Source organism: Dyadobacter sp. SRI_021 (genome assembly GCF_057586235.1).
In genome coordinates this window covers 57,672-110,952 of record NZ_JBYCZM010000015.1, presented here as the reverse complement: position 1 = coordinate 110,952, position 53,281 = coordinate 57,672, and the positions used below count along the sequence as shown (strand labels likewise).

40 protein-coding genes, 1 tRNA gene and 1 riboswitch (1 of these 42 running past the window's edge) are annotated in these 53,281 nt (G+C 49.4%); of the genes, 24 read left to right on the top strand and 17 right to left on the bottom strand.

Annotation, left to right across the window (positions count from 1 at the left end):
- Positions 1-382 precede the first annotated feature (382 nt).
- The 9 genes from AC2YIT_RS29620 to AC2YIT_RS29580 all read left to right on the top strand — a co-directional run bounded on the left by AC2YIT_RS29620 (position 383) and on the right by AC2YIT_RS29580 (position 13,452).
- The gene (locus AC2YIT_RS29620; protein ID WP_487281573.1) at positions 383-1,309 is read left to right on the top strand and encodes a toprim domain-containing protein; all 927 of its coding nucleotides are present in this window, start codon (positions 383-385) and stop codon (positions 1,307-1,309) included.
- Between the two features lie 284 nt (positions 1,310-1,593).
- Positions 1,594-2,145, top strand: coding sequence for a BfmA/BtgA family mobilization protein (locus AC2YIT_RS29615; RefSeq protein WP_487281572.1), 552 nt, complete (start codon positions 1,594-1,596; stop codon positions 2,143-2,145).
- Positions 2,146-2,165: 20 nt separating this feature from the next.
- Complete coding sequence (locus tag AC2YIT_RS29610) at positions 2,166-3,131, top strand: DUF5712 family protein (RefSeq protein WP_487281571.1); 966 nt, start codon at positions 2,166-2,168, stop codon at positions 3,129-3,131.
- A gap of 391 nt (positions 3,132-3,522) precedes the next feature.
- Positions 3,523-4,371: a sugar phosphate isomerase/epimerase family protein gene (locus AC2YIT_RS29605; RefSeq protein ID WP_487281570.1), complete on the top strand. Its 849-nt coding sequence runs from the start codon at positions 3,523-3,525 to the stop codon at positions 4,369-4,371.
- A 97-nt stretch (positions 4,372-4,468) separates the two neighbouring features.
- Entirely contained in the window at positions 4,469-7,438 is a 2,970-nt protein-coding gene (locus AC2YIT_RS29600) for a SusC/RagA family TonB-linked outer membrane protein (RefSeq protein WP_487281569.1), read from the top strand.
- A 31-nt stretch (positions 7,439-7,469) separates the two neighbouring features.
- Positions 7,470-8,909, top strand: coding sequence for a RagB/SusD family nutrient uptake outer membrane protein (locus AC2YIT_RS29595; RefSeq protein ID WP_487281568.1), 1,440 nt, complete (start codon positions 7,470-7,472; stop codon positions 8,907-8,909).
- Positions 8,910-8,920: 11 nt separating this feature from the next.
- Positions 8,921-10,381: a 3-keto-alpha-glucoside-1,2-lyase-like domain-containing protein gene (locus tag AC2YIT_RS29590; RefSeq protein WP_487281567.1), complete on the top strand. Its 1,461-nt coding sequence runs from the start codon at positions 8,921-8,923 to the stop codon at positions 10,379-10,381.
- 14 nt (positions 10,382-10,395) lie between these two features.
- Positions 10,396-12,459 carry a plastocyanin/azurin family copper-binding protein gene (locus AC2YIT_RS29585; RefSeq protein WP_487281566.1) on the top strand — a complete coding sequence of 688 codons (2,064 nt, stop codon included), beginning with the start codon at positions 10,396-10,398 and terminating at the stop codon, positions 12,457-12,459.
- Positions 12,460-12,495: 36 nt separating this feature from the next.
- Complete coding sequence (locus AC2YIT_RS29580) at positions 12,496-13,452, top strand: DUF6807 domain-containing protein (protein WP_487281565.1); 957 nt, start codon at positions 12,496-12,498, stop codon at positions 13,450-13,452.
- On the opposite strand, the gene AC2YIT_RS29575 is transcribed toward AC2YIT_RS29580, so the two are convergent.
- The 6 genes from AC2YIT_RS29575 to AC2YIT_RS29550 form a co-directional block, all read right to left on the bottom strand.
- Entirely contained in the window at positions 13,439-14,452 is a 1,014-nt protein-coding gene (locus AC2YIT_RS29575; protein ID WP_487281564.1) for a helix-turn-helix transcriptional regulator, read from the bottom strand. The genes AC2YIT_RS29580 and AC2YIT_RS29575 overlap by 14 nt on opposite strands.
- 439 nt (positions 14,453-14,891) lie before the next feature.
- Positions 14,892-14,965, bottom strand: a tRNA-Pro gene (locus AC2YIT_RS29570).
- Between the two features lie 123 nt (positions 14,966-15,088).
- The gene (locus AC2YIT_RS29565) at positions 15,089-18,520 is read right to left on the bottom strand and encodes an efflux RND transporter permease subunit (RefSeq protein WP_430849946.1); all 3,432 of its coding nucleotides are present in this window, start codon (positions 18,518-18,520) and stop codon (positions 15,089-15,091) included.
- Positions 18,521-18,647: 127 nt separating this feature from the next.
- On the bottom strand, positions 18,648-19,778 hold the full coding sequence (locus tag AC2YIT_RS29560) for an efflux RND transporter periplasmic adaptor subunit (protein ID WP_430850249.1): 1,131 nt from the start codon (positions 19,776-19,778) through the stop codon (positions 18,648-18,650).
- A gap of 46 nt (positions 19,779-19,824) precedes the next feature.
- Entirely contained in the window at positions 19,825-21,186 is a 1,362-nt protein-coding gene (locus AC2YIT_RS29555) for a TolC family protein (RefSeq protein ID WP_430849944.1), read from the bottom strand.
- On the bottom strand, positions 21,161-21,802 hold the full coding sequence (locus AC2YIT_RS29550) for a TetR/AcrR family transcriptional regulator (RefSeq protein WP_430849942.1): 642 nt from the start codon (positions 21,800-21,802) through the stop codon (positions 21,161-21,163). Before AC2YIT_RS29550 ends, AC2YIT_RS29555 begins: the two co-directional genes overlap by 26 nt.
- A gap of 551 nt (positions 21,803-22,353) precedes the next feature.
- Here AC2YIT_RS29550 and AC2YIT_RS29545 point away from each other — a divergent pair.
- Positions 22,354-23,832 (top strand): type III PLP-dependent enzyme domain-containing protein, encoded by a 1,479-nt coding sequence (locus AC2YIT_RS29545; protein WP_430849940.1) that lies wholly within the window; start codon positions 22,354-22,356, stop codon positions 23,830-23,832.
- A gap of 241 nt (positions 23,833-24,073) precedes the next feature.
- Here the strand turns inward: AC2YIT_RS29545 and AC2YIT_RS29540 are convergent, their stop codons facing one another.
- The 3 genes from AC2YIT_RS29540 to AC2YIT_RS29530 are packed head-to-tail and all read right to left on the bottom strand — an operon-like array spanning position 24,074 to position 28,104.
- Positions 24,074-24,598, bottom strand: coding sequence for a D-glycero-alpha-D-manno-heptose-1,7-bisphosphate 7-phosphatase (locus AC2YIT_RS29540; RefSeq protein ID WP_487281563.1), 525 nt, complete (start codon positions 24,596-24,598; stop codon positions 24,074-24,076).
- A gap of 2 nt (positions 24,599-24,600) precedes the next feature.
- Positions 24,601-25,629 (bottom strand): uroporphyrinogen decarboxylase, encoded by a 1,029-nt coding sequence (gene hemE, locus AC2YIT_RS29535; protein WP_487281562.1) that lies wholly within the window; start codon positions 25,627-25,629, stop codon positions 24,601-24,603.
- Between the two features lie 27 nt (positions 25,630-25,656).
- Positions 25,657-28,104 carry a TonB-dependent receptor gene (locus AC2YIT_RS29530; protein ID WP_487281561.1) on the bottom strand — a complete coding sequence of 816 codons (2,448 nt, stop codon included), beginning with the start codon at positions 28,102-28,104 and terminating at the stop codon, positions 25,657-25,659.
- 67 nt (positions 28,105-28,171) lie between these two features.
- Positions 28,172-28,268: riboswitch (TPP riboswitch) on the bottom strand.
- A 72-nt stretch (positions 28,269-28,340) separates the two neighbouring features.
- Between AC2YIT_RS29530 and rocD the strand changes: the two genes are divergently transcribed.
- From rocD to AC2YIT_RS29485, 9 genes are all read left to right on the top strand, one after another.
- Positions 28,341-29,603: an ornithine--oxo-acid transaminase gene (gene rocD, locus AC2YIT_RS29525; protein WP_487281560.1), complete on the top strand. Its 1,263-nt coding sequence runs from the start codon at positions 28,341-28,343 to the stop codon at positions 29,601-29,603.
- Entirely contained in the window at positions 29,600-30,991 is a 1,392-nt protein-coding gene (locus tag AC2YIT_RS29520) for a S41 family peptidase (RefSeq protein ID WP_487281559.1), read from the top strand. The genes rocD and AC2YIT_RS29520 overlap by 4 nt, the downstream gene beginning before the upstream one ends.
- Before the next feature lie 111 nt (positions 30,992-31,102).
- Positions 31,103-32,617: a GH3 auxin-responsive promoter family protein gene (locus AC2YIT_RS29515; protein ID WP_487281558.1), complete on the top strand. Its 1,515-nt coding sequence runs from the start codon at positions 31,103-31,105 to the stop codon at positions 32,615-32,617.
- Positions 32,618-32,734: 117 nt separating this feature from the next.
- Positions 32,735-35,833: an AAA family ATPase gene (locus tag AC2YIT_RS29510; RefSeq protein ID WP_430849926.1), complete on the top strand. Its 3,099-nt coding sequence runs from the start codon at positions 32,735-32,737 to the stop codon at positions 35,831-35,833.
- Between the two features lie 48 nt (positions 35,834-35,881).
- Positions 35,882-37,081: a hypothetical protein gene (locus AC2YIT_RS29505; RefSeq protein ID WP_487281557.1), complete on the top strand. Its 1,200-nt coding sequence runs from the start codon at positions 35,882-35,884 to the stop codon at positions 37,079-37,081.
- A 324-nt stretch (positions 37,082-37,405) separates the two neighbouring features.
- A complete protein-coding gene (locus AC2YIT_RS29500) occupies positions 37,406-37,801 on the top strand; it encodes a sugar 3,4-ketoisomerase (RefSeq protein WP_430849922.1) in 396 nt (131 codons plus the stop codon).
- Positions 37,798-38,892 (top strand): DegT/DnrJ/EryC1/StrS family aminotransferase, encoded by a 1,095-nt coding sequence (locus tag AC2YIT_RS29495; protein ID WP_487281556.1) that lies wholly within the window; start codon positions 37,798-37,800, stop codon positions 38,890-38,892. Before AC2YIT_RS29500 ends, AC2YIT_RS29495 begins: the two co-directional genes overlap by 4 nt.
- On the top strand, positions 38,889-39,809 hold the full coding sequence (locus AC2YIT_RS29490) for a glycosyltransferase family 2 protein (protein ID WP_487281555.1): 921 nt from the start codon (positions 38,889-38,891) through the stop codon (positions 39,807-39,809). The genes AC2YIT_RS29495 and AC2YIT_RS29490 overlap by 4 nt, the downstream gene beginning before the upstream one ends.
- Entirely contained in the window at positions 39,806-40,573 is a 768-nt protein-coding gene (locus tag AC2YIT_RS29485; protein ID WP_430849916.1) for a class I SAM-dependent methyltransferase, read from the top strand. Before AC2YIT_RS29490 ends, AC2YIT_RS29485 begins: the two co-directional genes overlap by 4 nt.
- On the opposite strand, the gene AC2YIT_RS29480 is transcribed toward AC2YIT_RS29485, so the two are convergent.
- On the bottom strand, positions 40,574-41,452 hold the full coding sequence (locus tag AC2YIT_RS29480) for a PIG-L family deacetylase (protein ID WP_430849913.1): 879 nt from the start codon (positions 41,450-41,452) through the stop codon (positions 40,574-40,576).
- 113 nt (positions 41,453-41,565) lie between these two features.
- Between AC2YIT_RS29480 and AC2YIT_RS29475 the strand changes: the two genes are divergently transcribed.
- The 5 genes from AC2YIT_RS29475 (at position 41,566) to AC2YIT_RS29455 (ending at position 46,567) form a co-directional block, all read left to right on the top strand.
- Positions 41,566-42,360: an SDR family NAD(P)-dependent oxidoreductase gene (locus tag AC2YIT_RS29475; RefSeq protein WP_487281554.1), complete on the top strand. Its 795-nt coding sequence runs from the start codon at positions 41,566-41,568 to the stop codon at positions 42,358-42,360.
- An 86-nt stretch (positions 42,361-42,446) separates the two neighbouring features.
- The gene (locus AC2YIT_RS29470) at positions 42,447-43,025 is read left to right on the top strand and encodes a TetR/AcrR family transcriptional regulator (protein WP_430849909.1); all 579 of its coding nucleotides are present in this window, start codon (positions 42,447-42,449) and stop codon (positions 43,023-43,025) included.
- A 48-nt stretch (positions 43,026-43,073) separates the two neighbouring features.
- Positions 43,074-44,075, top strand: a complete 1,002-nt coding sequence (locus AC2YIT_RS29465) for a quinone oxidoreductase family protein (protein ID WP_487281553.1) — start codon at positions 43,074-43,076, stop codon at positions 44,073-44,075.
- A 23-nt stretch (positions 44,076-44,098) separates the two neighbouring features.
- Positions 44,099-44,689, top strand: a complete 591-nt coding sequence (locus tag AC2YIT_RS29460; protein WP_487281552.1) for an NAD(P)H-dependent oxidoreductase — start codon at positions 44,099-44,101, stop codon at positions 44,687-44,689.
- Positions 44,690-44,692: 3 nt separating this feature from the next.
- Complete coding sequence (locus AC2YIT_RS29455) at positions 44,693-46,567, top strand: monovalent cation:proton antiporter-2 (CPA2) family protein (protein ID WP_487281551.1); 1,875 nt, start codon at positions 44,693-44,695, stop codon at positions 46,565-46,567.
- A 5-nt stretch (positions 46,568-46,572) separates the two neighbouring features.
- On the opposite strand, the gene AC2YIT_RS29450 is transcribed toward AC2YIT_RS29455, so the two are convergent.
- The 7 genes from AC2YIT_RS29450 to AC2YIT_RS29420 all read right to left on the bottom strand — a co-directional run.
- Positions 46,573-47,961 carry a high affinity choline transporter 1 gene (locus AC2YIT_RS29450; protein WP_430849901.1) on the bottom strand — a complete coding sequence of 463 codons (1,389 nt, stop codon included), beginning with the start codon at positions 47,959-47,961 and terminating at the stop codon, positions 46,573-46,575.
- Between the two features lie 4 nt (positions 47,962-47,965).
- Positions 47,966-48,214 (bottom strand): acyl carrier protein, encoded by a 249-nt coding sequence (locus AC2YIT_RS29445; protein WP_106595530.1) that lies wholly within the window; start codon positions 48,212-48,214, stop codon positions 47,966-47,968.
- Between the two features lie 94 nt (positions 48,215-48,308).
- Positions 48,309-49,958, bottom strand: coding sequence for a fatty acyl-AMP ligase (locus AC2YIT_RS29440; protein WP_487281550.1), 1,650 nt, complete (start codon positions 49,956-49,958; stop codon positions 48,309-48,311).
- A gap of 84 nt (positions 49,959-50,042) precedes the next feature.
- Complete coding sequence (locus AC2YIT_RS29435) at positions 50,043-50,339, bottom strand: hypothetical protein (RefSeq protein WP_487281549.1); 297 nt, start codon at positions 50,337-50,339, stop codon at positions 50,043-50,045.
- Between the two features lie 208 nt (positions 50,340-50,547).
- Entirely contained in the window at positions 50,548-50,847 is a 300-nt protein-coding gene (locus AC2YIT_RS29430) for a Dabb family protein (RefSeq protein ID WP_487281548.1), read from the bottom strand.
- A 29-nt stretch (positions 50,848-50,876) separates the two neighbouring features.
- Positions 50,877-51,968: a sensor histidine kinase gene (locus AC2YIT_RS29425; protein ID WP_430849895.1), complete on the bottom strand. Its 1,092-nt coding sequence runs from the start codon at positions 51,966-51,968 to the stop codon at positions 50,877-50,879.
- A 397-nt stretch (positions 51,969-52,365) separates the two neighbouring features.
- A protein-coding gene (locus tag AC2YIT_RS29420; RefSeq protein WP_309988954.1) for a Glu/Leu/Phe/Val family dehydrogenase crosses the window boundary here: on the bottom strand, positions 52,366-53,281 show its 3' portion. 359 nt of this gene lie beyond the right edge of the window; only the last 916 of its 1,275 coding nucleotides appear in the window; the start codon falls outside the window, past its right edge — the gene reads right to left on this strand; it ends in the stop codon at positions 52,366-52,368.

Below are 53,281 nucleotides of genomic sequence, written 5' to 3'. Positions count from 1 at the left end.
CCCAGATCAAGCGGATCTTGCAAAGTGCCTGGAAATTGAGCCCTGCAAGCAACTCGCTTGCATACCCGCTATACCGGTTTCTGACCGATGGCACTGTCTTCGAACAAACCGGAAAAGGCAGGTACTATACCCTCTCCCGTAAACGCATAAATGAGCTTAACGAATTGCCCTGATTTTTGATGATTTGATGCGCATCATATTTAATTAATTGATTAATAAATAATTACAGCGCATCAAAATCCGCATCAACGCGCATCAAACCCCAAATAGCGATGCAAGCCCTGATGCATTTTGATGCGGATATAAGCGATTGAAATACAAAAGGTTAGGGGCCTTTCGCATCAATTCATCAATTTTTTCAATTTTTAACCCAAGTAAAATTATGACTTGCGAGCAAGCCAGAGAGATCCCTATTGTAGATCTCTTGAAACACTGCCATATCCATCCCAGTTATGTCCGCGGACAAGACCATTGGTATATCTCTCCATTCCGGGAAGAGAAGACTCCTTCCTTCAAGGTCAACGCCAAGCTGAACCTGTATTATGATCACGGAAACGGTCAGGGAGGAGATATCATCGATTTAGGGAAAGCGCTTTTCCGTTGCGATACCAAAGAGCTGCTCGAAAAGTTAGGCTCAGAGCTTTTTTCTTTTCAACCGCAACATCTCAAACAAGCTGGTTTACATATAGGCCGGAACGTTAAGATTGTACCGGATCGGCCTGCTATCCAGATTACCGGCACAATGGGCTTAGGAAACAACCCGGCGATCACAAGATATCTGAAGTCACGGCACATCGATCTGGACATTGCCAAATCCTTTTGCCGGGAGGTTTATTATCAGGTCGGCGATAAAAGCTACTTCGCCGCCGGTTTTGAAAACCGATCGGGCGGCTATGAACTCAGAAGTGAGTACTTCAAAGGCAGCTCTTCCCCGAAGGACATAACCCATATCGAGCGCGGCCATAAATCGGTCTGCGTTCTGGAAGGATTCACCGATTTCCTTTCCCTTCTCACGCTACGAAAGCCAGAGCCAGTGCGCAGCGACTTTGTTGTTCTGAACTCGGTGAACATGGCAGATCGTAGCCTGGATATCCTCAGAAGCTACCGCACAGTTTTCGCTTATCCAGACCACGATGCTGCCGGAACCAAGCTATTGGAAAAGCTCGAGCATGCGCGGATCAACTGTGTCGACGCGTCTGGTATTTATCAAAATTACAAGGACCTGAACCATATGCTGGTCGCAAGCAAACAGCATGAAGAGCAGATCAGACAGGAAGGGACAAAAAGGTCGCGTGGACTGCATATGTGAGTTTTACTTTCAACAGTTCCCCAAAACCGTCCGCAGATCAGATGGCGGCGACAGCTGCCAATCGTGTCCTTTTCTTGTCAAAGAAAAGGAGCAAGCGGAAGTTGGGCAGAGCCCTACTTTGCTTGCCATTTGCGCTGCAAATGGGGTTTTGCGTATCCTCCGGGGATACGCCGCTGTGTTTTCGCTGGTGAAAGAGAAGAAAACGGGATACCACAAGGTATTCCTGATACAGAAATCAAAGGCATTCGGGCCTATCCGGCCTTTACCGCAAAACAAAACTAACTATGGAGGATATCAATGTAAAATCGGTCAGGTACCCTGCTACCGTCGACGAAAAGTTTGAGAAAATCGCTCGCAAACTGGGACGGACAAAGCGGCATGTCTTCATCCAGATGGTGGACTATTTCTATAAAAGCAAGAAGGATCCGTCTGATTTAAATGATGAACTTTTGAAGAGTGCCTTGATGAAAAGCCACAAGGATTACATCGGCTTTATCCGAAAGCAAGAAGACATACTACTCATCCCGATCAAGACCGAAATGGAGCGGGTAGCTCAATCGCAGGACGAGATTGTCCAGCGCTTTAACACCCAAATAGCCAAAGCCAACTCGGATCTCCTCAACAATCAAAATGAACTGGCGCGCAAGTTCAAGGAAACGGATGCGCTTATGGAAATGATTAGGAAAAGCCAACGAAGCAAGGAGCTTTTGAAAGCGCAATTCCTATATATCCTGGACAGCTATATCAAATCCAGGGACTCGTTTGGCATGATGACACCGGGCAAGGAGAAAGAAGAGCTGATCGCTACTACTAAAATGCAAGTCAATTTATTGTAAGTAAAGCAGCAACAGATACCATGTTTATCAACATCACCGACAACAAGGAAGCCAACAATAAAGGCAGCAGTGGCGGGCTAGTTCATTATCTGGAAAAAGAGAACCGGCTAGCCCCTAGGCAAAAAGTAGAGCACTGGTTTAACGGGCAGCGGTCCGAAATCCGGCCCTATGAGGTTGTCACCAAGATCGATAACAATATCGCCAAGCTAGGCAGGAGTGATGCCAAATTCTTTTTGGTCAATATCAGTCCGAGTCAGAAAGAGATTGCGTTCCTGAAAAAGCAGTATGGCGAGCATGATGCGAAAGAGCAAATGAAAGAATTTGCTGCCAGTGTGATGGATGCCTATGCCCGGAACTTTAACCGGGACGGCATTGACAGGCATCAAGACCTGGTTTGGTTTGCTAAACTGGAAAACTACCGTTACTATGGCTACAATGACCCCGAGGTCAAACAAGGGATCAGAATGCGTGGTGAGCGCAAGGAGGGCGAGCAGATGCACGTGCAGGTCATTGTCAGCCGGAAAGATGCCACTAATAAAATCAAGCTTAGCCCTATGAATACCTCGCGGGGAAAGAATGCTGAGCATTCTAAAAAGATGGGGCAATTTGACAGGGTCGCTTTCAAGCAAAGCGGAGAAAGCCTTTTTGATCGCAAGTTCGGGTTTGAAAGGCAGCTTAAAGAAACACTTGCTTACGCTAATATCCAAAAAAATGGCAAATTGATGCAGCGGCAGCAACTCGGGGTTCTGGCCAAAACTGCTTCGAGAAATTACCAGAGCAGGTCGTTGGCCAATGAACTGGCCCGAGGTATTGCCCAACGGGCATTTAATCGTACATCAGATATGCTAGCCGAAACAGGCAAATCAACAGCAGATTTTCTGAAAATAATGTTGGAACCGTCTTATACAACCGGCGCTGACCTGGTTCCAGAAAACCTTAGGAAAAAAGAGAAGAAAAGATCGAAAGGTCAGCAGATATTACGCTGAAATCCGGATTTGCTATTATCAGCGACATAGACATCGCGTTTCGGATTATTTGACTATAATTCTCTACTTTATAATCTTGTTGGTTGATAATAAGTGTGTTGTGGCCGAGTGTTCGAGCCGGATTTCCTGCCCTTTCTGTTTTTTGAGAAGTTTACAGTGATAAACAAGAAGTGTTTCTAAGTGCTTAGGATAAAACAGAGTCACTAAAAATCCCAAATTTCTAGAATGTAAGCATATGCAATAAAAACCACACTAGTTGAGGCGGCCTAAAATTGTCATCGAACCCTGCCGTTTGTTTGATTTTTTTCAGCGAAAGAAAACGAACAAATGGTATTATGTCAGGTAATAATATTGTAAAACAATTATTAACTGATTTTTAGATAAGCACAGAATGGCAAAGTTTAGGATAAGCCTCAACATGGAGTATTGCAGGAGTTCGGACATGAGTTTCGAAGCAGGTGTAAAGTTAGCCTCTGAATTGGGTTACGATTATATCGAACCAATGGTTCACACCGGATGGGAGCTGCTCAGTGAAGTCGATTACTTTCATTCCTTCTCGATGGAAGAAGATACGCTGCTCATGAAGGAGATCTGCGACAAGTACAACATCAAAGTTAGCAGTATCAGCGGCCACAGTCCGCTTATGAAGCCCGAAGCAGCTGTGACGCGTTTGACGAGATCGATCATCTTTGCCGATGCGGTGGGCGCAAAATTCGTCAATTCCGATGAAATGGTTAAACCGGAATGGATGGATGATGATTTTGCGCACCAGACAATGAAATACACGCTGACAAAAGCGGCCATGGTGGCTGCACGTCACAAAGTAAGCCTATGTATCGAACCGCACGGCGTCTACACCAAAACCGCGGAAGGCCTACTGCGTATAGTCGATCTCGTTCCTTCTCCATGGATCGGTGTTAACTGGGATACGGGCAATTCTTACCTGGCCGGCGTGGAAGATCCGTATGACGGCCTCACCATGGTAAGGGACCGGGTACTGCACATCCATGCAAAAGACATCAGCATGGAACAAAGCAACAGCGAAAGAGGAAGTGTGACTGGCACTCCGGTAGGGTGCGCCTGCGGTGAGGGCGTTGTGAACTGGGAAAAGGTTTTTGAAATACTGGAACCGGTGGATCGTGAGATATTCCTGAGCGTTGAATGCGGCAAACTGGACGAAGCTGAGCGGAGTATCGGCTTTTTAAAGAAAGTCTTGGGCAATCGTTTGCTGAATGATTAATGAGAATTGATGAATGCTTACCCTCAAATAAAACCTGAAATCTATTGCTAACCACTAATCTGACTATTGCGAAATGCTAAAAAATCTATTTTCATGTATGCTGTTTTGGCTCGCTTTGTTTCTCGGACAGGAGTCATTTGCGCAGATTCTCGTTCGCGGGACGGTCAAGGACGCCAGTGGGCCGGTTCCCGGCGCTAACGTTGTTGTAAAGGGCAGCAGTGTTGGGACCCAGACAGGCCCCGACGGAACATTTTCGATTTCCGTACCCGATGTGAATGCGGTGCTGGTAACATCGTTTATCGGATATAAAAGTGTGGAAACTCCGTTGAAAGGGCAATCGGCGGTGGATATCCTGATGGAGGCAGGCTCGACGAGCCTGGATGAGGTAGTGGTGGTGGGATACGGTACGCAGAAACGTAAGGACCTTACCGGGTCGGTATCATCCATAAGCTCGGAAACGATCCGGAGCAGGCCGATCACGAGCGCAGGGGAGGCCATACAGGGACGGGTGCCGGGTGTGCAGGTGATGAACAATTCGGCCGCTCCGGGAGGGAACGTCTCTATCCGGATACGGGGAAGCAATTCGATCAGCGCCACCAACGAGCCGCTGTATGTGATCGATGGCATTATCGGTGTCGGTGGATTGCAGTACATCAATCCGAACGACATCGAGTCGATGGAAATCCTGAAAGATGCGTCTTCGACATCCATTTATGGTGCGCGCGGTGCCAACGGGGTAGTACTGATCACTACCAAGAGAGGAAAGTCCGGAACCGCGCAGGTCAACTATTCGGGCCAGTTCGGACTGTCGGTTATCGCCAGGAAGATTCCGATGCTGAATGCCTCACAGTACATGCAAATGGAAAATGAAGCTTATATAAACTCGGGGCTCAAACCCCAGTTTACGCAGTCGCAGATTGACAACCCCGAGTACGATACCGACTGGCAGGACGAAGCTACCCGCACGGCTTTCAGGCAGAACCATCAACTTGGCATTTATGGTGGTAATGAGCAAAGCAGGTACGCTTTGTCGCTCGGTTACCTCGACGAACAGGGAATTATGCTTGCTTCGAAGCTGAACAGAGTGAATCTAAGCCTGAACCTTGATAACCAGGTTACAAAGCGGCTGAAAGTAAGTACAAGCCTGACGATCAACAGATCGAAAGACAATAAGATTGACACCGATAACGGAGGGCTGAATGCGAGCCGGGCGATGCTGGAAATGTTTCCTTTTCTGCCTGTGAAATATGCCGACGGTACTTACTCGAACAGCTCGGACCATCCGGGCGGAGAGGGCACGGACAATCCTGTCGCCATTCTCACAGAGATCAAGGACATCTACACGGTGAACCGGGTGCTGGGCAACCTATTCGCGGAATATGAGCTGGCGCAGGGGTTGAAATTGAAAGTTAGCGCAGGAGCCGACCTGAATGATACGAAACGTAACTATTTCAGCCCCTCGACTTTGCGGAGAACCCGGGCCGTACGTGGTTCGGCATTGGTCGGAAACACCAACGACTTCTCATGGCAGAACGAAAACACATTGAGCTACAACAAGGTAATCAACACGCGGCACGAACTGAACCTGCTCGCCGGTGTTACTTGGCAGAAGTTCAAAAGGGAGAGCGTCGAAGCTTCAAGTACCGGTTTCAATGATGACTATTTTAAGTATAACAACCTGGGTGTCGGCGACCGGCCTAACCCTCCCGTGTCCAACGCGTATCAGTGGTCGCTGAACTCATACCTGGGCAGAGTAAACTACTTCCTGGACGACAAGTATTTGTTTACCCTCACCGGGCGTATCGATGGTTCTTCGAAATTCGGTGCCAGCAACAAATACGGATTTTTCCCCTCGGGTGCGTTTGCGTGGCGGGTGAGTCAGGAGAAATTCATGCAGAAACAGACTGTCATCGATGACCTGAAACTCCGCATGAGCTACGGAATCACCGGTAATCAGGAAGTGGGTGTATACCAATCTATCCCGTCGCTGTCTACTTTCACGTACATCGTGGGCGGGCAGCGGGCAATAGGCCTGGGGCCGGGCACCGTGCCCAACCCGAACCTGAAATGGGAGAAAACGGCTCAAACCGATCTGGGTATTGACCTGAGTGTGCTCGATCGGCGGATTACATTTACTGCCGATGCCTACTACAAAGTGACGCGCGACCTTTTGCTTAGCACACCACTGCCTTTTACAACCGGCTATGCTTCGATCTTTAAGAACATCGGAAAGGTTGAAAACAAAGGGATCGAGTTAATGGTCAGCACGGAGAATATCCGCGGTGCCGTTGAATGGACGACAGATGCCAATATATCTTTCAACAGAAATAAGGTATTGGCCCTGGGGCCCGAAGGCGACGACATTTTCCCCGGTCCTAATTTTGTGACAGAAACAAATATCCTGAGAGTAGGCCAGCCCATCGGATCTTTGTGGGGATGGACCCGTGACGGTATTTTCCAGAATGAGGAAGAAGTGAAAAGAGGTGCCCAGCCTAATGCGAAGCCGGGAGATATCCGCTACAAGGATATCAACGGGGACGGTGTCATTGATTCAAAAGACCAGTCTATTATCGGCAATACCAACCCGAAATTCATTTTCGGACTTTCAAACAGGGTATCCTATAAAAAATTCACACTGGATATTCAGATTCAGGGCGTTCACGGGAATGACAATATGAACCTGAACCCGATCGTGCTGGAAGACAGGCAAACGCAAGCGAACAGCTATGCCACCTTGCTGGACAGATGGACGCCGGAAAACCCGAGCAATACGGTGGCCAAAGTTCGTAAGAGCAGTGACCTGCGGTTATCGACCAGACATGTCGAGGATGGTTCCTTTATTCGTGGTAAAAACCTTTCTATCAGCTACCAGTTTACGCCTCAGAAAAGCAAACTGTACAGAAGCGCCAATGTTGCGCTTAGCGTCCAGAACTTCTTTTTGATTACAAAATATGGCGGTTATAACCCGGAGGTGAGCACGTATTCGGGGAATTTCGGGCAGGGAATTGAATTCAGCAGTTACCCGACCCCGCGCATGTTCACAGCTTCGGTAAACATCTCACTGTAACAACTTGTAGTCATTTAGTAATCCAGATATCATGAAATCAAGCTCATTTATACGTACGTTATCTGCTGTTGTTCTGGCTTGCGGCATGTCCTCCTGTCAGGAATTTCTCAAAGAGCAGCCTGAATCTTTTATAAGTCCGGGCGCCTATTACCGCAACAGCCAGGATGCCATCAGCGCCATCAATGCGGTGTACGCCATTTTGCCGCAGTTCTATTCCAGTCCCGCTTATGGCGAAAGCCCGTTTTTTATGCTGGAAATGCCGACAGACCAGGCTATTTCGGGGGTAGGGGTGTCGGTGATCGATCAGGACCGCCTGGATGCCTTCAATTTTGACCCGGCCATACGCCATTTCAGGTTATGGTGGCAATATTCCTACCGCGGCATTAATGCGGCCAACACGGTGCTGCAATATGTTCCGGGTATCAGCATGGATCAAAACCTTCAAAACAGGGTACTGGCGGAAGCGCATTTCATGAGGGCCTATTTCTACTTCGATCTTGTACGGTTGTTCGGCGATGTCCCATTGATGAAGGAACCGACGACGGATGTCAACAATGTAAAGGTACCGAGAGATAGTCAGGAGAAGGTTTACGCGCTTATTGTGGAAGACCTTCTGGAAGCTGAAAAGTACTTGCCTGCCACATTGCCCCTTACCGATCAGGGAAGAGCCAGCAAGGGGGCCGCGCAAACCTTGCTGGCCAAGGTGTACCTGACTCAGAAAAACTGGTCGGCTGCGGCTTCCAAGGCCGAGGAGGTGGTAGCTTCCGGCGTTTACAGTCTTTTTGATGATTATGCCGATATATATAAAGTGGCCACCAAGAATGGAAAGGAACATATTTTCTCGATTCAGTTCGATAAAACGATTTACGGAAGCAATTTCCATGCATGGTTTTTGCCCCGCTACCGGGGTATTCAGAGCGGGATCGAAGAGTTTGGGGCGATTATCCCTACCCGCACGTTTTACGACTCTTTTGACGTGGCCGATTACCGTAAGAAGGTTAATTTCTACACGCAATATCCCGCAGCCAATGGTTCAGGGATGGTTACTTTCGAGCCCCACATTTTTAAATATTTTGATACGGGCGCGGCAGGAGGTTCCAGCGAGAATTTCAACCGGATACGGTACGCAGAGACCCTGCTTATCCTGGCCGAGGCGGAAAATGAAGTGAATGGCCCTACGGCGAAAGCTCAAAATGCGATCAATCTGGTGAGAAAAAGAGCGAAGCTCGGGGCGGTATCCGCATCGGATAAGGAGTCATTTCGTAAGGCGGTACTCAACGAACGTTCCTGGGAATTGTGCTATGAGAATAACCGGTGGTTCGATATGCTGAGGACGAATACCTCCATTACGGGGCCATTGGTAGGTTACAACAGCGGAACCGGTGTTTTTAAGGAAAACAATAAGTATTTCCCCATTCCGCAACGGGAGATTGACAACAATAAGAGCCTTGTACAGAATCCAGGCTATTGATTTAACAAAACATGATCATAAATCCACTCACAAGTTTTTTTAGATTTTTGTTTGCTCACGGGCTGGCGTGCATCCTGTGTGCGCAGGTACAGGGACAAACTGCCGGCCCGCCGGTATTCACGGATGTCGCTTTGAAAGACCTTTCGTTTTTCAAGGCGGCGCCCGCCCGGTGGAAGCTGGCGAGCGACGTGTCTTATGCGCCGGATGCGAAGTTCAAAACCAATGTCGTCGCCGGAGCGGGAGTGCTGCTGCATGCTCCTGCGGGCGCGGAAGCCGACAAGCTTACGTCGGCGGAGGATTTTGGAGACCTGGCAATTGAATTCAGTTTTATGCTGGCTAATGGCGCCGAGGCAACCGTATATCTGCAGGGCCGATATGGTATTCGTTTGTTTGATACCTGGGGCAACTCAAAATCTGCCCCGGAAGCATGCGGGAGCGTCGTTCCGAGCCCGAATGTTTCGGCAGCTTTCTCAACACCGCCCACGATGAACGTGAGCCGGGCTCCGGGCTTATGGCAGCGCATGCAGATACTTTTCGAGGCGCCCAAGTTTGATGCGAACGGGAAAAAGGCAGGTAAGGCGGTTTTTGTTAAAGTGCTGCTGAACGGGGTAATGCTCTATGAAAATCTCGAATTGGATAGCCCGTCTAAGAACAGCCCCATCGCGGGTGAAGCGCCCACAGGCCCGCTGGTTTTCGCAAGTAACAGTGCAGTAGCTTTCAAGGATATTCGCTACGCCGTTGTACGTGACGGCAAGAGTTTTGCCGATCTATTCAAGGGTGGCAGAGAAACCAGGGCGGGAGAGCGCCCCATCATTGTTACCCCGACCCAGAAAACGATTGTTCAACGCTGCTTTATTGAATACGATGATCGTAAAAAAACGTTCTGCGCCGCGGTAGGGGAGCCTGCCGGGATCCATTATGCCATGGACCTCTCGCTAGGAGCCGTAATCAACTTCTGGAAAGGCGGGTTTATCGATGCCACTTCCATGTGGACCGACCGTGGCGAATACCAGGTGGCCGAGTCGGTAGGAAGCAAAATTGAGATGGCACCCAGTCCGGTTTTGGCAGTACTTGCTAACGCGAATGACGCCTGGCCAGATTCGAAAGCGCCTGATTTTAGCTTCAAGGGATACCGGCTGGCCTCTAACGGTCGCCCCACTTTTCTCTACAAGATCGGCGATATGCAGATTGAGGACAGTGTGGTACCTGATGCAAACGACAATGGTCTTACACGATCATTGCGGGTCGCCACGGGAAAGGTACCGGCCAACCTCTGGCTGAGACTGGCTGCCGCCGAAACGATTACCCCGCTTGGGGATGATATGTATATTGTTGGTGATCATCAGTATTATATCAAACACACGGCCGGTAAAAAGTATAAGCCGGTAATCAGGAAGTCGGCAAACGGGCAGGAGCTTCTGATTCCCGGTGCCGCGGTGAATGACGATTTTAAATACACAATCATCTGGTAAGCAGATAAAAAGGTATGTTAACAGGATTCAAAAAGAGTAGAGTCAATATAAAGCAGAGTGCATTGCTGGTTTTGATGCTGATGCACGGAGCGGCGATGCGTGCGCAGCATAGCGGGCACCACGATGCCCGGCCATTGACCGAGAACGATTTCTATAAAATTACCAACGTCCCCATTCCTGCCGAAACTGCACTGGAAGTAGGCGGACTGGCCAGATTACCCAATGGAGCTATCGCAGTTTCGACGCGCAAAGGGGAAATCTGGATTGTCGACAACCCTGGTATGCAGTATCATACCAAACCGCATTTCAGACTCTTCGCGTCGGGTTTGCACGAACCGCTGGGGTTGGCTTACAAAGATGGCGCATTCTACGTTGCGCAAAGGGCCGAACTAACAAAAGTAACAGACACCAATCAGGACGGAACAGCGGATTTGTTCGAAACCGTGGCGACCTGGCCGCTTTCGGGAAACTATTGCGAGTACAACCACGGCCCGGTGATCGGAGAGGATGGCAATTTTTACATCAATTTCAATCTCGGAGATAATGGCATGGGCAAAAATGCGGAGCCGTTCTTCGGGGAAATGGGAAGCCATGCATTGTGGAGGGGCTGGATGGTGCAGGTAACGCCCGACGGAAAGCTGACCCCCTTTGCAGCTGGTTACCGATCGCCGGCCGGAATCGGAAGAAATGCGAAAGGAGAGCTTTTTTATACCGAAAACCAGGGTGGATGGGTGGCTACCGGCCATATCAGCCAGGTAGAAAAGGATGATTTTTTTGGACACCCGTCTTCGTTGAAGTCGGCTTCGGAACCCGGTTCGACGCTCAAAGCGCGCGTGGGCGATATCCCGACCGACGATCCATTATACCACGATGCCGTCAAAAGAATTCCCGGGATGAAGATGCCGTCGGTAAGACTCCCGCACGGCATTTTGGGAATTTCCCTCGCAGGACTTGTCGAGGACAACACCCAGGGAGGCTTCGGGCCTTTTCAGGGGCAATACTTTATCGGGGACGAAGGGCACGCCAACATTATGCGTGTGTTCATGGAAAAGGTGAACGGTGCCTATCAGGGGGCGGCATTTCCCTTCCGCCAGGGATTCATGTCGGGCATATTGAGACTGGAATGGGGGGCCGACAATGCACTTTTTGTAGGGATGTCCGACAGGGGCTGGAACTCAAAAGCCCCATTCCGCTATGGCTTGCAGCGCCTGGAATGGACAGGGAAAATGCCTTTCGAATTTAGGACGATCAAAGCGAAACCAGATGGTTTTGAGTTGGAATTCACTTCGCCGGCCAATAAAGTTTCCGCAGCGAATGCAGCGAATTACCAGATTACCGGTTTCGACTACCGTTACCATCAGAAATACGGCAGTGAGGTTTATGATAAAAAGGAATGCGAAATACAGGGAATCCGGATTTCGGAGGATGGGCTCACAGTGCGATTGATTTTAAGCGGGATCAGGGAAGGCTACATTCACGAAATCAAATGTGCCGGACTGAAATCCGACGCTGATACGCCGCTCCTGCACGATTTCGGCTACTATTCGCTGAATGCCATTCCTTCGGGAGAAAAGCTTTCTTTGGAAGATAAATCGGTGATAAAAGTGAATGCAATGCAAATGCCGCAGGATAACAAAGCGGCGAGCGGAGGAAAATCCGGATCGGAAATGCAAGCAGCAAGTACGCCGGCCTCCTGGAAAAATGGCCCCGACCAGACTTTTGTGATCGGGACCAAGCCGGGGTTGAAGTTTGACATCGAAAAACTGGATGTAAAACCCGGTGCAAAAGTGAAATTGACATTCAATAACAACGACGACATGCAGCATAACCTGGTAGTGGTGCTTCCGAATTCGGTGGACGAGGTCGGTACCCTGGCGCTGAATCTGGGGCTGGATGGCCCGGCCAGGCAATATGTACCCAAAAGCGACCGTGTGTTGTTCCATACATCGCTTTTGCAGCCACGGACTTCGGAAACGATCTATTTTACCGCACCGGAAAAAGAAGGAGCTTATCCATTCATTTGCACATATCCCGGGCATTATACCATCATGAGGGGCGAATTGAAAGTCAGTCGCTAGTTTACTTATTACTCGAAAATTAAAATAGCAAGTACCATGAAAAGCATGTTGTCGCTCGTGTTAATGTCCTGCCTGATCGCCTGGGGGATGCAGGGGAAGGTAACCGGCCAGCAATACAGTTGGAAGCAATCGGATTCGACGTGCGCATTGCTGGATGGCACTCAGGTGGTATGGCAGTTGAATTTTAGCAAAAGCCAGGACAAACCTTTTTTTCATCCGCTTCGTGTGCTCGGAAATGATGTAACCATGGAAAGACCAGCCGATCATGGGCACCACCGGGGCTTATGGTTTGCCTGGCGGGATATTAATAAGGTCAATTACTGGGAGGAAGTAGGCCATACGGGCGTATCCGAGGGACGAAGCAAGATCACAAAGGTAGACGTGAAACTGGCCGCGGATTTTTCGGCGAAAATCGTCATTGATTTGGCGTACGGGCCAGAAGGTAAAGCACCGATTCTAAACGAACATCGGACTCTTACCATTTCGCGTCCCGATGCCACGGGCTGCTACTACATCGATTGGCAAATGAACTTTAAGGCGCGTAATGTGCCATTACTGTTCGACTGCGTTCCCACCTTGAAAAGGAATGGGGTGGCATATGGTGGCTACGCGGGATTAGGGTATCGGGGTGCCGGCTCGCTCGTTAACCCCGTATTCACCGCGTCCAACGGCTGGACGAATAACAAAGATCTGACAGGATACGGCCAAGGTGCTGATTGGATGGACATGACAGCGGAAATGGACAATTCCGGGGCAAAACACGGAGGTATCACGTTGTTCGATCACCGTAAAAATCCCAGGTATCCCAGCCCATGGTACATTTGGTATGCAGCCGGTAAGCACACATTTTTTATGCCGGCAATCTTATATAATGAGCCTCTTGAACTTGCAGCGGGTAAGAAAATGGATTTGAAATACCGTGTCTTTGTTCATAGCGGAAAGCCTGATAGCGAACAGCTGAACGGCATTTTCAAAGCATTCAGCGATCGCTAGCCTTCTGATCCTTATAAGAGGAAGGCGTGCAGCCAAAACGCTTGGCAAACAGTGTAGAGAAGTATTGCGTGCTGTTAAACCCGCAGTCGTAACAGATATTGGCAATACTGGGCTTGGGATTGGATAGGATTTCCTTCGCGGCAAAATCCAACCTGATTGCATTCAGGTATTGCATGGGTGTGCTGTTTGTCAGCTGCTTAAAATAGTGTGTAAACTGGGTAATTCCCAAACGTGTATGTGTAGCCATGGACTCGACCGTCCATGGCTCACTGAACGAACTCTGCAATTCTTTAATAAAAAGCTCGACCGTGCGCACACTGCCGGTCAATGATTCATTCAGCGTGAATGCGCCGTTTTTAAGCATTTCGAAAAGCAGAACGAGCAATTCATTCACGTAAATCATGATCCACGATTCGACATTTTTATTGCTTGCGTCGTGGACTAGTGCCCCGATCTTCTGAAAACACCTTTTTATATCTGCATTGACGGAGAAAACGGGTTGTTCGTTTTGGCGGAGGATCTTCGTTAGTTCAAACAGATCTGATTTGGATAGAATGATCCAGGAAGGCCATTTCCACTCCTGATGCGGCTGCCTGATGTTGACGTCGATAATCAGCCAATGCAGTTTTCCTACTCCTATTGACGGGTTTCCCACCTTGTGCAATTGCCAGGGCCTTGTGATGGTCAGATCATTGGGCGACATCATGTATTCACCACTTTCGAGGTTAAACGGCATGGAGCCGGTCTCCAGGAACGTAATTTCGAGCCCTTCATTACGATGCCAGTCCAGGCCCCAGCCTTGTTGGGACTGGGAACTCCAGTAACCAATTGTATTTATTCCCGAAAGCGAGTCATCTCCTATGGGCATGCCCGGGTAGTTGTTCCTGGCGAGCGCATGCAGCTGCACGCTGCCTGCTTTCCAGGCCGCGGCGAGTGTATTGCACGTGTCGGGATAATACACTACGCCATTTTCCTTGTATTTCGGGCTGTGCGGGTTCATTGGCAAATCGTTTCAAACATAAATTTCTGCATAGCCAAATTCTACTATCCAGCTAAGCAATATCGTCATTTTTGGAGGTAAAAGAAAGCGGAGATTTGCTTTTCGGCTGTTCTTTTTCAGGTCATTAGGTTGCGTAAGATTATGTTGAACGAGCTATGCTGTAGTGAACAACACATGGCGGGATTTTACTTTGGGCGTTAGCTATATTTCATCTAATTGAGAAAGACGAGGGTAATTTCCCGGTTGATTTTTGTGAGATGTGCAGGAAATTACAAGCCTTAGAAGGCTAAGAAAACTCAAAGTCGGAAAGTTTTCGGTCTATCTGACCTAAAAAAAAGGAAGCTTTGGGACGAAAAATGTTCGACCTATGTTCGACCTATGTTCGACCTAACGAAAAAGCCACCTATGACACGAAGTCATAAGTGGCTGATTTTCAATGTCGGGATGACAAGATTCGAACTTGCGACCCCTAGCACCCCATGCTAGTGCGCTACCGGACTGCGCTACATCCCGAACTCCTGAGAATGCCTTTCGGCCGTTCTTTGGGGTTGCAAATCTAAGAATGTTTTGGATTATTGTTCATTTCAGGTTGAAAAAAATTGAATTCCCCTGAAATGAACAATATAGGTTGTCAGATTAGATCGACTCGTTCTGCCAGTTCGGGTTCACGACATCCACCTTGCCTTTCCGGAACCATTTGTCGCGGATGCGCTCATTGACGTAGTACATACATGGTACCATGATGAGCGTCAGCAAGGTGGAGAATGTCAAACCGAAAATGATCGTCCAGGCGAGGATGTTCCAGAATACGGAACTCGGACCTCCGACGATCAGGTGGGGTTCGAGGTCGCGGAACAGCCCGACGAAATCGACTGTGATACCCAATGCAAGCGGTACCAGACCGAGTACCGCCGCGGAAGCTGTGAGCAGTACGGGCGTCAGACGGATCGCGCCGCCTTCGATAATGGCCTCGCGCATCGGGTATCCGCGCCCACGGAGCTCCTCGATGAACTCGATGAGGAGGATACCGTTTTTCACCACAATACCAGCCAATGCAATAATACCTACGCCGGACATGATAATCGAGAAGTCTTTCTGGAAGATCACAAAGCCCAGCAATACGCCGATCAGCGAAAGTACGATCGTGAAGAAGATAATGAATGGCTTGATCACCGAGTTGAACTGGGTCGCGAGGATCAGGTAAATCAACATGATGGCCGCACCGAACGCAGTTCCGAGGAACGACATGGATTCGGCCTGCTCTTCCTGCTCACCACCCATTTTGATGATATAACCGTTGGGAACTTCCATATCCTGGATCAGGGTCTGGATCTGTGCCACAATTTCGTTGGCATTGTAGCCCGGCAGTACGTCGGAACCCAACGTCACGATACGGCGCTGGTCCTGACGGTTGATCTGGCTGAAAGTCGTTGAGTAGTGGATATTGGCGACGGAAGTAATAGGTACCTGGCGCAACGCACCGCCCATGTTCATGTCGCGGTAAACTACATTCAGGCTCAGCAGTTTCTCAATCTGCTCACGGTCATCTTTTTCCAATCTAACCATAATAGGATATTCGTCCTTATCGTCCCGGAATTTGGAAACTTCCAGGCCAAACAATGCCGTACGCACCGCCAGTGCGATTTGCTGCGAACTAATGCCTTCGCGTTGCGCCTTTTCGCGGTCGATGTCGATCACGATTTCGGGCTTGTTGGTAACAAGGTCGGAGCGGAGCTGGTCGATACCTTCGATGCCCGAATCCTGCACTTTTTTCAGAACGTCTTTTTCCAGTTTTTGGAGTACTTCAAATTCGTCACCCGAAATTTCGATTGAGATAGGTTTACCTGTCGGCGGGCCTACTGCTTCACGTTCAACCGAGATTTCAGCGCCGGGAATCCCCGAAACCGCATCGCGGATCTTACGGAGGATTACTTCGGAAGATCTGCCGCCGCGCTCAGTTCCATACACGAATGCCACGGTCACTTTTGATTTGTGCGGCGTGGCCGAGCGGTCGGGGTTGTATGGGTCACCTGCATTCTTGCCGACATTGGCAATCACCGAGTTGACCATATCCATGGCTTTTTCCTTCTCCAAAACGTCAAAAACACGTTTTTCGATGATTTTGGTTACGGAGTCGGTTACGCGGGCGTCCGTTCCGATCGGTAATTTGTTGTAGACATAAACGTAATCGGGATCTCCGCTAGGGAAAAACAGCACTTTGGGTTGTGCGATACCGGTGATTATAAAAGTAGCAATCAGCAGGAAGAATACGCCGATAATCGCTACCACCGGACGCCACCCTCTGAGCAGCCAGTCGATGAGCTTGCGGTAGCCGTTTTTCAGTGCAGGAAGCAAGTTGTCCTGGAATGGGACCAGAATGCGCGGCGTTAGAATATAGTGGTTGAAAATCCAGAGTATTAATATAAATACAAAGAAATTACCTACGCCACGATCGATTACATAGCCTAGCAAAGCGGCTACCACCAGGATGATGACTGGCCGTCGGATTGCTTTAAAACTCGTGTCGTGCGCTTCTTTTTCGTCTTCATGGCGGCCCATGAACGATACCGCGAATACCGGGTTCATCACATAAGCCACAAAAAGCGAGGCTCCGAGCGTGATAATAAGCGTGAGCGGCATGAATTTCATGAATTCCCCGACTATCCCCGACCAGAAAAGCAGTGGGAAGAACGGCGCAATGGTGGTAAGCGTACCGGAAAGTACGGGAATGAACACTTCTCCTGCAGCGGCTTTTACCGCTTGCTGGATCGTCCAGTCCTTATGCATATTGAACAAGCGGTGCGTGTTCTCGATAACCACGATCGCGTCATCCACTACCAGACCGATACCCAGAAGAAATGCGAAGAGCACGATCGTGTTCAGGGTAAATTCGGTACCTACCATCGGACCGATGATCGGCATCAATACAAATGCCACCAATGCGGACAACGGTACCGAGAGTCCCACGAATATCGCATCACGTACACCCATAAAGAACATCAGTACGAGTACCACGAAAATGAAGCCGAGTACAACGGTGTTGATCAGGTCATGCAGGTCGGCGCGGGTCTGGATCGACTGGTCGGCCGTAATTTTAATGTCCAGACCGGCAGGAAAGCGATTCTCTTTATAATCCGCGATTACATTTTCAATTTTGTCGGCTGCATCGACCAGGTTTTCTCCCGAGCGTTTGATCACGTTCAGGGTAATTACCGATTTGTTGGCCAGACGGGCGAAATCCTGCTGCTCTTCAAAGCTATCGACCACTTCGGCAATGTCGCCGAGGCGCACAGTCGCGCCGGTGGACGTGCGTATGCGGATGTTGGCCATATCGTTCACATCTGTATACTCGCCCTTCACGCGCAGCGTACGACGAACACCCTGCACGTTGAGCTCTCCTCCCGAAACGTTGATGTTTTCACTTTGGATCGCCGTCTGAACGTCGTAGAATGTCAAACCGGTCGACTTCATACGGTCGAGGTTCACGTTGATCTGGATTTCACGGTTCAATGCACCGAGGATATCCACACGGGTAATTTCAGGTAATGCTTCGATTCCGTCCTGCAAATCTTCGGCATATTCTTTGAGTTGTTTCAAAGAATAATTACCGGCTATGTTGACGTTCATGATCGGGAATTCCGAGAAGTTCACGTCCTGGGCTGTCGGGCCGGAGTCGAGGTTTTGGGGCAAATCGGTCTTTGCCTTATCGACCGCATCCCGCACCCTTTGCAAGGCCACTTCCACGGCCACGTCCGGCGTAAATTCCACCAGGATTACGGATACGTCCTGCAATGCATTGGATTTAATCTTCTTAACCCCGTTGAGGGATTTAAGCTGTTTCTCGATCGGTTTGTTGATCGTGTTTTCGATATCGGCCGGTGCCGTCCCGAAGTATACCGTATTGATATAAATCTGCGGGATTTTGATATCCGGGAACTGCTCTTTCGGCAGATTATTGTACACCATGAACCCCGCCAGCGTGATGATGAACGTAAAGATGTAGATCGTCGTCCTGTTCTCTACGCACCAGTTGGTGAAGCCTAAGGTTTTATATTCGCTAAATTTCATAATGTTGAATGATTGACCGGGTCGCCGGCGCGATGATTGAATGACTGAATGAGGGAGTGCATCTTGCCTACAATCCCTGACAACCTCTGACCATAACTGACCAAATGGCCGTCACTCTTATTCATATTTAGTAGCTGATCGGCTGGCCGTCGGAAACTTCCTGATAGCCGAGGGTAATCAGTTGATCGCCTGCCGACAAGCCTGAAAGGATCTCGACTTTGCCATTGTAGCTCAGGCCGGTCTTTACTTCCCGCGCTTTGGCTACCTTTTTGTTGCCTTCGGTCACGGCTACATACACCACATTCCCTTTCTCCGTGCTCTGGACATAGTTCTGATCGATCACCAGCGCATTTTTTCTGGTGGCGTCGTTGATCTGTACCTGTGCCATCATATTGGGCTTGATATCACGATCGGACGGCAGGTTGGCCTCAATGGTGAATGTTCTGGACAATGGATCAACCGCAGTACTTACGAATGAAATCCGCGCCTTGAATTCCTTTTTCAGATCCGGGAATTTGACGATCACTTCGTCGCCTTTTTTTACGCTGGCGGCATAAACGTCCGATACTTTGGCCAGAACTTTCAGGTTGGCCAGGTTCACAACGCGTACTACGCCCACGCCCGGGGAAGCCATTTCACCCACTTTCACATTCACGAGGTCCACCACACCCGCCATTGGTGATACGATGTTGGTCTGCGAAAGCTGGGTATTCAGCGTAGCCAGTTTCTTTTCGAGCGATTCTTTGTTGTTTTTCGCCTGCAGGTATTGCAGCTCAGTACCGATCTTCTGGTCCCAGAGGTTTTTCTGCTTTTCATAAAGCGTATTGGCAAGGCTGAGCGAAGTTTTCAATTCCTCTATGGATTCGGTCAGAATGCTGTTGTCGATCTTACCGATCACGCTTCCCGCCTTCACCGCGTCACCCTCCCTGACATACATTGCGACGATCGCACCGCCTGTTTTAGGCGTAACCATCACGTTGTTTTTCGCATCGACAGTGCCTTGCAGCTCTACATAATGCTTGAAGGTTTCAGCATTCAATGTGGTTATTGACACCGGTTTCACTTTCGCCTCCGTTGTTTTCTTAGGGTCCAGCTTGGCAATCTCGATTTCGAGTTCCTTGATTTTTTTAGCAGTTTCAACCTGTCCCGCTTTCAGCGCGGCAAGCTCTTCCTTTTTGCCTTCCAAACCCTCTTTCTTGGCCGAGCAGGAGGCGAGGATGGAGGCAATAGCGGTTATAATCAGAATATTGCTTTTCATGGTATTGGTAAGTAGCTGTTTCAAATTTCGTTAAGTGTTAATGGTATTATTCGGAATATAGCTCGCCTTTGGCCTTGCTGAGATCCACTTTCGCGATCATCAGGTCATACAAGGCGGTGAAGTAGTTCGTCTGCGCTTCCTTTAAAGAAGATTCAGCGTTGATCACCTCAATGTTCGAGCCTACGCCTTCTTTATATTTAATCTTCGAGACGCGTACGATCTCTTCGGCGAGCGTCAGGTTCCGTTTCTGCGTTTCTAATGTGGCAAATGCATTCTTGATGTTAATGCTCGCCTGGTTGTTTTCCAGGTCGATCGACTGTTTCAGCAAATTCTGGTTGTTCTTAACCTTGTCGATCGCGATTTTTTTCTGAGCAATCTGGTATTTCTTGGTAAAACCGTCGAAAATCGGAATGTTCAGGTTCACGGCCAGTACCATGTTGTTGAACCACGGATTGTTGAATAACTGCGAAAATTTGTCCATACCCGCGTTATAACCATATCCCAGGGATGCCGACAAGCTGGGCAGGTAACCGGAGCGTACATTGCGCAGATCGAGCATGGCCAGCTTTTCCTGAGTGTTCAATAAGGAATATTCAATTCTTTTCTCATAGCTAACATCCAGGCTCTCCGACTCCGACCGCAGCTCGGCCACGTTTACTGCATTGATATCATCCGTCAGCTTAATAGGCTCGTTTGCGGGCATACCCATCTGAAATTTCAGCAATGCATAGCTCAGGTCGATCAGGTTCTGCACTTTTTGGCGCTCGGTCTGCAAATTGTTAATCTGCACTTCGAGGCGGTTTACATCGAGCAACTCCACAAAACCGCTTGCATTCATCGCCTTTGTTTCGCGCATGGATGAGTCCACGCGGGCGATGTTCAGATCAAGCAGCTTGGCGCGCTCTTCCGCTACCTGGGCCGAGTAGTAAGCCTTGGTTACCGCTTCGGCAACAGTCACTTTCGAAGAAGTGGTGCTTTTTTGCGCCAGTTCGCGGTAAGTAGCAGCTGCTTTCAATCCGATGAAATAGGAGCCATTGAAAATCAGCTGATTTAGGTTGGCGGAAGCGGAGCCCTGCCAGGGAATCCCAAACTTCACGGCGCTCGGCGGCGCGTCGTCCGGTGCCGATGGGTCGAAGGTTTTCGCCGGCAAGAAGAACCTTGGGATAATAATGTTGTTCGTTAGCGAAACGGCTCCTGTAACCTGCGGCAAACCCGCTGCACGGATTTCTCCGATGCGCGCTTCGGCGGAAACCGCATCCAGTTGCGCATTCTTGACATTCAGATTGTGCTTGATCGCGTAATCAACGGCCTCTTTTAATGAATAGCCGGTTTGTGCATGAAGTGGTACAAAATAAATGAGTGCCGCGAGCAGCATCAAAGTGCTACGTATTGTTCTGGCATTTTTCATGGATATTGAGTTCAGTTGCTGGTTTATCTTTTATGGTGTTGTAGTATTCAAAGCCTTTTTCCGAAAGTATCCCCCTTAAAAAGTGCCCGAGAAACTGGGTTTGCACGTGCATGATATTGAACTTCTTGGCGGGGTAAACGGTCGGGTCGAAAGCGAGCACGATCTGCTCCACGCGCAGGAGCGAGAGCACCTCTACATCGATATCGGGGCGGTAGAGGCCCATTTCGATCCCTCTCAGGAGGTTTTCCCGCATGTTTTTGATAATGAACTCGTGTTTGTAGTTCTGAAACAGCTCCCAGGCGTTGGGATAATACTTCTTCAAATCGTACAAAAGCGTGGGGTTCATGTCGGCGAGCGTTTCCTGCATTTGCACTGTAGCGTACATCGCTTCTTCGATCGGGTTTTCGGCGAGCTCTTCCAGTTTCTCCATTTCGCATTTCTGCATCCGGATCTCTTCCTGTATCACCAGGGCGAGAATGGCTTCCTTGTCGGAGTAATGCTGGTAAATGGTTCGCTTCGAAATTCCCAGGTCGCGGGCAATGTCGTCCATCGTGACGCTGCGGATGCCGTAACGCCAGAAAAGGTTCAGTGCCGATTTGATAATTCGCTCTTTCACAGCGACAAATTTGAAATTTTCGAATGACAAAAACTAAGAAAACTCCGAGAATGTTTAAAGTTTTCTACGCACAAGTAGTCGTTTATCGTCGAAGAAGGCACAAGTCGGGCTGAGAATGGCCCCTAAACGCCGATAATTAGCAGCGTCGGCGGCATTTTGGCCGTTTGCAGAGCGTGGCCGTTTTGAGAGTAATCATAGGAATGGTTTTTAGCTGTTGAGAAATGTATAAATTTTAAATAGGATTATATTTAGAATAAATAGTCCGATATAAAATGCTGTGAATGAGCTCGGAACCGGAAAAATTTGATGTGACTCCCGAATTTCCGGCCTGAAAATAGGAGGCGTGGCGCCGGTTCGTCAATTAAAAAATTATTAAGCGGGTATTTTCAGGTATGAACTTGGCAAATAGCGCGATAAATTGCTTTCGGATGGGAATGATTTGACGGCGATCCGTGTTTGGAAATGACACATATTCTGACCAATTTTCGGGTCATTTTCGTTCCTATTTTTTAACACCCAATTCACTAATTGCCATCGCGACAAACAAATCAATGAAAAGCTACATTGACCTGATTCAGCAGACGTTCGAGTTTCCTACCATGGAGTTCAACGTAGATAATAATGAATTGCTGTTCAACAATGTACCTCTGATGGATATCATCAAGGAACATGGTACGCCGTTAAAGATCAATTATCTGCCCAAGATCGGAGAACACATCGAGAATGCCAACATGTTCTTCCGGAATGCCTTCAAAAGACATAATTACAAAGGCACTTATACCTATTGCTATTGCACGAAATCGTCGCATTTCAGCTTTGTGCTGGAAGAGGCTCTGAAGCATAACATCCATATCGAGACGTCTTCAGCTTTCGATATTCCCATTATCCGGGAGCTTTACCGCCGTGGCAAGGTCAATAAGAGCACGTACATTCTGGCGAACGGCTACAAGCTGCCGCGCTACACGCAATACCTGAGCGAGCTGATCAACGAAGGTTTCAATGTGGTGCCTATTCTGGACAACCTCAAAGAAATCGAATCGTACGAGCAGCAGGTGACGGCGGATTCGGTGCATTTCGGAATGCGCATTGCAACGGACGAGGAACCGAACTTTGCATTTTATACCTCGCGTCTGGGGATCCGCTATAACGATGTTCAGCAACTCTATAAAGAGAAGATCGAGCCGAACCCTCGTTTCAAGCTCAAAATGCTGCACTTCTTCATTAATACGGGTATTAAAGACAGTGCCTACTATTGGAGTGAATTGACCCGCTTCATGTTCAAATATTGCGAAATGAAGAAGATCTGTCCCGACCTCGATTCTATCGACATTGGCGGCGGCCTTCCGATCCAGACTTCGCTGCAATCGAATTATGATTACCAGCAAATGATCGATGAGATCATCGAGAACATCCAGTGGATCTGCAACAAGAACAACGTTCCCGTTCCGCACATTTTCACGGAGTTCGGAAGCTACACAGTGGGAGAGAGCGGCGCGGTGATCTATGAAATCATCGACAAAAAACTCCAGAACGATAAAGAGCTCTGGTATATGATCAACGGATCGTTCATTACCCAGCTTCCCGACTCTTGGGGTATGAACCAGAAGTATATTATGCTTCCGATCAATAACTGGGATAATCCTTATCAAAAGGTAAACCTTGGTGGACTAACGTGCGATTCGCAGGATTTCTATAATTCGGAGATGCACAGCGCGGATTTGTACATGCCGATTTTTGAAGATAACGAACCGCAATACATCGGTTTCTTCCATACCGGCGCATACCAGGAATCGCTTGGAGGCTATGGGGGCATTCAGCACTGCCTGATCCCGGCGCCGAAGCACGTGCTGGTGGACCGTGACGAAGAAGGCCGCATTACCACACGTGTTTTTGCAGATGAACAGAACAGCGATTCGATGCTGAGGATTTTGGGTTTCAAAGAGGAGCCTTTCGGTGCACAGGATGGAAAGCCGGCGATCGAAAAGCCTCGCGTGGAGCCGGAAGAAGAGTTGGCGGAAACAAAAATCTGATGCCGCATATAAAGTTCTTTGAATGAGTTCGTTATTAGTCAGGCTAAAACGCTCATTCAAAGAACTTAATTTTATATTTTTGTAGTGACAAAAACTTATACGAACTGGAAAATGAAAAAGATCTTACTTCTCCTGGCTGTTTGCGGAACATTGGCGGTAGCATCATCTTGCACCAAGCACGCCTGCCCTGCTTACGGATCAGTACAGAAAACCCAGCCTGCGCCGGTAGCAAAAGCTTAATTTACTGCTGCAATATCAACCTGGCGGCTTCCAGCAAATTCACAGCGGCATAGTCTCCCGTCGATTCTTCTGCATTCGGGATGATGTGAACCGTTTTCAAACCCACATTTTTTCCTGCTTCCATATCCCGGTCCCGGTCGCCGATCATCCACGATTGCGCGGGATCGATAGCATATTTGGCCATGGCCTTCTCGATCAGCAGCGAACCTGGTTTTCGCGACAATGAGCTGCCGGAATAGGCCGGGTGATACGGCGAGAAATACAGGTCGTCCAGCGCATTACCCGACACTTTTTGCATTGCTTCGTGAATCGCATACACATTATCAGCCGTGTAAAGTCCCTTCGCGATACCTGCCTGGTTCGTAATGACAATCAACAGGTAGCCCGCCTCTTTCAGCATTCGGAGCGCTTCAACAACACCTTCCGGTATAACGAGTTCTTCCAGCTTATACAAATAGTCCGGACAATCCTCATTCAGTACTCCGTCGCGGTCGAGGAATACGCATTTATTTTGCTGTAAAGCCATATTTATAAGGAAGAAAACTCTTTAACGGCTTCAATAAAGCATCGTACCTTGTCGGGATCGGTGTCGGGATAAACGCCGTGGCCGAGATTGGCAATGTACCGCTGCGTGCCAAATTGGTTCACCATTTTCTTCACTTCCGCGCGAATCTGGTCGTAGGAAGAATAGAGCACGCACGGATCCAGGTTCCCTTGCAATGTCTTGTTGGGGATCAGCTCGCGCGATTCGGCGATGTCCATATTCCAGTCGAGGCCCACTACCGAACAGCTTAGTTCTCCGATTTCCTTTCTGGCAAAGAATGCACCTTTGGCAAAAACAGTCACGGGTACTTCGATAATCGCATCACAGATCTGTTTGATATAAGGCAGAGAGAAAACGCGGTACTGCTCGGGCGAGAGAATGCCCGCCCAGGAGTCGAAGAGTTGTACAATATCGGCACCCGCCGCGATCTGCGCTTTCAGATAAGCGATCGTGCTGTCGGTAATTTGTTGTAATAATGTATGTGAAAATTCGGGATCGGCGTATAAGTGTTTTTTCGCAACCGAGAAGGTCTTGGAGCCTTTGCCTTCGGTCATGTAACAAAAAATTGTGAACGGCGCACCCGCAAAACCGATCAGCGGAACGCGGCCCGCGAGACCTTCTTTCGTGATTTTAATGGCGTCCAGCACATATTTGAGGTCCGTTTCCGGCTCGGCGATATGCAGCTTTTGCAGGTCGGCCAATGAGTGAACCGTGCTTGGGAACACCGGTCCGCGCTGCTCTACCATTTCATAAGGCAGTCCCATTGCCTCGGGAATCACCAGGATGTCGGAAAATATAATGGCAGCATCTACGCCCAGCAAGTCGACAGGTTGCAGGGTGACTTCTGCTGCCATTTCTGGTGTAGTGGCAAGATTAATAAAACTTCCGGCTTTCTCACGAACGGCCCGGTATTCTGCAAGGATGCGCCCGGCCTGGCGCATCATCCAAACAGGCGTGCGTTCGGTCTTCTCCCCCCGCGCCGCCCGAAGCAAAAGGTCATTTTTCAGATTCATGCGGCAAAGGTAGGGAGAAAGTGGTTATCAAAACCTGAAATTCACCCCGATCAGGAAATTCCTTCCCGCTTGCGGAAAATAGAAATTCTCTTGCGTGAGTGCGCCCCCGTACATATAACCGTAGGTATAGCCGTTCGATTCGTATTGCTCATCCAGGACATTGTTTACGAGCAAATTGAATCCGATTTCATTTGCCCACGATGGTTTGATAGTCCATGATAAACGGATATCGTTGGTCAGGTAAGCATCGAGTTTGCGGGTTTCTGTGGAAGTATTGTCCAGATATTGCTTGCCTACATACTTTGTCAGCAAGGCCAATTCCAGGTTTTTGCGCAGCGAATAAGTGAACTGGCTTCCGGCAATTACATTTGGTGAAAAGGAAATATCCGACTTACCATGATCGACGGTTTTATAACCACCATTATCATAGTCGACAATGTATTCCGTGAAATTTTTGATCTTGTTCTGGCTGAAAGTGGCATTCGCATTCCATTTCAGGTGGTTGTTGAATACCACAGCACCTTCCAGCTCGATACCGGTGCGGTAGCTTTTCGGCACATTCACACGCACAGAGCCGCCCACGTCGTTGATCTGACCGGTGAGTACGAGCTGGTTTTTATAACTCATCAGATAATAATTTGCTGCGAATGCCCATTTGCCTTGCTGCGTGCGGAAACCGGCCTCTACGTTCTGCAAACGTTCGCTTTTAGGGAAAAGATTGGCGGTTGAAGATGTGAAATCGTCTCGGTTCGGCTCGCGGTTACCGATGCTGTATGAGGCATAAACCGAGCTTTGCTCAGCCAGCTGGTAGGTAAGACCTGCCTTTGGATTAAAGAAAGAATACGACTCGTCAAACGCCAATTGAACCAGATCATTATCTGTTCCGTGAATGGCGTGGCTTACCCGACGGTATTGCAAATCGGCAAATGCAGTCAGCCGATCCGTGAATGCATAATAAACCTTTCCATACAGGTTGAAATCCTTCTTTTTCCCCGTGCTGAAATAGTATTGGTGCTCATTCTCGATATTGCCCGCGTTGCGTGCCCAGATGATCTGACCATAGTGGTCGCCATCGTACTGGTTCCAGCCTCCGCCGAAGCTCGCTGTCAGCTTTTTGAAACTGTTGTAATCGAAGGAGAATGTAGTTCCGTAAAAGTAATTATCCAGCCAGCGGCGACGGATGAAGTCGGTGCTGGTGAGCGTGTCTTTACCGATAATTACATTGGGAAGGTTGTATTTGCTGTAATCGTCACCGGAACGATATTGCTCATAGTAGCCCAGTCCGCGGACGAGAAATGCATTGAGGTTGAACGTCAGTTTATTACTCAGGTTATGGGAGGAAACGATCTGGTAATGGTCCTGACGGTAGTTATCCACCTCGTTTTTATACGTGTAGGAATTATAAGTCCGGTTATCGGAATTGAGCAGGTTTTGCGCATCTTTTTCTCCTAAGTAATTTCTGTCAATATAAGCCAGAATACCTTCTCGATCGCCGCGCAATTTGGCCTCCGGCACACCGTTCCACGACTGATAAGTGCGTTCTTTCCCCGAAAACACATTGATCCGCACAAAGCTCTTCTTGCCAAAATATCCGCCTGAGAGGTAATAAGAATGCAATTCTGAGGAAGCGCGGTCCACAAAGCCATCCGAAGAAACCCGCGACAGCCGGGCATCGAATGTAAACTTATCTTTAATCAGCCCGGAGCCTACTTTCAATGTGTTTTTGAATGTATTGAACGAGCCGTAAGAGTTATTCAATTCCGCATAAGCTGTTTCGCGGAATGCATTGGTATTAATATTCACCGAAGCGCCAAATGCGCCTGCGCCATTGGTGGAAGTTCCCACGCCCCGTTGGATTTGAATGCTGCTTACCGACGAGGCGAAATCCGGCATATTTACCCAGAAAACCCCCTGGCTTTCAGCATCGTTATAAGGAATGCCATTCACAGTTACATTGATCCGCGTCGCGTCGGAGCCTCGTATGCGTATGCCCGTGTAGCCCACGCCGCCGCCCGCGTCGCTCGTGCTCACAAGGGAAGGGGAAAAGTTGAGCAGTACCGGCAAGTCCTGCCCCATATTCTGCTTGTCGATTTGTGCGGCGGTCACATTGGTGTAAGCCATACCCGTTTTGTCGTTCACGCGGGTGGCATTAATGATCACTTCATCAGCCTGGTAAGTGCTTTTGTTGAGCTTGATTTCCAGCTGATTTGCAGCGCCAATGGCGACTTTCGAAGTTTGGTAGCCGATGTAGGAAATGTCGAGGGCATCAGTATTTTCGGAGATGTTTTTCAAAACAAAATGGCCGTCCTTGTCGGTACTCGTACCGCGGATTTCGCCGGCTTTAATGGTCGCGCCGGGGAGCGGTTTGCCGTCCTCGGCATCGGTCACACGGCCGGAAACACTCTTTTGGGCAAAAGTGACGAGTGAGGTGGTGCTGAACAGCAAGGTCAGCAGACAGGTAGTAATTTTTCGCATTGCGATCAATAATTACAACAGGCAGGGGCCACCTATCAGAAAGTTCGATAAAATATTAACAGAAAACAGCCGGTCCGGCTTTCTCTCCCTACGCCGGCATTACCCGGATCAGGTTAAATGGGTATGATCTCAGCCCGTTCGGTAGGGCACCCCTTGAGATTATGCTGCAAAATTAATACGCTTTTCCGTAATTTTACATATCTCGAAATGAAGTTCCTAACTATTTGAATACCAAAATGAAAAGCTATACAGACACGACCGATATCAGTGCCTCTCAGCATGCTATGGAGCTCGAATACCGGTATGGGGCACATAATTACAAGCCGATGCCGGTGGTTATCCAGCGGGGCGAAGGAGTTTTTTTGTGGGATGTGGAAGGAAAGCAGCATTTCGACTTCCTGTCGGCATACAGCGCGGTGAGCCAGGGGCATTGCCATCCGAAGATCGTGGATGCGATGGTACGCCAGGCGCAAAAGCTGACGCTCACCTCCCGTGCATTCTATAACGACCGCCTTGGCGAATGCGAGAAATTTCTTTGCGACTATTTCGGGTATGATAAAGTCCTGATGATGAATTCGGGCGTGGAGGGCGGCGAAACTGCGCTGAAACTAACCCGGAAATGGGCGTATAAAGTAAAAGGTATCGAGCCCGGAAAGGCAAAAACCGTGTATGCCGCCGGTAATTTCTGGGGCAGGACATTGGCGGCGATATCCTCGTCGACGGATCCTTCTTCCACCAACGACTACGGCCCGTTCCTGCCCGGCTACGAAATCATACCCTATAATGACCTTCCTGCCCTCGAAAGCCTCCTGAAAAATGACCCGGACATCGCCGGTTTCATGGTGGAGCCCATCCAGGGTGAAGCGGGTGTAGTGGTGCCGGACGAGGGTTACTTAAAAGGCGTGCGTGATCTGTGCACAAAATATAATGTCCTGTTCATCGCCGACGAAGTGCAAACCGGTATCGGCCGTACAGGAAAACGGCTTGCCTGTGACTGGGAAAATGTAAAGCCTGATATCCTGGTCCTCGGCAAAGCATTATCGGGTGGTACCATGCCGGTTTCGGCTGCATTGGCCGACGACGAAATCATGCTGACGATCGCGCCCGGCGAGCACGGCTCGACCTATGGCGGTAACCCGTTGGCATGCGCGGTGACCATCGCTGCATTACGGGTGGTTCAGGACGAAAACCTTGCTGAAAATGCCGAACAAATGGGCCGGATTTTCCGCAAGAGAATGCAGGAGCTTCAAAAGCAATGTTCTCTGATCGAAAGCGTTAGAGGGAAGGGGTTGCTGAATGCGATCGTGATCAACGACTCCGAAGATAGCAGCACGGCCATGGACCTTTGTTATAAAATGATGGAAAAAGGGCTGTTGTGCAAGCCTACGCATGGCAACAAGATCCGTTTCGCGCCGCCACTGGTGATCAATGAGTCGCAGATGGACGAAGCTTGCCGCATTATTGAAGAGGTATTTTTAGAAATGAACGGAAATCTATGAAACTGAGACTTCTCCTGCCTGTCATTTTAATCGCTGCCTGTGTTTTTTCTTGCAAGGAAAAAAACGCCGATCCCAAGAATGATACCGAGACCAACGAGTGGATCTATACCAACATGAAGTACTGGTATTACTGGACCGACCACATCACCGCATCGCCCGATTACAACAAAACGCCGAGCGATTTTTTCAGCTCTCTGCTTTATAAATATGATGCGACGGCGCGCCCGGACGGCGACCGGTTTTCATGGATGCAGGAAAGTGCGAAGGAATTAGAAGCGTCTTTGGGCGGCGAATCCAAAACAAGCGGCATGGAGTACAAGCTGGTGTATTTTCCTGCCAATACCAGCAATGTAGTAGGCATTGTGCTTTACGTGATCCCGGACTCACCTGCCGCCAAGGCCGGCTTTGTGCGGGGCGATGTTTTCAGCAGTGTGAATGGCCAGAAATTGACGGACTCGAACTACTCAAAACTGCTCAATACTCAGGATAAGGCTACTTACACCCTGGCCGACATTAAGGATGGTACTTTGAAGGAAACTACGACGAAGCGTGACGTGACGCCCATTGTCTTGCAGGAAGATCCGGTGTTCTTTGATTCTGTTTACACGATCGGTGCCAACAAAATCGGCTATGTCGTTTATCACCAGTTTATTCCCGAGCCTTACCAAACCAGTAACAAGGCGTATGATAGGAAGCTGGATGCGATTTTTTCGGAATTTAAAAACAGTAATATCAATGCATTGGTCCTCGACTTGCGCTATAATCCGGGAGGGTATGTAAGTTCTGCGACCAACCTGGCAAGCCTTATGGGTAAGGTGACGGCCAACGATGTATTTTATTACAAGGAATACAACAAGCAGGTAACCGAAACGAGCCTCAAAAAATACGGTGAATCCTATTTCTACGACAAGTTTGTATCCAAAAGTCAGAATGTAGGCAATGACCTGAAACACCTCGTGGTACTGGTGTCGTCGCGTACGGCTTCCGCGAGTGAACTGGTGATCAATGGATTGAAGCCTTTTATGACGGTAACATTGGTCGGAGGTAAAACTGTGGGTAAGAATGTGGGATCGGTCACGATCAGCGACGAGAAGAATGGTATCAAAGTGGGATTGCAGCCGATTGTCTCCAAATCGTTGAATAAGGACAAGAAGTCGGATTACCATGTTGGCTTTGAGCCGGATGTGAAGGTTAGCGAGGGCAATATCCTTTATCCCTATGGCGATCCACGCGATCCCTTGCTGGGCGAGGCACTCTTCCAGATCACGGGTACGCACGTAACGCGCCAACTCCGGAGCGCGCGCGTGCTGGCGGAGGAGGCAAACGCGGAACTGTCGTCGTCGATCAGCCAAAAGGCGGGAGGCAGCAATATGTTCTTTGACAGATAACCACCTGCTGATAAAATTTCCCGAATGGTGAGAGAACGGCTTGCAACTGTTCTCTCACCATTTTTTATTGCTATTTTTACAAACTTGCGTATTTCTAACTAATTGACCTTTATGAAGCTGGTAAATGATATGACTGTCTGGTTTATGAAGCGGCGCTTCGAACGGATCGAACAGTTTATGAAGTACCCCATTGAGACCCAGCAGCGTATATTTTCCGAATTGATCGAAACTGCCCGCTACACCGAATGGGGCAGCCGTTATAATTACGGTCAGATCAAATCGGTCAGGGAATTTCAGGAGCAGGTACCCATTTCGGCTTACGAGCAACTTTATCCTTACATCGAGCGTGTCCTGAAAGGCGAGCCGAATGTGCTCTGGCCGTCGCAGATCGAATGGTTTTCCAAATCATCGGGTACCACGAATGCGCGGAGCAAGTTTCTGCCCGTTTCGCCCGAGGCTTTGGAAGAATGCCACTACGAAGGCGGAAAGGACATGATGACCCTGCTGATCAACAACCGGCCCGATACCCGCGTCTTCGACGGGAAGGGCCTTTCGATCGGCGGGACTTTGCATGCCAATCCTTTTGACGATTATACCCAGATCGGCGACGTGTCGGCGGTGATTATGCAAAACCTGCCTTCCTGGGCGGAATTTATGCGCACTCCGCCTTTGGAGGTGGCTCTGATGGACCATTGGGAAAGCAAGCTGGACAAAATGGCGTCTATATGCTCGCAGGAGAATGTGACCAGCATTCTAGGCGTGCCTACCTGGACGATCGTGTTGCTCGACCAGATCCTCGAACGTACCGGCAAAAAGAATATGCTTGAAATCTGGCCGGATTTTGAGGTTTTCGTGCATGGAGCGGTTTCATTCGAACCCTACCGCGATTTGTTCATGACGAAATATTTCCCTTCCGATCAGGTGCTGTACCTCGAAACTTACAGTGCATCGGAAGGCTTTTTCGCGATCCAGGACGACATTAATAGGGTAGGCGAAATGCTGCTCATGCTCGATTATGGCATTTTTTATGAATTTATACCCATTGAAGAGCTCGGTAAGGAGCATCCCAAAGCATTGTTATTGGATGAAGTGGAAGTAGGAAAGAACTATGCAATGGTGATCTCTACCAACGCCGGGCTCTGGCGTTACCTGATCGGCGATACCGTGAAATTTACTTCTACTTACCCGTTCCGCGTGAAGGTGAGCGGACGTACGAAGCATTTTATCAATGCATTTGGTGAGGAAGTGATTGTCGAGAATGCCGATCATGCCATTAAGGTAGCGGCGCACCAGACAGACGCCCTGGTAGCGAACTATACCGCCGGGCCTGTGTACATGGGTGACGGCTCGCGTGGCTGCCATGAATGGATCATCGAATTCACCAAAGAACCGGAGGATCGCAATGCATTCGTGCAGGCGCTGGACACCGCGTTGCGGGAAGTAAACTCCGATTATGATGCCAAACGATACAAAGATATGGCCCTCACGCGTCCGCAAGTGCATTTCGCACCGGCCGGTACCTTCTACGCCTGGCTCGGCAAGCAGCACAAGCTCGGCGGCCAGAACAAGGTACCGAGGCTGAGCAATACGCGGGAGTATCTGGATGATCTGCTCGCCAGTTTGTAGTACTACGGCAGTCGGCTTCGGCTGTCGGATTTTTTAAGCAAATATTTTATAAAAACCGTATTCGACAGGCACAAAGCCAACGGCCGATAGCCGATAGCTGACTGCCGACAGCCATCCATGATCCCCAAACGCTTAAAAATCAAAGGACTCTATTCTTATCAAACCGAACAGGAAATTGATTTCGATCCGTTGACGGACGCGTCGTTGTTCGGGATATTCGGGGCTGTGGGGAGCGGGAAATCCTCCATTCTGGAAGCGATCACATTTGCATTATACGGGGATACGGAGCGGCTCAACAAGTCGGGAGACGACCGGACTTACAATATGATGAACCTGCGCTCGGATGATTTGCTCATTGACTTTGAATGCATTGCGGGTAAAAACGGTGAGCGTTACCGGTTTACTGTACGTGGCAAGCGGAATAGCAAAAATTTCAAGGACGTAAAGACCTTTGACAGAAAAGGTTACGTCTGGCGGGAGAACGACTGGGTGCCATTGGCTGAAAGCGAATCGACTGAAAGCATTATCGGCCTCAGTTATGACAATTTCCGCCGGACGATCATCATACCGCAGGGGCGCTTTCAGGAATTTATCGAACTGAAAGACGCCGAGCGCACCCGGATGATGAAGGAGCTCTTCCAGCTCGAAAAATATGACCTTAGCCGTAATGTAGGCTCGTTAAGCAAGCAGAACGACCTCGCATTATCGAATGTGGACGGCCAGTTGATGGGCCTCGGCGAAGTGACGCCGGAAATGCTTGCGGAAGGTGAGCAACGGCTGGAACAAGTCCGGCAGCAAATTCAGCAGATCGCGAATGAGCTGGCGATCCAGACGGAGCTGGAAAGTAATTTTCAAAAGCTTAAACTCGCCGGAGAAAAAATTCTGGCGCTGCAAAACAGGCTGGCATTACTCGACTCCGAGCGGGCGATTATGCGGGAACGCGAGGCCGCATTAAAGACCTTTGAAACCTGCTCCCTGCATTTTAAATCCATTTTTGACCAGAAAACTAACCTGCTGACGGCTATATCAAGGGACGAGCGCATTTCGGCGGCTAACCAGACGAAGCTTACCGAACTGGCTGCATTGCTCGGTAAGCAGCAGGAGACATTACAGATACTGAAACCGCGCTACGAAAAGCGGGAAGAACTGCTCGCGACGGCGGAAGAGCTTGAAAAGGTGATACGGATTATCGAACACTCGCAGGCTGTTATCAAAAGGAAGGAGGCGCTGGCACGTGGCGAAGAGCAGTTGAAGGAGAAGGAAAACGCCATTGAGATACAAAAACAACAAAGGGAGGAGCTCGAAACCGCTAATGAGCAGCGCAAAGCGGGCCTGGGCGACGTGCTCGAAATGGGACTCGTAAAATCGTGGTTTGTCACTGCCGACGCACTTACGGAGAACCGTCAGACGATCCAGACGGAGGCGAAGGCGCTAGCCGCCGAAATCACCACGTTGACCGAAGGATTGGGCCAGCGTTTGCAGGAGATTACCGGCGATTTCGGCATTGAGTTTGGCGAGGAACATTCATTGGATGCGTTCCAAAAGGGCATTGCGGCATATTTTGAAACCGGAGAAACCAGTCGGAAGGAGTTGAACCGCCAGTTATTTCACATCAATACCCGCGTCGCATTGCACCAGTATGCGGGTAATCTCGAAGACGGAGAACCCTGCCCGCTTTGTGGCTCGCTGCACCATCCCGAAGTATTGTCCGCCGACGGCGCATTAGCCGCAGAAATAGCGGCGATCGAGAAGCAGGTGAATGCATTGGATGAAAAAGAAAGATTGCTAAGGCGCTTGCAGTCGCCGATCGAGCGCATTTTTAACCAAATCGAAGGCCTTGAGAAACAGAAAGGTTCCATCAGACAGCGCTATAACGAGGCACAAGGCCGGTTGAAAGCGCATGACGAGGCTTTTATTTGGCCTGCATTCAATAAAGCAGACAGGGAAAGTTTCGAAAAACGGTTTGCGGAAAGCAGCCGTTTGCAGGCTGAAATTAAGGCCGCCGAGGCAACTTTGAAAGTATCGGCGGAGCAAATCGACGCGGCTATCAAAGAGAAAACAGAAAAGATCGAGAAGCCGCTGCAAGTGTTGAGGGACGAGATTTTAAGGTTTGAAAACACGGTGCAAACGCTTTCCGAGCAGCTTTCGCGGGTTAATCTGGCGGATTTCGAAACAGTTGAAAAGAATGTCATTGCAGAAAAAATAGCTGCCTTGAAAGCCGATTACCAACAACTATCAAATGCATTTGCAGAGGCTGAAAAGCAAGTAGATGCATTTGAAAAAGAGCAAAATACGCTTTCGGGAAGTCAGGCGACATTATTGGCCGCGTTGGAGGGAAGCAGGCGGGAGCTCGTGACAGTTCAGGACAAGATCGATCGCGAACTAGTCGCATATGCTTTTGAAACTGAGGCACAGGTGGTGGAGATACTGCAAAAGCCGATCCGCATCGATACCGAGCGGAAGGCGATCGACGAGTTCAAAATGGCGCTTGAAACAACCGGCGCAGAGTTGAAAACCTTACTTGAAGACCATGCCGGCGAACAATACGACGCCGCAAAACATGAGGAAGTGACTGCATTAAAAAACGCCCTGACCGAAAACCTGAATATTCAACGAAAAGAAGAAGGAAATATCGGTGGGCGGCTGAAACAAATGGCGGAAGATCTGGCCAAAAAAGCTACGCTTTTGACAGAGAAAGGCCGTTTGCAGCTCAGAAAAGAACATCTCGACGATCTGGCGAAACTCTTCCGGTCAAGCGGTTTTGTGGATTATGCTTCGAGCATTTACCTCCAAAACCTGATCCAGGCGGCTAACCACCGGTTCCACCAGATGACCCATCAGCAGTTGCATCTCGAACTAGGGGAGGGAAACAGTTTCTGGGTAAGAGACCTGCTCAATGGCGGCCATATGCGATTGCTGAAAACGCTTTCGGGCGGACAGAAATTTCAGGCGGCACTGTCGCTGGCCTTGGCGCTGGCGGATCACATTCACGTCAGAAATGAATCGAAACACAACTTTTTTTTCCTCGACGAAGGTTTTGGTTCCCTTGATAAAAACGCATTACAAACGGTCTTTGAAACGTTAAAGTCATTGAGAAAGGAGAACCGGATCGTGGGCATTATCAGTCACGTGGAAGACCTGCAACAGGAAATCCAGGCATACCTGCGCATTACCGAAAGCGAAGAAGGCAGCCGGATCGTGCCGAGCTGGAAATGAGTATCGCACATTAAATGTATATTTGAGCGTATTTGGCCAAGCCGTCCTATGCTTTTGGAAAACTTTTACGGGTCGTCTCTCCTTTGGATTGAAGCACAATTGTCTGGAAAAAACTGGTTGTGGAAGCTCACTTTTTTTGCGGTCGCACTTTCGCTTTTTCTTGCATTTCCTCCCTATTCGCTCTTACTCGACCATTTGAGAAGCAATGGAGTCAGTCTCGATGCCTGGGTCTTTATCCACAATCAGGCACAGGACATACTGCATCCGAAAGACATGGATTACGACGTCCGCCGGGAGAATATGATCTTCCGCTGGACACTGCCCGCCCTCTCATTTCTGACTGGCCATAATGTGCTGCTGATCCTGATCATCCAGGCTGTTTTGGGGGTGTTGTTCCTTTACAAAACCGCCGGTTATATCTTTTCGGTGTCGGGGGATAAAGTCATTACCGCGCTGTTTGTGACCGCCATTGCGAACATCTTCGTGAGCGTGTGGGCTTTCGCGGATGTGCACGGGTATGGCGATGAATTTGCCTTTTTCTTTCTCCTGCTGGCATTATTGAGCAACAATTCGCTCGTGATATTTCTCTCGCTGTTGATCGCATTCTTTACCGATGAGCGGGCGGTGGTGGCAGGTGGTTATTTATTGCTCTGGTGGATGGGAACGAAAGCTTATCGTAATAACAATTTTGGTGTTCCCGGTTTGCTTAAATCGGCGTTTACAGGGGAGAGTCTCGTCGTTTGGGTGGCATGGGCGATCTATTTTACGATCCGGGAATACGTACAGACGACCTATTTTCCGCATCATTCCTATTCGACAATCGGAACACCCGTGTTGCTTGCCAATGCCCATCGCAATGGCTTGGGAAGCAGTATCTGGGGGGCATTTGAAGGAACCTGGCTGATTCTGCTTGCGGCCTTTGCGGTGTTATGCCTTACGAGGCGTTACTGGCTTCTGCTGGCGCTTATGGCCGGCTTTGCGGTGCTGGTGGCCACGGGGATCTACGTCCACGACATAGACAGGGCATTGTCGTACGGCTTCCCGTTTATCTTGCTTGCGGTTTTTATATTAATCGAAACCTCTTCCACATCGACGGTCCGCCTTATCCTGTTTTTCACGATGATCGTATGTGTGGTCCATCCACAGGTTTTTTATATGGGTTACAATAAAATACTCTGGCTGGAACCGCTGCCCGTTAAACTCTTCATGCTGATCGACCACCGGCTGCAATGGGGGCTGTTCAGCTAGGCAGCCCAGGCATGGTTGCCCTGCCCGGGTCACCCGGATAGGGTCGCCCGGATAGGGTCACCCGGATAGGGGTAGCGTCGATTATTTTCGTCCTTTCCCAACCAATACCAGGTAACATTGGTCACCGCGGGAGCGGCAGCACTTCGTGTCGGTACGCATTAAAAGATCATTAAGCCTCACCCCAGGATAATCGATTTTTTTATGTGGAAGGTATTTTTGTATTTTAAAGGAAAAAATGTCTGACATTTATTAATCGGTTACTTTTGAAAAAGATCGCGTATTTGAAAGAGTTTAACCACACCCTAACAACCTAGAAATTTCCATATGCCGCATTTAGTACAGCTGGATACATTTAACACCGGATCGGGCAACCTCACAGTCTTTGAAAAAATCATCCCCGGCACAATTAAACGTGTGTTCTACATTTACGGTGCGGGTGAGACGCAACGCGGTGGCCACAGGCATCACAAAACGTGGAATGCCCTGGTTTGTATTCACGGAAGTTGTCGTATATACTCCAACGACGGCGAGAAAGAGGAGATCTTCATCCTCGATAATCCTGTGTCCTGTCTGATCCTCGAACCGAAAGATTGGCATATCATGGATTCTTTCTCAGACGATGCTATTTTGTTGGTATTGTCCAACGAATATTATGACCAGGCCGATTATATCGACGATCCTTATCCCCTGAATCAGCTAATCCAGACAGTGTATCAATGATCCCATTTCTGGATTTAAATCAGGTAAACGCCCCTTATCTGCAAGCGATCGAAGATGCTTCCCTACGGGTGATCCGTTCGGGGTGGTATATTCTGGGCAATGAGTTGAAATCATTCGAAAAAGCATTCGCGGCGTATTGCGAAGCGGAGCATTGCGTAGGGACCGCCAACGGGCTCGATGCGATTACATTGATACTACTAGCATTGGACCTGCCGGAAGACAGTGAGATCATCGTTCCCGCCAATACGTATATCGCCTCGGTGCTGCCGGTAAGTTACCTGCACCTGACGCCGGTTTTCGTAGAACCCGACCCGCATACGATGCTGATAGACCCGGCGCTGATTGAGCAAGCTATCACACCCCGAACGAAAGCCATTATCACCGTCGACCTTTACGGGCGAAGCTGTGAAATTGCACAAATACTCAATCTGGCAAAGAAGCACGACCTGAAAGTGATCACCGACGCCGCGCAGGCGCACGGGGCCACGCATGCAGGCAGGAAGGTGGGTACGTGGGCGGACGCGACGGCATTCAGTTTTTACCCTACCAAAAACCTGGGTGCGCTGGGCGATGCGGGTGCCATTACTACGAATGACATTGCATTGGCTGAAAAAATCCGCTACCTCCGCAACTACGGCTCCGTGATCCGGTACCAGAACGAATACCAGGGAGTAAACAGCCGTCTGGACGAAATACAAGCAGCTATCCTCAGCGTCAAGCTGCCGTACCTCGATCCTGAAAATGCCCGCAGGAGGGAGATCGCCGGCCGGTATTTGCAGGAATTGAAATGCAGCGAACTGATACTGCCACCGTCCGATCGGATTTTGGAAGATGCGTGGCATCTTTTTGTGATGCGGCATCCCCGCCGCGCGGAATTTATCGCTTTCCTGGATGCGCGCGGCGTGCAGACGAACGTGCATTATCCGCAGCCTATCCATAAACAATTGGCCTACAAAGCGTATAAAGATTTACATTTGCCTTTGACAGAGCAAATCCACCAGCAGGTGATCAGCTTGCCGCTTAATCCGGTTCTGACGGACGATGAGGTGGCCTATATCATAGAAACCGTCAACCAATTCGATCGTCAATGAAGCTATCGGTCATTATCCCGGTTTACAACAGCGAAAAAACCATCCGACCGCTGATCGAAAAGCTACAAGCCACTTTATCAGAAATATCATTCGAGATCGTGATGGTCAACGACGGCAGCCGCGACCGGTCGGAGCAAGTATGCCGCGAATTGTCCGATGCCTATGCCAATGTGCGGTTCATTTCATTGCGCCGGAATTACGGGGAGTTCAATGCGGTTATGTGCGGACTCAACTGGGCTTACGGCAACTACTGCGTAATGATCGACGACGATTTTCAGAACCCGCCGGAGGAGATATTGAAACTGGTGGAAACCGCCGAATCGGGGGATTACGACATTGTTTATACCTATTATGCCAAGAAACAGCATTCTGTTGGCCGGAATATGGGCAGTAGGTTTGTCAACTGGCTCACCAGCTACCTTTTAAATAAACCCAAAGATCTGTATTTGTCGAGCTTCAAGCTGATCCGGCAGGAAGTGGTGCAGGAGATTATTAAATACCACGGGCCTTATCCTTATATCGACGGGCTGATATTCCGGATCACGCGGAACATTGGTACAGTGCAGGTAGCGCACCAGAAGCGGGAAGAAGGGGCTTCCAACTACACATTTCATAAGCTGATATCCCTTTTTCTCAATATCCTTTTCTGTTATTCGTCGCTGCCGATTCGCCTTTTTGTACCTATCGGCGTGGGGTTATTCAGTTTGGGCTTTTTCCTTTTGCTCTTCCTGACTATCCAATGGATTATCGGCCCCGATCCGAAAGGCTGGCAGGTAGTGACGGCCACCATTATTTTCATAGGGGGGATTCAATGCATGCTGCTGAGCGTTTTAGGGGAATACATCGGCAAAAGTTTTATGGCGCAGAGCGGCCAGCCGCAATATGTGATCAAATATAACAGCTCTGAGCGCGTATGATCGATAACCGGCTCGAATACCAGCGCATGTACGAAACCGAGCGCAAGCTGTGGTGGTATCAGATCCTCCACGGCAAGGTTTTGGGCCAGATCCGCAGGCATTTCAGGGCCATGGATCCCGATCTCAAAATCCTCGATGCTGCCTGCGGTACAGGCGGGTTACTGTCGTTTTTAAAGGAAAATGGCTATTCCAACCTGCGGGGCTTCGATTATTCACCACATGCGATAGATTTCTCGAATGAGCGTGGCCTGAATGTCGTTTTCGGCGACCTCCGGAATGTGGATGCATTCGAGCCGGGCGAAACTTTCGACGTCATTACCTGCAACGACGCGCTCTATTTCCTGACTGACGAGGAGATTATCCGCGCACTCACTGCCTTTAAAAATCGCCTGAACCGCAACGGGCTGATCATTATTAATATTCACGCGTTCGAAGCCTTCTCGGGCACGCACGACCTTGCCGTAGGGAGCTCGCGACGCTTCAAATTGGAGCAATTTCAGGCATTTGGCTGGGCTGCCGGGCTGCGCATTGATTATACTACCTATTGGCCATTTGCGCTTTCACTACCCATTTTGCTCGTGCGGCAATGGCAGAATTACCAGATCCGCAAGAAGAAAATCAACGTCGATCACCTCGACTCGGATGTCGAATATCCCGGAGATACGGTGAATGCGGTTTTAAGAGCCATTACCAAAACGGAATCTTCTATTCTCGGCAAAGCACCTTTCGGCAGCTCGCTGTTCATAACATTCCAGCCCGCCTGATCACTTCTTGGAATATCCCGAAGAGTTCAATGCGTCAAATAGCGCCTTGGTTTTTCCAATACCATCTTCGCCATTGACCGCGAAATACCAGAACGCCTCCAGATCGCCCCGGTGCATGGCCTGGTTCATATCACCGCTTTGGGACTTGTGAGCCGCCTTTACCCAGTCGGCGACGATCATATAGCTGTGTTTTTTGTCCTCCCCGAAGGCGTAAGAACGGTCGAATTCGAATACAGGGGCGGTTTTGAGAATATTGGTTTCGGGATAACCTGCCAGTCCGGCGAATTGGAAAGTGTAGTTCTTATTTTGGGATTGGCCCCCCAGGACAATTGGCTTTTTAGATCCTTTAAAACGCTGCGCGGCCCGTATCGCGCTGATGGACGCCGTTTTATGATGTGCATGCTGACCTTCATGCGGGATGAGGCAGAATATGAAGTCATAGTTGCCGTTGGTCAGGATATTATCCAGCTTTTTCTCCACGTAGGCGATATCCCAGTTCTTGCCCTGTAAATAGGGCTTCTCGTCGCGGTTGTAGTAATCGTCGAGCTGGTCAAGGAAGAAGAAATTACCTATTCCCATCACCTCTCCGGAAGCCATGAGCTCTTTTTTGCGGATTAAGGGTAAATGCTTCCTGCCTGTTGCAGAATCCACGAGGTTCAGGCCGTAATAACTCGATGCCACAAGGCCATTGTAGCCGCCCGAGGCGTCGGTGATCAATGCGAGGTCGGCCGAGCCTTTCAGTTCATGGGTGATTTTAAAAACAGTCACCGGGAACATGGTTTCATCGTCGGGGTGCGCGGTAACGATCAGAACGCGGGGGCCTTGAGCGTGCAGGCACGGAGGAAGCAGCAATAATAACAAAAGATAAATGTGTCTCATGCGATCATTTTGTTAGGTGATGTGTTATAAAATTATGGATTCCGGGGATTATTGCAATCGTTATCCATCCTACCAGGTCAAACATTCATCTACGCTCTTGTTATCAAAGTTCTATGGATTTGAAACTCAACGGGAAAATCGCATTCATCAGCGGTTCTACACAAGGTATCGGCTTTGCCATTGCACAAGGTTTATTGAAGGAGGGTACGCATGTGATCATTAATGGCCGCTCGGAAAGTAAAGTCGCGGAAGCGGTGCAGAAATTGAAAGAATCAACACCAGGGGCGAATGTGAGCGGGATTGCGGCCGATTTTTCAAAAGCGGAAGAAGTGAATGCACTGCTGCAACAGCTGCCAGATATCGATATCCTGGTTAACAATGCCGGTATTTTCGAACCGAAGCAATTCACCGAGATTTCGGATGATGAATGGTTTCGGTTCTTTGAAGTGAATGTACTGAGCGGTGTCCGTCTGGCAAGACATTTCTTTCCAAAAATGATCGCTAAGGATTGGGGCAGGATTATCTTCATTTCCAGCGAATCGGGCGTAAATATTCCCGAAGAAATGATTCACTACGGTACTACCAAAACAGCCCAGCTCGCCGTAAGCCGCGGTTTGGCGGAATTGACCAAGGGCACGAACGTTACTGTTAACACCGTAATGCCCGGACCGACCAAGTCGGAAGGTGTGGCCGATTTTATCAAACAGCTGGGAGAAGCCAACAATATGTCAGCGGAACAGGCGGAAAAGGATTTCTTCAAGAATGCGCGCCCCACCTCGTTGCTGCAGCGGTTTGCGTCGGTGGAAGAAATTGCTAATCTCGTAACTTATGTGGCAAGTCCGCTCTCGTCGGCCACAAACGGTGCGGCCCTGAAAGTGGACGGCGGCGTGGCTAAGTTCATTATCTGAGACGCTGCACGGTCCGTGTTTTAGATATGTGATCAGAAAATTTGGCAATTCTGGAACGTTCGTTCTGGAATAATTGTCTGATAGTCATGGCACGCAACAAAGCATTCGAACCGGAAGAAAGGTTGGAAAGGGCTAAATGCCTTTTCTGGCAAAAGGGCTACAACGCCACCTCCATGCAAGACCTCGTCGATACGATGGGGTTGAACCGCGGAAGTATCTACGACACTTACGGCGACAAGCACAGCTTGTTCCTTCAATGCCTCAGAAGTTATACCGAAGGCATGTTCGAAGATTACCGGAAAGTGGCGGAGGAAACAAAGTCTCCCATTAAGGCCGTCGAAAAGATCATCAAAAAAGCGGCGATCAGGACGACAGAAGAAGAAAGGACCTGTATGGGGGTGAAATCGACGTTCGAGCTGGGTTCCGTGGACGAAGAAGTGCACGCCATATTAAAACAAAACACCAGTAACCTAACAGCCCTGCTGAAAGACCTTCTGAAAAAAGCACAGAAAGCAGAAGAAATCAGCAGTAAAAGAGATCCGGCAATGTTAGCGAATTTCGTCGTGTCGAATTTTACCGGTTTCTGGCAGACTTTCCTGGTGTATGGTGATGGGGAGCTGGTGCAGCAGCAAGCCGAATTTTTAATAAAATCTATCAAAAAATAATTTGTCCAATGATGGAACAAGCATTCCATAATGACAATGCTTACGGACATGTCAGGGTTAGTTACAGCAATAGCAAATAAATCAGGTATAGTAAAAATCTACAAGCAAGGAGCGCCTTCGGTGCTGGGTTATGAACGGGAGGCTATTACAGAACCGGGGCCCGGACAGGTAAGAGTGCGGCAGGAAGCCATCGGGCTTAATTTTGTAGATACTTATTACCGCGACGGGAAATTTCCTGTCAAATCGTTTCCCTACACGCCGGGCGTAGAGGCAGCAGGCGTGATCGAGGCCGTAGGGCCTTGGGTGACGGAATTCAATGTGGGCGACCCCGTGGGTTACCATTTCATCCCCGGAGCGTATGCAGAAAGCCGCGTATTATCGACGCAGCAATTGATCCATATTCCGGACAATATCACGTCGGAACAAGCGGCGGCCATGCTCGTGAAGGGCTTTACCGCCAGGATGCTTGTGAAAATAGTGAACCCTATTAAGCCGGGCGATGTGGTGCTGGTACATGCAGCCGCTGGCGGCGTAGGTACCCTGGTTACCAAATGGGCCAAGGCGCTCGGTGCCACGGTGATCGGTACGACGGGTTCAGAAGAGAAGAAAGAGGTTGTACTCGCTAATGGCGCGGACTACGTGTTTCTGGCCGAATGCCGGGAGTTTGTGCACTCAGTACTGGAAATTACTGAAGGCCACGGTGTCGATGTCGTATTCGACGGGGTGGGAAAAGATACATTCAGCTATTCGCTGGATGTGATCCGAAAAGGTGGCAAAATCGTGCTTTATGGATCGTCGTCGGGCCAGCCCGAGCACATCGATCATGCATTGCTGCGTGAAAGGTCCATCGTAATGGCAACCCCCACGCTCAGCGCGTACATCACTGACCGCGAGGCGCTGGAAGAATATGCAGCCGATACGTTCGATGCATTCAGTAGCGGAATTTTCGGAAAGCTCGCCATTACAAAGTATCCATTATCCAAAGCACATCAGGCGCAGGCCGATCTCGAAGCGCGGAAGACAACAGGTTCCGTAATTTTGGTACCGTAAGTTTTTTGCATCAATTCCATGTTATGTCCAAAGTCCTGATCCAGTTTGCCCATCCCACTCACAGTAAATCCAATGTACAAAAGACGTTGGAGCAATATGCCCGCAAGGTAAAGGGGGTGACTTTTAATGATCTGTATGAACATTATCCGGATCTTTTTATAGATATCAAAAGGGAGCAGCAGCTAATGGCAAAGCACGATATCATCATATTTCAGCACCCGTTCTACTGGTACAGCAGCCCTCCGATCCTGAAACAGTGGCAGGATCTCGTGCTGGAATACAACTGGGCCTACGGACCAAAAGGGCATGCGCTGAAAGGCAAGAAGATATTCAATGCGCTGTCGTGCGGGGGCGGTCGTGATGCCTACACTGAGTCGGGGTACAATCGTTTTCCCGTCGGTCAGTACCTGCTGCCATTCAACCAGACGGCCTATTTGTGCAGAATGGACTACCTGCCGCCGTTTGTGGTGCATGAAACTTATACGATTGAAGACTACACGCTGAAAGCCTATGGCGAACAATATGCCGAACTGCTGGACGCGCTTGTAAATGACCGCATCGACTCGTCTGAGCTGGCCGGAGTCGAATATCTGAACGAACTTTTTCCACACTGAATCATGCAACAATCCTTCTTTTTCCAGGCAATGATATACCTCGCGTCCGCGGTGGTAATGGTTCCTATTGCTAAACGGCTGGGATTGGGATCGGTGTTGGGTTACCTGGTTGCTGGGGTGATCATCGGTCCGGCGGGCCTGAAATTCATAGGAATGGAAGGCCAGGATATTATGCATTTTGCCGAGTTCGGCGTGGTGATGATGCTCTTTGTCATCGGCCTTGAACTCGAACCCTCGCGCCTGTGGCGTATGCGGAAGAGTATCGCCGGCCTCGGGGGATTGCAGGTGGGCGTTACGACCGTTCTCGTAGCGGGTATTGCCATACTATTCGGCATCAGCTGGAAAGAAGCACTCGCGCTGGGGATGATTATCGCGATGTCGTCAACCGCGATTGTGATGCAGACGCTGAATGAAAAAGGCTGGCTGAAAACCGTAGCCGGGCAAAGCTCGTTTGCGGTGCTCCTGTTTCAGGACCTGGCGATCATCCCGATGCTCGCGTTGTTCCCGCTACTCGCCGATCATGCGGGGCTGGCCGACGGGCATGTCGACGGAGGCTCACTGGTGAGCGCATTGCCCGCGTGGCAGCAGGCCGTTGTGGTATTGCTGTCTGTTTCGGCGATAGTGCTGATCGGTAAATACTTGTTGCGGCCGGTTTTCCGGATGATGGCCCGTACCGCATTGCGCGAAATGTTCACCGCCACGGCATTGCTGCTCGTGGTAGGTATTGCCGTGCTCATGACATCGGTGGGCCTTAGCCCCGCGCTGGGCGCATTTGTAGCTGGTGTGGTACTCGCGAACAGCGAATACCGCCATGAGCTGGAAAGTTCTATCGATCCTTTCAAAGGCCTGCTGCTCGGGCTGTTCTTCATTTCGGTAGGCTCTTCTATTGATTTTTCACTGGTGGTTTCCAAGCCGTTGCTGATTATCGGATTAGTGGCCGGACTGATGCTGCTGAAAATGGCTATTCTCTTTGTTTTGGGCAAAACATTTGAAGTACGGAATGCGCAGAACTTTATATTCAGCATCGGTTTGAGCCAGATCGGGGAATTTGCGTTTGTGTTGCTCAGCTTTTCGGTTCAGGAGGGTGTTTTGGGTAAAGAAATCTCGGATACGATGACCGCCGTGGTGGCGATCAGTATGGCCATGACGCCGCTGGCGATGATGGTAAATGAGAAATTTATCCTGACGCGATTCTGCCTCGTGAGCGCGGGACTGCAAACGGCGCAGCGACCAAGTGATGTGGAAGAAGAGGATAACCCGGTGATCATCGCCGGTTATGGGCACTTCGGAAATATAGTAGGCCGTTTTCTGCGGGCGAATGGCGTGGAGGCGACGGTACTTGATAATGATAGCGATAATGTCGATTTTCTTCGCCGGATGGGTCTCAAAGTGTATTATGGCGATGCTACCCGCTATGAATTGCTGGATATTGCCGGTGCAGGCCGCGCCCAAATGATCATTATAGCGATCAGTGATGAGGAAAAGAGGCTGGAATTAATTGAGACAGTGAAAAAGCATTTCCCGAACCTGCATATGCTCGTGCGCTCGACCAACCGCAACGATGCGTACGACCTCATGAATGCGGGGATGATGCATATCTACCGGGAGACGTTCGATACGAGCCTCCGCCTGGGTGTAGATGCATTGAAATTGCTTGGGCATCGCGCGCATGAGGCGACGCGCATGGCCAAGACATTCTTTATCCATGACGAACGTACATTGAAGCATTTGTCGAGCATCCGGAACGATGAAGAATACATCCATGCCGCGCGGCAGCATATGGAAGAGCTGGAAATGATTATGCAGGCCGATAGAGATGCGGTGCATTTGAATGCGCTTGCCGGCTGGGACCGCAAAGCCGAAGCTGAGACCGCCTGATTTACTCAGGATACGCGCAATGGTTCGCCTGCAATTTTTCCCCCAATCCACCCGATTATCATACCCAGCAAACTGGCGAGTAATCCGTAAATAAGGGCAGGGTATTCGGTTTCAATGAAAACACAAACCAGCCATACGACCAGCCCGATAACCATTGAGAGTACGCAGCCAAGCGTATTGCTGGACTTCCAGTAAAGCCCCGCTGCCAATGGAACAAACAGTGAAACGAGACTGAATGCGGACGATTCTGCGACGAGTTCGAAAATGCTTTCCCGGGTTGCTGCCATGAAAATGCACACCAGCGTAATGCCGATGATGCCTGCACGAATGATTTTCAGCAGTTCTCTATCGTCGAGGTCTGGCTTGAAGTATTTGAAAATATTCTCTCCTAATACAACTGCGGGAGCCATAATAGCGCTGCTCGTCGTACTGAGGATCGCGGAAACCAGAGCACCAAAAAACAGGATTTGAAGCGGCAGGTTCATGTGTTTCAGGACCATATTGGGGATGATCATCTGCCCGTCCTTCTCTTCGCCGGGGTAAAGATGGTGCCCGCAAAGTCCGATGAATAGCGGCAGCAAAGCGATGGTGAGGTACATAAGTGATGAAAGCAGCGTCGACTGTACGGATACACGGGCCGATTTGGCCGACATCACCCTTTGAAATACATCCTGCTGCGGGATTGAGCCGAGCCCGATCGTGATCCACGCTGCGAAATATTCGAGGTGGTCTTTAAGGGTATTTTCAGGGAAAAAGCGAAAGAAGCCGGTTGGAGCGGCGTCAAGCAACGGCTGAAAACCTCCCACTTCCTTGTAGAGCACCGCTGCCACAATGACGAGGCCGACGATGATCATGATCGTCTGGATAAAATCGGTAATCGATATCGACCACATTCCGCCCCAGATCGTGTATAGAATCACGACGAACGAACTTGTCAGAATACATGTCAACAACGACCAGCCCAGCACGACTTTCAGAACAATGCCCATGGCCAGTAATTGGGCAGCTATCCAGCTGAAATAGGACGGAATAATGAGGATGGCGGAGAGCAACTCGGCATTGCGCCCGTAACGAATCCTGAAAAAATCACAAAATGTGATAATATTCATTTTGTAAAATCTCCGCGCAAAGAACAATCCTACCAGAAGAAGGCATAGCGAGGCACCAAACGGATCCTCGATGATACCCAACACGCCGTGTTCGATAAGCTCGGTGGGAGCACCCATGATGGTTTCCGAGCCGAACCACGTAGCAAACGTGGCGGAGGCGGCGAGGATCAATGGTAGCTGACGCCCTGCCAACACGAAGTCTTGAGTGGTGGTGATTCTTTTGGAGGCCCAAAGGCCTATTCCCAGGTTTGCCAGCAGATATGCCAGAATGGAAAAGGCCAGCATGCTTTCAGGCCTCCTGGTTTTCTACAATCCATTGAGTAGTAGCATTGATGGTGCCCATTTCCCAGAAAATAGATGGGCTTAACTCAATCCCGAGCCATTCCTGCAACTCGGTTGTGATGTCGACCATAAGAAGGGAATCCAATCGGTAATCGATGATTTCGGCGTCCAGATCTACTTCGGAGGGATCTATTTCCGCATGGTGAGCAATACGCTCAACTATCCAGCCAGAAATTTCGGTAAATGTTTTACTCATTTAGTTGACGTTTGTAACAAGCACTGAATGCTACGTGAAAATAGTACTTTTGCAGGTTTTTAAAAAAAATAGAGATCTTTTTAAGTAACCGATATTAATCTACAATACTCTTTTTGGCGAATATCTCACGTGCTTTCAAACGCTGAATCTTGCCGCTTGATGTCTTGGGCAGCTTACCCGGCTGGATCAGGACAATTTCATGGGGAATAAGCCCGAATGCCAATCCGACGCTCTGCGCCATTTTGTTTTTGATGACTTTCTCATCGTCCGGTGTTTGTGCTACCCGCCGCACTTCACTCACAATCATCAGTGCTTCACCCTGGTCTGTTTCAATGGAAAATGCCGCCGCTGCATTGGGTTGGATATCCGGATGGCTTTCGCTCACTACTTCTTCGATGTCCTGCGGATAATAGTTCACCCCGCGAATGATAATCAACTCTTTGGTACGGCCGGTAATAAAAAGGAGACCATTCTCCATAAAACCTAAATCTCCGGTGCGCAGATAGGGACCTTTCCCGTCACTGGTGTAAGCCTGGAAAGTAGCTTTGGTTGCGTCGGGCTTTTCCCAGTAGCCTGCTGCTACACCTTTGTTCTTTACCCATATTTCTCCTTCTTCTCCATCCGGTAAAATTGCGTTATTTACCGGATCTACGATCGAGACTTCGGTAAATTCCACGGGAGGGCCGCAAGCGACAACTTCCTTGGCGTCCCCCAATTTGCGATAGGTGGCAGGTGTGCCGTTCAAATGCAGGCTGACTGCCAGCGTGGCTTCGGCGAGGCCATAGGACGGAACGAGGCTATTTTTCCTGAAACCGGCGGCTTGTGTCGCGGCAGCGAATCTTTCGAGGGTCGAAATCCGGATCGGCTCGGCGCCTACGTAGAGGACGCGTAAGGGGCTGAGGTCCAATGCATCCAGCTGCTCCTGCGGAATGCGTGCAAGGCAATGGTCTAGCCCGAAGCCGGGCCCGCCGCAGAAACCGGCACGGTAGGTGCTGATTGTTTGCAGCAGCAATGCGGGTTTGGTAATAAACAGCAGCGGAGAGATCACAAAACCGGTCCCGCCGGTAAAAAGCGGGGACAGAAGGCCGTCTACCAACCCCATATCGTGGTAATGCGGCAGCCAGGTAACCGACGTGTCGTCGGCCGTGCGTCCGAAGCAATTATTGATGGCTCTCAGGTTGGCCGTTAGGTTGGTATGACTGATCATAACCCCCTTGGGCTGGCTGGTGGAACCCGAAGTGTATTGTAAATAGGCTGTTTCGATGGATTCCTTATGTCGGCGGATAGCGCCGGGTGCGGCCGGTGCGGTCATCAGGTCGTCGGTAAAAATCCATTCGGCGTCGTATTCCTGTAAGGCAGAGGAAGCATCGTTTTTCCGCTGAAACAGCATTTTGTACGTTTTCGTATTGGTAATAATTCCCGAAGCGGCACAGTCGCGCATGATGCTGAGAATACGATTAATTCCCGGCTCGGAATAGCTGATGGGTGCAGGGACTGCAATAATGCCCGCATGCAGAGCGCCCAGGAATGAACATACAAAAGCCGCTTCCGCAGGGAGTAAAAGAATTACCCTCGCGTTGACGGGAAACTTGGCACTCAAAAGGTCGGATGCGGCCTGTACATGCTGATGAAGGTCACTATAATGAAGTTGCTCTGTGATTTCACCCTCTTTGCCAATATAGCCGTAGGCAAGTTTGTCAGGATGTAATCCGGCATTGGTTCTTAGTACATCGAGTATATCCATAAACTGCAAAATAAAAAGAAAAGGCCAGATAAAAGTGGCTTAATGCACAGTATCTGGCCTTTTTTTATCGAAAGGTATTTCAAATTATCGTCTGTGTCCGCGATGGCGGCCATTGTTTCCATAATGATCGTTGTGGCGGTATTGCTTACGGTAAGCACGGTTGTCATGGCGGCGGTACCTGTGGCGGTCGGCATGTATGACCCGCGGCGGTGGCGTCACCACTACTACACGTGGAGGCGGTGGGGGGGCGTGATAATGTCTGTAACCATGCCGGTAGCCATAGTCATAGCCCGGCCCGTAGGAGCGGTAGGTACAGGAGGAAATCGAAATGACTGCGATCAGGGTAAACATGACCGACAGCAAAACACGGTTTTTTTTCACGGTTCTAGTTCGTTTTGTACTAATTCTAAAACGAATTGGATCGTAGGATAGTGCCGGTAACAAGGATATTACCATCGGTGGAAAAAGTTATCCACAGTGTGGATAATCTCTAAAATCGCTTTAACTGGCTGATAATCCGGATTATTGAGAGTTGTCAACAAGTTATACACATTTTGCGTGTGGATAACTTGTTAACAAATATTAGGCTTTAAGCTTCAACATCGTAAATCACGACTTTCTCCCAAAGATGGGCGCATTCTTCCACAAATTTCTTGTGCAGAGGGTGGACCTGATATACGTCGTGCGCAGCTTCATCCTTGAAAATCAGGATCTCTGCGAAATCATAAGTGGCGTCAATAACCGGTCTGCGGGTGGCGGCAGGAGGGCCGATATATGCCGATTCGATGGATTCAATTGCTTCCAGTGACGTGATGCCGGCTAGCAGGGCTTGTCTTGCTTCTTCGTTGTCCTTCTCCTTCAACCAGAAGAATACATTGTGGATAAACATGGATAATGGTTTATGGTGTTAGAAATTGATTATGGATTCAATTGATTGGCGACATCGTCCGTTTTTGCTTCCGGCAACTGCTGATGATACGCTTTCTCGAGCTTGAAAGAAAACGTGGTTCCCTTATCCGGCTTCGACATCACGGCGATCTTCGTGTCGTGGGCATTCAATATATGCTTAACAATGGCAAGTCCCAAACCGGTGCCGCCTATTTCTTTGCTCCGACTCTTGTCGATCCGGTAAAAACGCTCGAAAATACGGTTCAAATGCTCGTGCGGAATGCCTGGGCCGTTGTCTTTTACCTCCACCTCAATGTATTTTTTGCTCTCGCTGAAATGGACGATCACTTTCCCATTTTCGTTACCATACTTGATCGCATTCTCGATCAGGTTGAGCATAACCTGTTCCATCCGGTCGGCGTCGGCCTTGATCCAGACTTCGGGCATATCGTCCGGTTTCACTTTCAAAGTCACGTTACGGTTTTTGGCAATGTGTTCGAGCCGGCTGAAAATGCTGAGGGTCAATTTGCGCAGATCGGTCGGGACGATATTCATTTTGATATCGCCGGTCTCCATTTGCGAAAGCACGAGAAGGTCCTTCACGAGCACGTCAAGGCTGTCGAGATTATTGGCGGCTTTGCGTAAAAAGCGCTCGCGCACATTTTCATCGTCCATTGCACCGTCGAGCAGCGTGTGGATAAACCCCTGCGCCGCGAAAATCGGTGTTTTGAACTCATGCGAAACATCGGCCAGAAACTCCCTGCGGAATAATTCCAGCTTTTTGAGCTCATCGATTTCCTTTTGTTTTTTGGTCACATAAACAAAGATCTCATCATTGATCGTTTTCAGCGGATTAGACTCCCTGATCAGCTTTTTCCGCGGAGCCATGTTGAAATCCCGCATTTTTAGCTTGTGGATCGTCCGGTACATTTTGTTCACCTCACGGAAAACAAGGATATCGACCGCATAAAGTACCAGGAAAAACGAGGAAATGAAGGAGGAGATGGCGGCGACGAACAGCATCCCTTTTGAAACCCCATCCACGAATGCGAGAAATGTGGTGGTAATGAGGGATATCAGGAATGCTAAAATGACGGCAATGAAACGGGGACTTAACGACATGGTACTTTAAAGCTTGCCTCATGCGAAACTATAAGCTGTCACGTGAGGCGAATCTGTTGAAATTTTAGCCTTAAAGTTAACACTTTGAAACCGGTTTAGATTCGGTTTCGCTTCCGAAGTGGCTTGTTAAGAAATTGTTAACGCTTGTTTTGTCAGGTATGGCCAGGATGTGTCAGGTGTAGTCAGGAATGGTCAGGATGTGTCAGGTGTAGTCAGGAATGGTCAGGATGTGTCAGGTGTAGTCAGGAATGGTCAGGTGTTGTCATTTGTTGTCAGGTGTAGTCATTGATAGTCAAATGTTGTCAGGGGGAGTCAGGATTTGTTTCAGTCCCAAGCAATACCTGACAATGAATGACCATACCTGACAACACCTGACAACACCTGACAACACTTGACCTTAAAACCCTCCGCGATACTTATATGTACTGGCGACCTTATCAATCGCTACGATGTACGCCGCGATGCGAAGCGATACTTTGTATTTCAGCGAAGTTTCGTACACTTTGTCGAAAGCGTCCTTCATAATGCGGTCGGTACGACGGTTGATACGCTCCAATGTCCATTTGTATCCGATGCGGTTTTGTACCCATTCGAAATAAGAAACCGTCACGCCGCCCGCATTGGCAAGAATGTCGGGTACCACCATAATGCCTTTTTCATTGATAATGTCATCGGCTTTGGCGGAAGTAGGACCGTTGGCGCCTTCCACAATCATGCGAGCCTGAATGCTGGATACATTTTTGCGGGTGATCACATCTTCTTTCGCAGCCGGAACAAGCACGTCCACTGGCAGTGAGAAAAGGTCGTCGCCGGAAATCAGTTCGGCTTTGGCATAACCTTCCAGCGAGCCTTTATTGGCGTCTCGGTAGGCGATGGCATCCGCCACATCGATTCCCTTATCATTATAATATGCTCCCGAAATATCGCTGATCGCGTGGATGGCTGTGCCGCGCTCTCGGAGGAGCAGTGCCGCGTGCGAACCAACGTTGCCAAAGCCCTGCACCGCCGCCGTGGCGCGGTAGGGATTAATGCGCAGTTTTTCCATACCTGCCAATGCAGATACCATTACGCCCCGGCCCGTCGCTTCGGTGCGGCCCAGTGAGCCGCCAAGTACGAGCGGCTTGCCTGTTACCACAGCCGGGATCGTCATGCCTTTTGATTTGGAATATTCATCCATCAACCACGCCATTTCGCGGGGGCCGGTACCCATGTCCGGCGCGGGAATATCCTGGTCGGGCCCGAAAACGTCCAGCAATGCCGTCGTGTATGCACGCATAAGGCGCTCGATCTCACCGGGCGACATTTCGCGCGGG

What these genes read in the sequence shown, in the direction of transcription:
- AC2YIT_RS29620 (WP_487281573.1), top strand. Translation starts at nt 383, where the DNA reads ATGACTTGCGAGCAAGCCAGAGAGATCCCTATTGTAGATCTCTTGAAA.
- AC2YIT_RS29615 (WP_487281572.1), top strand. Translation starts at nt 1,594, where the DNA reads ATGGAGGATATCAATGTAAAATCGGTCAGGTACCCTGCTACCGTCGAC.
- AC2YIT_RS29610 (WP_487281571.1), top strand. Translation starts at nt 2,166, where the DNA reads ATGTTTATCAACATCACCGACAACAAGGAAGCCAACAATAAAGGCAGC.
- AC2YIT_RS29605 (WP_487281570.1), top strand. Translation starts at nt 3,523, where the DNA reads ATGGCAAAGTTTAGGATAAGCCTCAACATGGAGTATTGCAGGAGTTCG.
- AC2YIT_RS29600 (WP_487281569.1), top strand. Translation starts at nt 4,469, where the DNA reads ATGCTGTTTTGGCTCGCTTTGTTTCTCGGACAGGAGTCATTTGCGCAG.
- AC2YIT_RS29595 (WP_487281568.1), top strand. Translation starts at nt 7,470, where the DNA reads ATGAAATCAAGCTCATTTATACGTACGTTATCTGCTGTTGTTCTGGCT.
- AC2YIT_RS29590 (WP_487281567.1), top strand. Translation starts at nt 8,921, where the DNA reads ATGATCATAAATCCACTCACAAGTTTTTTTAGATTTTTGTTTGCTCAC.
- AC2YIT_RS29585 (WP_487281566.1), top strand. Translation starts at nt 10,396, where the DNA reads ATGTTAACAGGATTCAAAAAGAGTAGAGTCAATATAAAGCAGAGTGCA.
- AC2YIT_RS29580 (WP_487281565.1), top strand. Translation starts at nt 12,496, where the DNA reads ATGAAAAGCATGTTGTCGCTCGTGTTAATGTCCTGCCTGATCGCCTGG.
- AC2YIT_RS29575 (WP_487281564.1), bottom strand. Translation starts at nt 14,452, where the DNA reads ATGAACCCGCACAGCCCGAAATACAAGGAAAATGGCGTAGTGTATTAT.
- AC2YIT_RS29565 (WP_430849946.1), bottom strand. Translation starts at nt 18,520, where the DNA reads ATGAAATTTAGCGAATATAAAACCTTAGGCTTCACCAACTGGTGCGTA.
- AC2YIT_RS29560 (WP_430850249.1), bottom strand. Translation starts at nt 19,778, where the DNA reads ATGAAAAGCAATATTCTGATTATAACCGCTATTGCCTCCATCCTCGCC.
- AC2YIT_RS29555 (WP_430849944.1), bottom strand. Translation starts at nt 21,186, where the DNA reads ATGAAAAATGCCAGAACAATACGTAGCACTTTGATGCTGCTCGCGGCA.
- AC2YIT_RS29545 (WP_430849940.1), top strand. Translation starts at nt 22,354, where the DNA reads ATGAAAAGCTACATTGACCTGATTCAGCAGACGTTCGAGTTTCCTACC.
- AC2YIT_RS29540 (WP_487281563.1), bottom strand. Translation starts at nt 24,598, where the DNA reads ATGGCTTTACAGCAAAATAAATGCGTATTCCTCGACCGCGACGGAGTA.
- hemE (WP_487281562.1), bottom strand. Translation starts at nt 25,629, where the DNA reads ATGAATCTGAAAAATGACCTTTTGCTTCGGGCGGCGCGGGGGGAGAAG.
- AC2YIT_RS29530 (WP_487281561.1), bottom strand. Translation starts at nt 28,104, where the DNA reads ATGCGAAAAATTACTACCTGTCTGCTGACCTTGCTGTTCAGCACCACC.
- rocD (WP_487281560.1), top strand. Translation starts at nt 28,341, where the DNA reads ATGAAAAGCTATACAGACACGACCGATATCAGTGCCTCTCAGCATGCT.
- AC2YIT_RS29520 (WP_487281559.1), top strand. Translation starts at nt 29,600, where the DNA reads ATGAAACTGAGACTTCTCCTGCCTGTCATTTTAATCGCTGCCTGTGTT.
- AC2YIT_RS29515 (WP_487281558.1), top strand. Translation starts at nt 31,103, where the DNA reads ATGAAGCTGGTAAATGATATGACTGTCTGGTTTATGAAGCGGCGCTTC.
- AC2YIT_RS29510 (WP_430849926.1), top strand. Translation starts at nt 32,735, where the DNA reads ATGATCCCCAAACGCTTAAAAATCAAAGGACTCTATTCTTATCAAACC.
- AC2YIT_RS29505 (WP_487281557.1), top strand. Translation starts at nt 35,882, where the DNA reads ATGCTTTTGGAAAACTTTTACGGGTCGTCTCTCCTTTGGATTGAAGCA.
- AC2YIT_RS29500 (WP_430849922.1), top strand. Translation starts at nt 37,406, where the DNA reads ATGCCGCATTTAGTACAGCTGGATACATTTAACACCGGATCGGGCAAC.
- AC2YIT_RS29495 (WP_487281556.1), top strand. Translation starts at nt 37,798, where the DNA reads ATGATCCCATTTCTGGATTTAAATCAGGTAAACGCCCCTTATCTGCAA.
- AC2YIT_RS29490 (WP_487281555.1), top strand. Translation starts at nt 38,889, where the DNA reads ATGAAGCTATCGGTCATTATCCCGGTTTACAACAGCGAAAAAACCATC.
- AC2YIT_RS29485 (WP_430849916.1), top strand. Translation starts at nt 39,806, where the DNA reads ATGATCGATAACCGGCTCGAATACCAGCGCATGTACGAAACCGAGCGC.
- AC2YIT_RS29480 (WP_430849913.1), bottom strand. Translation starts at nt 41,452, where the DNA reads ATGAGACACATTTATCTTTTGTTATTATTGCTGCTTCCTCCGTGCCTG.
- AC2YIT_RS29475 (WP_487281554.1), top strand. Translation starts at nt 41,566, where the DNA reads ATGGATTTGAAACTCAACGGGAAAATCGCATTCATCAGCGGTTCTACA.
- AC2YIT_RS29470 (WP_430849909.1), top strand. Translation starts at nt 42,447, where the DNA reads ATGGCACGCAACAAAGCATTCGAACCGGAAGAAAGGTTGGAAAGGGCT.
- AC2YIT_RS29465 (WP_487281553.1), top strand. Translation starts at nt 43,074, where the DNA reads ATGTCAGGGTTAGTTACAGCAATAGCAAATAAATCAGGTATAGTAAAA.
- AC2YIT_RS29460 (WP_487281552.1), top strand. Translation starts at nt 44,099, where the DNA reads ATGTCCAAAGTCCTGATCCAGTTTGCCCATCCCACTCACAGTAAATCC.
- AC2YIT_RS29455 (WP_487281551.1), top strand. Translation starts at nt 44,693, where the DNA reads ATGCAACAATCCTTCTTTTTCCAGGCAATGATATACCTCGCGTCCGCG.
- AC2YIT_RS29450 (WP_430849901.1), bottom strand. Translation starts at nt 47,961, where the DNA reads ATGCTGGCCTTTTCCATTCTGGCATATCTGCTGGCAAACCTGGGAATA.
- AC2YIT_RS29445 (WP_106595530.1), bottom strand. Translation starts at nt 48,214, where the DNA reads ATGAGTAAAACATTTACCGAAATTTCTGGCTGGATAGTTGAGCGTATT.
- AC2YIT_RS29440 (WP_487281550.1), bottom strand. Translation starts at nt 49,958, where the DNA reads ATGGATATACTCGATGTACTAAGAACCAATGCCGGATTACATCCTGAC.
- AC2YIT_RS29430 (WP_487281548.1), bottom strand. Translation starts at nt 50,847, where the DNA reads ATGTTTATCCACAATGTATTCTTCTGGTTGAAGGAGAAGGACAACGAA.
- AC2YIT_RS29425 (WP_430849895.1), bottom strand. Translation starts at nt 51,968, where the DNA reads ATGTCGTTAAGTCCCCGTTTCATTGCCGTCATTTTAGCATTCCTGATA.